This is a genomic window from Shewanella sp. SP1S2-4 (genome assembly GCF_031932075.1).
In the GTDB taxonomy this organism is placed as follows: domain Bacteria; phylum Pseudomonadota; class Gammaproteobacteria; order Enterobacterales; family Shewanellaceae; genus Shewanella; species Shewanella baltica.
This window is the reverse complement of the sequence record NZ_JAUOET010000015.1, coordinates 57,672-111,644: the sequence shown is the minus strand read 5'-3', so window position 1 is coordinate 111,644 and position 53,973 is coordinate 57,672. Positions and strand designations below refer to the sequence as shown.

Annotated in this window: 50 protein-coding genes (1 of these 50 cut by a window edge); 27 read left to right on the top strand and 23 right to left on the bottom strand. The window is 46.4% G+C overall.

Annotated features, from left to right (window positions below; translation table 11 throughout):
* Positions 1-239: 239 nt before the first annotated feature.
* Positions 240-1,019, bottom strand: coding sequence for a flagellar motor control protein ZomB (gene zomB / locus Q4Q52_RS14550; protein ID WP_311899631.1), 780 nt, complete (start codon positions 1,017-1,019; stop codon positions 240-242).
* A gap of 228 nt (positions 1,020-1,247) precedes the next feature.
* Between zomB and cysB the strand changes: the two genes are divergently transcribed.
* Entirely contained in the window at positions 1,248-2,231 is a 984-nt protein-coding gene (gene cysB / locus Q4Q52_RS14545) for an HTH-type transcriptional regulator CysB (protein ID WP_106650738.1), read from the top strand.
* Between the two features lie 71 nt (positions 2,232-2,302).
* Here cysB and Q4Q52_RS14540 read toward each other — a convergent pair whose 3' ends face one another.
* Both Q4Q52_RS14540 and Q4Q52_RS14535 read right to left on the bottom strand, forming a co-directional pair.
* Positions 2,303-2,965 (bottom strand): response regulator transcription factor, encoded by a 663-nt coding sequence (locus Q4Q52_RS14540; RefSeq protein WP_106650737.1) that lies wholly within the window; start codon positions 2,963-2,965, stop codon positions 2,303-2,305.
* A gap of 219 nt (positions 2,966-3,184) precedes the next feature.
* Positions 3,185-3,649: an acyl-CoA thioesterase gene (locus Q4Q52_RS14535; protein WP_220777958.1), complete on the bottom strand. Its 465-nt coding sequence runs from the start codon at positions 3,647-3,649 to the stop codon at positions 3,185-3,187.
* Between the two features lie 275 nt (positions 3,650-3,924).
* Here Q4Q52_RS14535 and tnpA point away from each other — a divergent pair, with 275 nt between their 5' ends.
* Positions 3,925-4,353 (top strand): IS200/IS605 family transposase, encoded by a 429-nt coding sequence (gene tnpA, locus Q4Q52_RS14530; protein WP_311990934.1) that lies wholly within the window; start codon positions 3,925-3,927, stop codon positions 4,351-4,353.
* 106 nt (positions 4,354-4,459) lie between these two features.
* Here the strand turns inward: tnpA and Q4Q52_RS14525 are convergent, their stop codons facing one another.
* Entirely contained in the window at positions 4,460-5,524 is a 1,065-nt protein-coding gene (locus Q4Q52_RS14525) for a 3-deoxy-7-phosphoheptulonate synthase (RefSeq protein WP_311990933.1), read from the bottom strand.
* 182 nt (positions 5,525-5,706) lie between these two features.
* Positions 5,707-6,519 (bottom strand): pyruvate, water dikinase regulatory protein, encoded by an 813-nt coding sequence (locus Q4Q52_RS14520; RefSeq protein WP_106650736.1) that lies wholly within the window; start codon positions 6,517-6,519, stop codon positions 5,707-5,709.
* Positions 6,520-6,643: 124 nt separating this feature from the next.
* On the opposite strand from Q4Q52_RS14520, the gene ppsA reads away from it, so the two are divergent.
* The 4 genes from ppsA to Q4Q52_RS14500 all read left to right on the top strand — a co-directional run bounded on the left by ppsA (position 6,644) and on the right by Q4Q52_RS14500 (position 13,306).
* A complete protein-coding gene (gene ppsA, locus Q4Q52_RS14515; protein ID WP_311990932.1) occupies positions 6,644-9,013 on the top strand; it encodes a phosphoenolpyruvate synthase in 2,370 nt (789 codons plus the stop codon).
* Positions 9,014-9,111: 98 nt separating this feature from the next.
* Positions 9,112-12,153, top strand: a complete 3,042-nt coding sequence (locus Q4Q52_RS14510) for an FAD-binding and (Fe-S)-binding domain-containing protein (protein WP_311990931.1) — start codon at positions 9,112-9,114, stop codon at positions 12,151-12,153.
* 117 nt (positions 12,154-12,270) lie between these two features.
* Positions 12,271-12,744, top strand: a complete 474-nt coding sequence (locus tag Q4Q52_RS14505; protein WP_311990930.1) for a DUF1285 domain-containing protein — start codon at positions 12,271-12,273, stop codon at positions 12,742-12,744.
* Between the two features lie 145 nt (positions 12,745-12,889).
* Positions 12,890-13,306 (top strand): MarR family winged helix-turn-helix transcriptional regulator, encoded by a 417-nt coding sequence (locus Q4Q52_RS14500; RefSeq protein ID WP_006081948.1) that lies wholly within the window; start codon positions 12,890-12,892, stop codon positions 13,304-13,306.
* 138 nt (positions 13,307-13,444) lie between these two features.
* Here Q4Q52_RS14500 and Q4Q52_RS14495 read toward each other — a convergent pair whose 3' ends face one another.
* Positions 13,445-13,789 (bottom strand): hypothetical protein, encoded by a 345-nt coding sequence (locus tag Q4Q52_RS14495; protein ID WP_006081947.1) that lies wholly within the window; start codon positions 13,787-13,789, stop codon positions 13,445-13,447.
* Between the two features lie 192 nt (positions 13,790-13,981).
* Positions 13,982-15,016 carry a Glu/Leu/Phe/Val dehydrogenase dimerization domain-containing protein gene (locus Q4Q52_RS14490; RefSeq protein WP_012197261.1) on the bottom strand — a complete coding sequence of 345 codons (1,035 nt, stop codon included), beginning with the start codon at positions 15,014-15,016 and terminating at the stop codon, positions 13,982-13,984.
* Between the two features lie 280 nt (positions 15,017-15,296).
* Between Q4Q52_RS14490 and Q4Q52_RS14485 the strand changes: the two genes are divergently transcribed.
* The gene (locus tag Q4Q52_RS14485) at positions 15,297-15,746 is read left to right on the top strand and encodes a DUF4826 family protein (RefSeq protein WP_106650731.1); all 450 of its coding nucleotides are present in this window, start codon (positions 15,297-15,299) and stop codon (positions 15,744-15,746) included.
* A 151-nt stretch (positions 15,747-15,897) separates the two neighbouring features.
* Here the strand turns inward: Q4Q52_RS14485 and Q4Q52_RS14480 are convergent, their stop codons facing one another.
* From Q4Q52_RS14480 to rluE, 6 genes are all read right to left on the bottom strand, one after another.
* Entirely contained in the window at positions 15,898-17,037 is a 1,140-nt protein-coding gene (locus tag Q4Q52_RS14480; RefSeq protein ID WP_259573831.1) for a cupin domain-containing protein, read from the bottom strand.
* Positions 17,038-17,171: 134 nt separating this feature from the next.
* Positions 17,172-18,542 carry an adenylosuccinate lyase gene (gene purB / locus Q4Q52_RS14475; RefSeq protein ID WP_071939365.1) on the bottom strand — a complete coding sequence of 457 codons (1,371 nt, stop codon included), beginning with the start codon at positions 18,540-18,542 and terminating at the stop codon, positions 17,172-17,174.
* A 29-nt stretch (positions 18,543-18,571) separates the two neighbouring features.
* The gene (gene hflD, locus Q4Q52_RS14470) at positions 18,572-19,189 is read right to left on the bottom strand and encodes a high frequency lysogenization protein HflD (RefSeq protein ID WP_259503954.1); all 618 of its coding nucleotides are present in this window, start codon (positions 19,187-19,189) and stop codon (positions 18,572-18,574) included.
* Positions 19,190-19,192: 3 nt separating this feature from the next.
* Positions 19,193-20,311 carry a tRNA 2-thiouridine(34) synthase MnmA gene (mnmA, locus tag Q4Q52_RS14465; protein WP_259503955.1) on the bottom strand — a complete coding sequence of 373 codons (1,119 nt, stop codon included), beginning with the start codon at positions 20,309-20,311 and terminating at the stop codon, positions 19,193-19,195.
* Positions 20,312-20,605: 294 nt separating this feature from the next.
* On the bottom strand, positions 20,606-21,100 hold the full coding sequence (locus tag Q4Q52_RS14460; RefSeq protein WP_311990929.1) for an NUDIX hydrolase: 495 nt from the start codon (positions 21,098-21,100) through the stop codon (positions 20,606-20,608).
* A 67-nt stretch (positions 21,101-21,167) separates the two neighbouring features.
* Positions 21,168-21,953 carry a 23S rRNA pseudouridine(2457) synthase RluE gene (gene rluE, locus Q4Q52_RS14455; protein ID WP_311990928.1) on the bottom strand — a complete coding sequence of 262 codons (786 nt, stop codon included), beginning with the start codon at positions 21,951-21,953 and terminating at the stop codon, positions 21,168-21,170.
* Between the two features lie 343 nt (positions 21,954-22,296).
* Between rluE and Q4Q52_RS14450 the strand changes: the two genes are divergently transcribed.
* Positions 22,297-24,522, top strand: coding sequence for an NADP-dependent isocitrate dehydrogenase (locus Q4Q52_RS14450; protein ID WP_311990927.1), 2,226 nt, complete (start codon positions 22,297-22,299; stop codon positions 24,520-24,522).
* Positions 24,523-24,843: 321 nt separating this feature from the next.
* Here Q4Q52_RS14450 and cspD read toward each other — a convergent pair whose 3' ends face one another.
* On the bottom strand, positions 24,844-25,050 hold the full coding sequence (gene cspD / locus Q4Q52_RS14445) for a cold shock domain-containing protein CspD (RefSeq protein WP_006081937.1): 207 nt from the start codon (positions 25,048-25,050) through the stop codon (positions 24,844-24,846).
* Positions 25,051-25,244: 194 nt separating this feature from the next.
* Between cspD and clpS the strand changes: the two genes are divergently transcribed.
* Together clpS and clpA are read left to right on the top strand one after the other, a co-directional pair.
* Positions 25,245-25,553 carry an ATP-dependent Clp protease adapter ClpS gene (clpS, locus tag Q4Q52_RS14440; protein WP_006081936.1) on the top strand — a complete coding sequence of 103 codons (309 nt, stop codon included), beginning with the start codon at positions 25,245-25,247 and terminating at the stop codon, positions 25,551-25,553.
* A 43-nt stretch (positions 25,554-25,596) separates the two neighbouring features.
* Entirely contained in the window at positions 25,597-27,864 is a 2,268-nt protein-coding gene (gene clpA, locus Q4Q52_RS14435; RefSeq protein ID WP_006081935.1) for an ATP-dependent Clp protease ATP-binding subunit ClpA, read from the top strand.
* Between the two features lie 116 nt (positions 27,865-27,980).
* Here the strand turns inward: clpA and infA are convergent, their stop codons facing one another.
* The 3 genes from infA to aat form a co-directional block, all read right to left on the bottom strand.
* Entirely contained in the window at positions 27,981-28,199 is a 219-nt protein-coding gene (gene infA / locus Q4Q52_RS14430) for a translation initiation factor IF-1 (RefSeq protein WP_006081934.1), read from the bottom strand.
* A gap of 82 nt (positions 28,200-28,281) precedes the next feature.
* Positions 28,282-28,992: an arginyltransferase gene (locus Q4Q52_RS14425; RefSeq protein WP_006081933.1), complete on the bottom strand. Its 711-nt coding sequence runs from the start codon at positions 28,990-28,992 to the stop codon at positions 28,282-28,284.
* Complete coding sequence (aat, locus tag Q4Q52_RS14420) at positions 28,979-29,692, bottom strand: leucyl/phenylalanyl-tRNA--protein transferase (protein WP_311990926.1); 714 nt, start codon at positions 29,690-29,692, stop codon at positions 28,979-28,981. Before aat ends, Q4Q52_RS14425 begins: the two co-directional genes overlap by 14 nt.
* 54 nt (positions 29,693-29,746) lie before the next feature.
* On the opposite strand from aat, the gene Q4Q52_RS14415 reads away from it, so the two are divergent.
* Together Q4Q52_RS14415 and Q4Q52_RS14410 are read left to right on the top strand one after the other, a co-directional pair.
* Positions 29,747-30,217 (top strand): glycine zipper 2TM domain-containing protein, encoded by a 471-nt coding sequence (locus tag Q4Q52_RS14415; protein ID WP_311990925.1) that lies wholly within the window; start codon positions 29,747-29,749, stop codon positions 30,215-30,217.
* A gap of 70 nt (positions 30,218-30,287) precedes the next feature.
* Complete coding sequence (locus Q4Q52_RS14410) at positions 30,288-31,040, top strand: Nif3-like dinuclear metal center hexameric protein (protein WP_311990924.1); 753 nt, start codon at positions 30,288-30,290, stop codon at positions 31,038-31,040.
* Between the two features lie 158 nt (positions 31,041-31,198).
* On the opposite strand, the gene Q4Q52_RS14405 is transcribed toward Q4Q52_RS14410, so the two are convergent.
* Positions 31,199-32,155 (bottom strand): AEC family transporter, encoded by a 957-nt coding sequence (locus Q4Q52_RS14405; RefSeq protein WP_311990923.1) that lies wholly within the window; start codon positions 32,153-32,155, stop codon positions 31,199-31,201.
* 320 nt (positions 32,156-32,475) lie between these two features.
* On the bottom strand, positions 32,476-34,545 hold the full coding sequence (metG, locus tag Q4Q52_RS14400) for a methionine--tRNA ligase (RefSeq protein ID WP_311988818.1): 2,070 nt from the start codon (positions 34,543-34,545) through the stop codon (positions 32,476-32,478).
* Positions 34,546-34,705: 160 nt separating this feature from the next.
* On the opposite strand from metG, the gene apbC reads away from it, so the two are divergent.
* From apbC to Q4Q52_RS14355, 9 genes are all read left to right on the top strand, one after another.
* Positions 34,706-35,821 carry an iron-sulfur cluster carrier protein ApbC gene (gene apbC / locus Q4Q52_RS14395; RefSeq protein WP_311990922.1) on the top strand — a complete coding sequence of 372 codons (1,116 nt, stop codon included), beginning with the start codon at positions 34,706-34,708 and terminating at the stop codon, positions 35,819-35,821.
* 11 nt (positions 35,822-35,832) lie between these two features.
* Entirely contained in the window at positions 35,833-36,471 is a 639-nt protein-coding gene (gene udk / locus Q4Q52_RS14390; RefSeq protein ID WP_011846994.1) for a uridine kinase, read from the top strand.
* A gap of 31 nt (positions 36,472-36,502) precedes the next feature.
* Positions 36,503-37,084, top strand: a complete 582-nt coding sequence (gene dcd / locus Q4Q52_RS14385; RefSeq protein ID WP_006081925.1) for a dCTP deaminase — start codon at positions 36,503-36,505, stop codon at positions 37,082-37,084.
* A 5-nt stretch (positions 37,085-37,089) separates the two neighbouring features.
* Positions 37,090-37,899 carry an aminodeoxychorismate lyase gene (pabC, locus tag Q4Q52_RS14380; RefSeq protein WP_311990921.1) on the top strand — a complete coding sequence of 270 codons (810 nt, stop codon included), beginning with the start codon at positions 37,090-37,092 and terminating at the stop codon, positions 37,897-37,899.
* Positions 37,896-38,933: an endolytic transglycosylase MltG gene (gene mltG, locus Q4Q52_RS14375; RefSeq protein WP_012089387.1), complete on the top strand. Its 1,038-nt coding sequence runs from the start codon at positions 37,896-37,898 to the stop codon at positions 38,931-38,933. Before pabC ends, mltG begins: the two co-directional genes overlap by 4 nt.
* Positions 38,934-38,955: 22 nt before the next feature.
* Positions 38,956-39,582, top strand: a complete 627-nt coding sequence (tmk, locus tag Q4Q52_RS14370) for a dTMP kinase (RefSeq protein WP_300483724.1) — start codon at positions 38,956-38,958, stop codon at positions 39,580-39,582.
* Complete coding sequence (gene holB, locus Q4Q52_RS14365) at positions 39,576-40,532, top strand: DNA polymerase III subunit delta' (protein WP_300483727.1); 957 nt, start codon at positions 39,576-39,578, stop codon at positions 40,530-40,532. The genes tmk and holB overlap by 7 nt, the downstream gene beginning before the upstream one ends.
* A gap of 6 nt (positions 40,533-40,538) precedes the next feature.
* Positions 40,539-40,865, top strand: coding sequence for a PilZ domain-containing protein (locus Q4Q52_RS14360; protein WP_006081920.1), 327 nt, complete (start codon positions 40,539-40,541; stop codon positions 40,863-40,865).
* Between the two features lie 196 nt (positions 40,866-41,061).
* Positions 41,062-41,850: a YchF/TatD family DNA exonuclease gene (locus tag Q4Q52_RS14355; RefSeq protein WP_311990920.1), complete on the top strand. Its 789-nt coding sequence runs from the start codon at positions 41,062-41,064 to the stop codon at positions 41,848-41,850.
* A 241-nt stretch (positions 41,851-42,091) separates the two neighbouring features.
* Here Q4Q52_RS14355 and rsmF read toward each other — a convergent pair whose 3' ends face one another.
* Positions 42,092-43,567 (bottom strand): 16S rRNA (cytosine(1407)-C(5))-methyltransferase RsmF, encoded by a 1,476-nt coding sequence (rsmF, locus tag Q4Q52_RS14350; protein WP_311990919.1) that lies wholly within the window; start codon positions 43,565-43,567, stop codon positions 42,092-42,094.
* A gap of 223 nt (positions 43,568-43,790) precedes the next feature.
* On the opposite strand from rsmF, the gene Q4Q52_RS14345 reads away from it, so the two are divergent.
* Complete coding sequence (locus tag Q4Q52_RS14345; protein ID WP_311990918.1) at positions 43,791-45,017, top strand: nucleoside recognition domain-containing protein; 1,227 nt, start codon at positions 43,791-43,793, stop codon at positions 45,015-45,017.
* 141 nt (positions 45,018-45,158) lie between these two features.
* Here the strand turns inward: Q4Q52_RS14345 and Q4Q52_RS14340 are convergent, their stop codons facing one another.
* Genes Q4Q52_RS14340 through Q4Q52_RS14330 form a run of 3 tightly spaced genes read right to left on the bottom strand, consistent with a single transcriptional unit; the run spans position 45,159 to position 49,036 of the window.
* On the bottom strand, positions 45,159-47,798 hold the full coding sequence (locus Q4Q52_RS14340) for an MlaD family protein (protein WP_311990917.1): 2,640 nt from the start codon (positions 47,796-47,798) through the stop codon (positions 45,159-45,161).
* Complete coding sequence (locus tag Q4Q52_RS14335; RefSeq protein WP_006086274.1) at positions 47,785-48,402, bottom strand: paraquat-inducible protein A; 618 nt, start codon at positions 48,400-48,402, stop codon at positions 47,785-47,787. Before Q4Q52_RS14335 ends, Q4Q52_RS14340 begins: the two co-directional genes overlap by 14 nt.
* A gap of 1 nt (position 48,403) precedes the next feature.
* On the bottom strand, positions 48,404-49,036 hold the full coding sequence (locus Q4Q52_RS14330) for a paraquat-inducible protein A (RefSeq protein WP_311990916.1): 633 nt from the start codon (positions 49,034-49,036) through the stop codon (positions 48,404-48,406).
* Between the two features lie 207 nt (positions 49,037-49,243).
* Here Q4Q52_RS14330 and Q4Q52_RS14325 point away from each other — a divergent pair, with 207 nt between their 5' ends.
* The 5 genes from Q4Q52_RS14325 to pepN all read left to right on the top strand — a co-directional run.
* Entirely contained in the window at positions 49,244-49,543 is a 300-nt protein-coding gene (locus Q4Q52_RS14325; RefSeq protein WP_006081913.1) for a YebG family protein, read from the top strand.
* A gap of 17 nt (positions 49,544-49,560) precedes the next feature.
* A complete protein-coding gene (locus tag Q4Q52_RS14320) occupies positions 49,561-50,019 on the top strand; it encodes a GAF domain-containing protein (RefSeq protein ID WP_006081912.1) in 459 nt (152 codons plus the stop codon).
* A gap of 282 nt (positions 50,020-50,301) precedes the next feature.
* Positions 50,302-50,928, top strand: coding sequence for an RNA chaperone ProQ (gene proQ, locus Q4Q52_RS14315; protein ID WP_006086276.1), 627 nt, complete (start codon positions 50,302-50,304; stop codon positions 50,926-50,928).
* Between the two features lie 28 nt (positions 50,929-50,956).
* Positions 50,957-53,002, top strand: a complete 2,046-nt coding sequence (gene prc / locus Q4Q52_RS14310; protein ID WP_006081910.1) for a carboxy terminal-processing peptidase — start codon at positions 50,957-50,959, stop codon at positions 53,000-53,002.
* An 84-nt stretch (positions 53,003-53,086) separates the two neighbouring features.
* Positions 53,087-53,973, top strand: the start of a protein-coding gene (gene pepN / locus Q4Q52_RS14305) for an aminopeptidase N (RefSeq protein WP_115334477.1). The gene runs 1,663 nt beyond the window's last position; the window shows 887 of its 2,550 coding nt (coding positions 1-887); the start codon lies at positions 53,087-53,089; its stop codon lies off the right edge, out of view.

Sequence of the window (53,973 nt, the reverse complement as noted above, 5' to 3'; positions counted from 1 at the left end):
GAATATGGCAACCCCTAATCAGGTGCACAATAGAAAAGGCCAGCTACAGGAGCTGGCCTAAAAACTGTCAACCTATCTTAGGACGAGACATCGATTTCTTTAGAGACTGATTTGTTGCTGTAGATGATGAGCCAAAAATGTTGCTCGCTTGATTCGCACTCACTCACGCCCGATAACGCTGAAGAACGAGTTGAAGGCGTGCCGCTAATTCAACTTAAAAGTCAGCAAATAGAAACTGATCACCATTTCTTTTTCGGTTGAAACAGCATGTCGATATCATCTTCTTCATTTTTAGGTCTAGGTGCACTGGGTTCAGATTGTTTTTGTGCGCCCATAATTTCATCAAGTAATTGTTTAGCCTCATCCACTTTACGACCAATGAAAGGGTCATTAGGTGTTTGTGCCTTAATAGCGTGCAATGTCGATAGTGCTTTGGTCACCATTTGTTTTGATGAACCATACTGCTTCATAAAACTGGCCGCTCTGGCTCGGGAAAGCATGGAGTCAACATTGATCCTGAGCTGTAAACTGTCAATACGACTTTCTTCCTGAGCAAAAATGCTTGGGTCGACTTTCCCTTTATTATGTTCGGCTCTGAGTATCGCCTTGAGCTTTTTCAAGGTTTGCACTAGCGCTAAAATTTGTTTGTCGTTATCGGGTAATCTGAAATTCTCAATCGGTGGTGATTGAGGCTGGCCAGTCTGTAAGGTTGTTATTTGATTGTTGATATCGGCTAGGCGGCGCTGGTAATCAGACTGTTGCTGGCTATTACTAATAGCTGTCGCAGCCTGCAAGGCATCTTGCACGCGACGGTACAAAACCAACACAATATTCGTGCTACAAGGCATCATCCCTGTGTTTGATAACACAGCTTCGGTTTCATCGATAATTGCTCTTTGACGGGCAAATTCAATGCGCCGCTCAGCCTCTACGCGTTCTTTTTGTTGTTGTAATACGTTAATTCCGATAACAAGCAGTAAAAGCGCACCGATGAGGATCAGAACCAAGGTGAATGACATAGATGTTCCATTATTTATCCAATTGAGCTAATGCTACAATAAATCAATAAACTAGCATAGTTATCTTAGCCTAGGTTATCATTTCTGTCGTATGAATCTGCAGACTTGTGCTCTATATTCCTATTTGCTTTAAGTTTTACTATATACTATAACGATTGATTATAGCTGAGAGTGCTTTGAGGGCTCAGTTGTTAATGGCATTTTGCGTGTTTGAAACAAGGAAATAAGATGAAACTGCAACAACTCAGGTATATTGCTGAGGTCGTAAAACATAACCTCAATGTATCGGCGACAGCTGAAAACTTGTATACCTCTCAACCTGGGATCAGTAAACAAGTTCGCATGCTTGAAGATGAGTTGGGGATCCAAATATTTGGTCGTAGCGGTAAGCACTTAACCCATGTCACACCTGCGGGTTTGCAAGTGATCAGCATTGCCAATGATATATTGGGTAAAGTTGAGAGCATTAAGAAAGTTTCTGAGGAATATACTAAGCCCGATCAAGGCGAGTTGAATATTTCCACAACAGACACTCAGGCGCGCTATGCATTGCCGACGATCATTCGCCAGTTTATAGATCGTTACCCTAAAGTGAATTTACACATGCACCAAGGGACGCCGGCGCAGATCAGCGAACAGGCAGCGCGTGGTGATGCGGATTTCGCCATTGCGACCGAAGCAATGCATTTGTATTCCGACTTGATTATGCTGCCATGTTATCACTGGAATCGCTCCATCGTGGTGCCTAAAGATCATCCCCTTGCGACTCGTAGCTTAAATAATCCGATTAGCATCGAAGAGTTAGCGCGCTTCCCCTTAGTGACCTATGTGTTCGGTTTTGACCGAGCCTCTGAAATTGAGAAAGCCTTTAATCGTGCCAATTTAGAGCCGCGTGTCGTTTTTAGTGCGACCAGCGCCGATGTGCTGAAGACCTATGTCCGTTTGGGATTAGGTGTGGGCGTTATCGCCTCAATGGCGATTGACCCTAATATTGATAAAGATCTAGTGGCGATTGATGCTGGCCATTTGTTTGCTCACAGTACGACTAAAATTGGCTTCAGGAAGGGCAGCTTCTTGCGTAGTTATATGTATGATTTTATTCAGCACTTTGCGCCGCATTTAACCCGTGACGTAGTGGAGAAAGCCGTCGCCTTACGGGACCAGCAGCTTATCGATGAAATGTTTGCTGATAAAAATTTGCCAATGCGTTAATTGGCGACGAGTTGCCGACATAAAAATGCCGCTAATAGCTAATATAAGCGGCATTTTTATGGGATGAGCGATTAAGATAAATCGACTTTATCCATTTCAAGTTGAGCAAGTGCTATAACAGCTTGGGTACGGTTGCGAACGCCCAGTTTTCTAAAAATGGCAGTCGCGTGCGCCTTGATGGTCGCTTCTGAAACGCCAAGATCGTAGGCAATTTGCTTATTTAACAAACCCTCGGCAAACATCTGCAGCACTTTATATTGCTGCGGCGTGAGATCGGATAATTTACTGGCCATTTTATCAACGGCATCGTCATCGATATCAATAATCTCAGTGCCTTTAGGTAACCAAATATCCCCGAATAACACTGCACTTAGCGCTTCTTTGAGGGTTTCCATCGAGGCCGATTTGGGGATAAAACCACTGCTGCCATAATGAATTGCACGGCTAATGGTATTGATATCCTCGTGGGCTGATATCACTACAACGGGTAGTTCGGGATAATGTGAACGAAGATGGATAAGGGTGGAGTAGCCGTGTGAACCTGGCATCTGCAGATCCAACAGTACAAGATCGTAGTCGACGCTACGGACATCCAATACAGATTGCAGTGCATCTGCACTGTCGGCTTCAAACCATTGTGCATGTTCAAACGCTGTGGTCAGCGCTTGACGTAGTGCATTTCTGAACAATGGGTGATCGTCTGCGATAATAATATTTAAGTTTTCTAGCTTCATGGCTTTTATGATTATGTTCGGTGCGCGTGAAGATTGAACTCAATGTAACAGAAAAGTAATCAAGGATCCTATTGCTTTATTCATGAATCAGGACAAAATTTTGATATGTTTCTGGTTGTTAGACTTTGGTCGGTGTTATAAAAAACATATTTAAATTGCAACGTCGCGATGAAAAGCCCGAGATGACGGGCGGTTCAGTGTCTTTCAATCACCTAAAAACTATTCGTATGTCCACACTTGGGTGGGATTTCGTTGTTCGTCAACTGCAACAAAGGTGAACACACCACGTATGGCATGCTCTCGATGGTCTTGATACATGTCTTCGACATAGATATTCACTTCAACTTTCAATGAGGTGTTACCGACATGGATCACCCGCGCGATCAGTTCGGCTAATGTGCCTGCGGGGATCGGTTTTTTAAAATCGATTCTATCGGAACTCACAGTTACTAAGGTTTTACGGCAAAAACGAGTCGCAGCGATAAAGGCTGTTTCATCCATCCACGCTAAAGCTTCACCACCAAATAAGGTATTGTGATGATTGGTGATAGATGGAAATACCGCCTTGATAACCCGCGCTTCTGAGGAATCGATTCGCGTTTGAATCGCTTCTGGGAATTGTGCTTCAGGAGGTTCGGTTCGGGAGGTATTTTCGGTGTTTGGAGAAATGGGCGTAAGCGACATACAGCAACCTAAGGTAATGCAGCAAAATAAGGCAGAATTATAGAGATTTTTAATTCTTAAAGATAGAAATGTACTGGCTTTAACACTCATTAAGAATGTGGCTGAAGATTCTTAAACCGCTCTTAATAAAAAAACCGATCTAAGATCGGTTTTTTTATTGTCATCCCAAAACCACCGCCTCTGGCGGTGGTGATTGTTCCTTGAGGCTATAGCCTGAATTACGCCCATGCTAAAAGAGACTTCTTATTCACCACAAGTAAGAGGAAACGAAAAGCATGGGCGATTATAGAAGTTCATCACATGTTTATTGGCGTTGCAAATATCATATTGTTTGGACTCCGAAGTACCGTTTTAAAATTTTAAAAGGAAACCTTGGTAAGGAGTTATACAAGTTAATTTATATCCTTTGCAATATGAAGGGTTGTGAGGTTTTAGAATTAAACGTTCAGATAGACCACGTTCACTTGGTCGTCATAATCCCGCCGAAGCTGTCAGTATCAACGCTGATGGGAGTATTGAAAGGAAGAAGTGCGATAAGGCTATTCAATAAATTCCCTCATGTACGTAAAAAGCTATGGGGCAATAGCTTTTGGGCCAGAGGTTATTTTGTAGATACAGTAGGGGTTAATGAAGAAATCATTAGACGATATGTGCGCCATCAAGATCAGGAACATGAGGCTCAATTGTCGTTGCAGATGATGTAGGTTCTTGGAATAGCCCCTTCCAGGGGCAAGTCAAAGCCGCCTTCTAAGAAGGCGGATTCTTTACTGGAAAACGTATATCGCTTCGGACATTTTTCGAGCGTCAGGCTTATTTCGCTAACAGTGCTTTTCGCTCGCGGGAAGCGGCTGCCAGTTTACGCAGCAGGACTTCTGAGTCATCCCAATGTAAGCAGGCATCGGTGATGCTTTGGCCATAACAGAGTGGTTGGTCTGCAACGACTTTCTGGTTGCCTTCCTGTAAGAAGCTTTCAGCCATAATACCGGCGATGGCAGTGCTGCCTGCCCGCATTTGCGCCATGATTTCATCGGCGACGTTAAGCTGCTTAAGGTGATTCTTCTCACTGTTACCGTGGCTGAAATCAACCACCATACGTTGAGTGACCCCAACAGAGGCAAGTTGTTGGCGTGCTTTTTCGATATCTTCGGCGTGGTAATTAGGCGTTTTGCCGCCGCGCAGAATGATATGACCAAACGGATTACCGTGGGTGCGATAAACAGCCATCGCGCCATCTTTATCCGGTGAATAGAAAATATGCGGAACTTGTGCGGCGCGCACTGCATCGACGGCGATGTTGATATTGCCATCGGTACCGTTTTTAAAACCAACAGGGCAAGACAGTGCCGAAGCCATTTCACGGTGAACTTGGCTTTCAGTGGTGCGCGCGCCAATTGCGCCCCAAGTGATGAGATCGGCGATGTACTGGCCGTTCACCATATCTAAAAATTCCGTGGCAATAGGTAATTTTAATTCAGTGATTTGTTGCAGTAGCTCGCGAGCAATGCGTAAGCCTTTGTTTGGCTCGAAACTGCCATCAAGATCGGGATCAGAAATTAATCCTTTCCAGCCGACAACAGTGCGAGGTTTCTCAAAATAGACCCGCATTAAGATACACAAATCATCTTTCAATTCTTGATGTAATATAGCTAAACGCTGAGCATAATCTAATGCTGCTTTAGTATCGTGTATTGAGCATGGGCCTACGATCACCAATAGACGTTGGTCTTCACCCATAATAATGGCTTCGACTTCACGACGTTGCTGAACCAGATAATCGGCCGCATCTTGAGTTAATGGGAACTCAGATGCCAGTTGCGCAGGTGAGATGACTTTTGCTAATAAGGAAGTGCGTAGTTCGTCTGTTTTTATGGTCATTCAAAATACCGAGCTTGCGTGCGGCGCTTTTCGCCAGATTGCCTCGGATTATAACGAATCGAACCGAGTTGCACAGCGCCAATTGTGTTAATTGTCGGCAACTGTGCAATGAATTTGATTTAAGTTAGATTCAATTAAGCTAAATTCACTCGGTTTATCTTGCTGCTTTTTGCTCTACAAGCTTAGAACATGTGCCGTTCTAGGCCCGTGACATCCAATATCTTGGTGGCAATTTCTTCCACGGAATGATTCGTTGTATCTATATAAGGAATGCGTTCACGTTTAAATAGCATTTCGACTTCTTTGACTTCTAAGCGGCACTGCTTGAGTGACGAGTAGCGGCTATTCTCCATTCGACTCTGACGGATTTCATGTAAACGCACGGGGTCAATCGTTAAACCAAACAGCTTTTTCTTATTGCGTTTCAACGCTTCAGGTAACTTGAGGTTATCCATATCATCTTCGGTGAAAGGGTAGTTTGCTGCTTTGATTCCAAACTGCATCGATAAATACAGGCTAGAGGGCGTTTTGCCACAGCGTGAGACCCCAAGTAGAACTAGATCGGCTTGATCCATGTGTTTCATGGTCTGGCCGTCATCATTATCCATGGCGAAATTAATCGCATCAATTCGCGCTTCATAGCCGTGATTGGCTTTTCCATGGGTGCGATGTAGCACCGGAGAAGCTGAAACCCCTAAATGTTGTTCGAGTGGTGCCACGAAAGTATTCAAAAAATCATAATCTAAGCCTTCACTCGAATAAATAATGTCGCGAATTTCTGGTTTGACGATGGAATGGAACACTAACGGCCGCTCACCTGTTGTAATAAAACAATCATTAATTTGTCGCTTAACTTGCTCCGCTTTCGTCAGAGTTTCAACGAATGGAATTGTAAGTGACTCAAATTCTAATGGAAATTGCGAGAGAACCGCATGACCAAAAACTTCAGCTGTGATCGCTGTCCCGTCGGAGATATAGAATACTTTTGGTGCCATACTGACCTCTTGTAGTAATAAAATTACAAATAAAATTATAGATTTACGCGTGTTCGGCAGGAGTGTAAAATGCCGCTGCCCTCGTGTGAAGGGGCCACTGAAATAAACTTGCGGAGATAGAACTGTGCAGCAATACGTACTCTGGTATCAAGAATTAGGCATGGGTGACGTCAACTTGGTTGGCGGTAAAAATGCTTCTCTAGGCGAGATGATCAGCAATCTGGCCAATGCCGGTGTTCAAGTACCTGGCGGATTTGCGACAACTTCCCATGCGTTCAACGAGTTCCTTGAACAAAGCGGAGTTAACCAGAAGATTTATGACATTCTAGCCACACTGGATGTAGATGATGTCAATGCGCTGGCTAAAGTAGGTGCACAGATCAGGCAGTGGGTTATCGACACCCCATTTCAACCAGCATTAGAGCAAGCCATTCGTGAAGCTTACGATAAACTTGCCGCTGAAACTAGCGAAGCGTCATTCGCGGTACGTTCTTCTGCAACAGCTGAAGATATGCCAGATGCGTCTTTTGCGGGTCAGCAAGAAACTTTCTTAAACGTTAAAGGATTTGAATCTGTACTCGTGGCGATCAAGCACGTATACGCTTCACTCTTTAACGATCGCGCTATTTCCTACCGTGTCCACCAAGGTTATGAGCACCACGGTGTAGCCTTGTCTGCTGGCGTGCAACGCATGGTTCGTTCAGATAAAGCGGCTTCAGGTGTGATGTTCACTATGGACACTGAATCTGGCAATAACGATGTGGTGTTTATTACTTCATCTTTTGGTCTGGGTGAAATGGTTGTTCAAGGCGCGGTAAACCCTGATGAATTTTATGTTCACAAACCGATTTTAGCCTTAGGTCATAAAGCTGTTGTGCGCCGTAATATCGGTAGCAAGCTCATCCAAATGGTGTATTCAGATGATGCTGCTCACGGCAAACAAGTGAAAATTGAAGACGTGAGTGCTGACAAGCGTCGCCAATTCTCAATCAATGACGCTGAAGTCGAAGAATTAGCTAAGCAAGCTATGGTTATCGAAAAACATTACGGTCGTCCAATGGACATCGAATGGGCGAAAGACGGTAACGACGGCAAGCTGTATATCGTTCAAGCGCGTCCAGAAACGGTTCGTAGCCGTGAAGATGTGCAATTGATTGAGCGTTATCATTTAAAGAGCCGTGGCGCTGTGATCTGTGAAGGTCGCGCTATCGGTCATAAAGTGGGAACCGGCGTAGCCAAAGTATTAACGTCAATCGCCGATATGGATCAAATCCAACCAGGTGACGTATTAGTGACTGACATGACAGATCCAGATTGGGAACCTATCATGAAGCGCGCAAGTGCTATCGTCACAAACCGTGGCGGTCGTACCTGTCACGCGGCGATTATCGCCCGCGAATTGGGTGTGCCAGCTGTCGTAGGTTGTGGTGACGTGACTGACCGTATCAAGAATGGTCAAATCGTGACTGTTTCTTGCGCCGAAGGTGACACTGGCTTTATCTACGAAGGTAAACAAGAGTTTGAAGTGATTTCAAACCGTGTTGATTCTCTGCCTACATTGCCAATGAAAATCATGATGAACGTGGGTAACCCTGATCGTGCATTTGATTTTGCCCGTTTGCCAAACGAAGGCGTGGGTCTAGCGCGTTTAGAATTCATCATCAACCGTATGATCGGTATTCATCCAAAGGCACTGCTTGAGTTCAATCAACAAGACGCTGCGCTGCAAACTGAAATCAACGAGATGATCGCAGGTTATGAATCTCCAGTTGAGTTCTACATTGCCCGTCTGGTTGAAGGTATTGCGACTATCGGTTCTGCTTTCTATCCGAAGAAAGTGATCGTGCGTATGTCAGACTTTAAGTCTAACGAATACGCAAACTTGGTTGGCGGTGACAGATACGAACCAGAAGAAGAGAACCCAATGTTGGGCTTCCGCGGTGCAAGCCGTTATATCTCTGAATCCTTCCGTGACTGTTTTGCGCTTGAGTGTGAAGCGATCAAACGCGTTCGTAATGACATGGGGCTGAAAAACGTTGAAGTCATGATCCCATTCGTACGCACAGTGAAAGAAGCTGAGCAAGTGATTGGCCTGCTGAAAGAGCAAGGTTTAGAGCGCGGCAAAGACGGTTTACGCGTCATCATGATGTGTGAAGTGCCTTCAAACGCCTTGTTAGCTGACCAATTCCTTGAGCATTTCGATGGTTTCTCTATCGGTTCAAACGATTTAACTCAGCTGACACTCGGTCTTGACCGTGACTCAGGTATCATCAGCCACTTATTTGATGAGCGTGATGAAGCCGTTAAAATGCTACTTTCTTTAGCCATTAAAGCGGCTAAAACTAAGGGTGCTTACATAGGTATTTGTGGTCAAGGTCCTTCAGATCACGCCGATTTTGCGGCTTGGTTGGTCGAGCAGGGCATAAATACTGTATCGTTAAATCCAGACACTGTGATTGATACTTGGTTGTATTTAGCCGAAGCTCACGGTTGATCTAGATAGTCATTTTATAAACTTGTTAAAAAAGCCGCTTTTTAGCGGCTTTTTTTTGTTTATAATGGCGCCATAACGATAATTGACAGAAGCTATCTATGCTACCCCTGCTATCACATCAACAAACATTAGAGCCAGTGTATTTGGCATACCTTGATGCACTGGAGCAAAGTGAGTATTCCGGTGATATAGACAAACGTTACAGCGCACGTTTAGTGCAAGCAACGGACAACTCTGTATATCAATTTTTGCCTCAAGCTGTGTTATATCCTAAAAATCAGCAGGATATCCAAATTGCATTGACACTGGCAGCTACGGACGCATTTCGCAGCGTGACCTTCAGTGCGCGGGGCGGTGGTACGGGCACCAACGGACAATCTCTCACCCATGGTTTGATTTTAGATGTGTCGCGTTACATGAACCGCGTGCTCGAAGTGAATGCTGAGCAAGGTTGGGTGCGAGTCGAAGCTGGTGTCGTTAAAGATGCGCTCAACGATGTATTGCGTCCCCATGGATTCTTTTTTAGTCCCGATTTATCCACCTCAAACCGCGCCACGATTGGTGGCATGATCAATACCGATGCCTCGGGTGCGGGCTCACTGGTTTATGGTAAGACCTCAGATCACGTGCTGGCGCTTCGCAGTGTGTTGATTGATGGCAGTGTGCTGGATACACACCCCCTAGATGCGGGACTACTGTGTAACCCAGATAACGTCAGTGATAATCCGCTGGGGCAGAAACTGATTTCTGCTGTGGCGGCGGTATGCCGCGAAAAGCGTACTCAGATTGAAAACCAATTTCCTAAACTTAACCGTTTCCTCACTGGCTATGACTTAAAACACGTGTGGAACGACAGCCTGACACAATTCGATTTATCTCGGATTTTAACGGGCTCAGAGGGCACGCTTGCGGTAATAACCGAAGCTAAACTCAATCTCACCCCGCTGCCGACCGAGCGCGCTATGGTGAACATTAAGTACGATTCGTTCCAATCGGCATTGCGTCATGCGCCATCCTTAGTCGCCGCGCGGGCGACTGTGGTCGAAACCGTCGATTCAAAAGTGCTGAATTTAGCCCGCGAAGATATTGTCTGGCACTCGGTATCTGATCTGATCCAAGAAGTGCCTGGTAAAGTTATTGATGGCCTCAATATGGTCGAATTTGCCGGTGACACGGTCGAAGTTGAGCAAAAGCTTGCGAGTCTTGAAGCTGTCTTGACTGAGCAGATCAGCAAAGGTGAGTGCGGCGTATTGGGTTACCAAGTGACGCAAGACAAGCCAAGCATCGAAAAAATCTACGGCATGCGCAAAAAAGCCGTTGGCTTATTGGGCGCCACTAAAGGACGTCGTAAACCTATCGCCTTTGCGGAAGATACTGCGGTGCCGCCCGAAAAACTCGCCGATTATATTATGGAGTTTCGCGCAGTACTCGATGGTCATAATCTGCAATACGGTATGTTCGGTCATGTGGATGCGGGCGTGTTGCATGTTCGGCCCGCACTCGATATGTGCGATGTTGAAGATGAAAAACTATTGCGGGTGATTTCTGATCAAGTCGCGGCACTGACGCTTAAATACGGCGGCCTGATGTGGGGCGAGCACGGTAAAGGCGTGCGTGGTGAATACGGTCCATCTGTCTTTGGTGATGAACTATACGGCGTTCTACAAGATATCAAAGGCTTGTTCGACCCCGACAACCGATTAAACCCCGGCAAGCTGGTGGCACCTAAACATACTGGCGCCCTCTATTACGATATCGACAGTGCTAAGCGCGGTAAGTTTGACCGACAAATCCCCATCGAAGTACGTGATGCATTCCCCGATGTGATGAACTGTAATGGCAACGGCCTGTGCTTTAACTACAGCAGCTATTCGCCCATGTGTCCGTCGTTTAAGGTGACGGGTGACAGAGTACAATCGCCCAAGGGGCGCGCAGGGCTCATGAGAGAGTGGCTCAGGCTGCTGGAGGCTGAAGGGGTTGATGTCAACTCATTGGCCAAAGCAAAGCCCTTAGGTTTACTGCAGCGCGTTCAAAATACCCTGAACGCCCAGCGCGATTATGATTATTCCCACGAAGTGATGGAATCGCTCAAGGGCTGCTTGGCCTGTAAAGCCTGCTCTGGGCAATGTCCGGTCAAAGTGGATGTGCCTAAATTTAGGGCGCAGTTCTTTAATATCTACTATCAACGCTATTTAAGACCGGCGAAGGACTATCTTGTTGCAGGTATCGAAGATAGCTTGCCATTAATGGCCGCTGCACCGCGACTTACTAACTTTGCCGCGCAAAATCCATTGAGCCAATGGGTGATTAAAAAGGCGATTGGTTATGTTGACGCGCCTGCGTTATCTGTGCCGACCTTAAAGCAAAGACTCGATGGTCATGCAAGCCGTGGTTACGACTTAGCTGCACTGCAGGCGATCCCAGAAGAGGCGCGCTCGCAGTTTGTGCTGGTGGTGCAAGATCCCTTTAACAGTTTCTATGACTCAGGTCTTGTGTTGCGCTTTATCCAGTTGATTGAAAAACTCGGCTTAAAACCTGTGTTGTTGCCCTATAAACCCAATGGTAAGCCAACGCATATCAAGGGATTTTTAGATAAGTTCGCAAAAACGGCGCAGTCGAGTGCGGACTTTTTGAACCAAGTCCATAAACTGGGCATGCCGATGGTCGGCATCGATCCAGCCTTAGTCTTGTGTTATCGCGACGAATACCGTGAAGTCTTAGGCGCTAATCGCGGTAATTTTGAGGTCAAGCTAGCCAACGAATGGCTACTTAATGTCATCAAAGATTTACCTGCCAAAGCTGCGCAAGGTAAGCAATATACCTGGTTTAGTCATTGCACTGAATCGACGGCCAAGCCAAATACCGCTAATGAATGGACTAAAATCTTTGCCCATTTTGGTGCTAAGTTAACCGCAGTCAATTTAGGTTGTTGTGGTATGGCGGGAACCTACGGCCATGAGGCGGAAAACCTAGAGCGCTCTAAAGCCTTGTTTGAGATGTCTTGGCAGCAAACTCTCGCTAAGATTGAACAGCCGCAAGTGTTAGTGTCGGGCTATTCTTGCCGTACTCAAGTGAAACGTTTTGCCGGTTACAAGCCAAAACATCCACTTGAGGCCTTGCTTGAGTTAGCAAATATCTAGTGGTGTTTATCGCTTAGCTAGCGAGCTTGTCATTATCCTCACTGGCATATCCAAGTGTTGAATGTCACACTAAAGCCAGCCGCAAGGCTGGTTTTTTTATGGATGATGGAGGCCTAGATGGAAAAGATGACTGACAGTATTCAACACACACTCAAACAATTCGCCGCCGATAGCGCATTAACGACAACAGCGCCGTTGTGCAGTGACATCCCACTATTTGACATTAACGCCTTGGGTGATTGGACGTATTTAGGTACATCGCTGCCAGCAAAGTTTGCTAAGTTGTTCGCCAGTATTTTGCATTGCATCGATGATGAATATTTCTTAATTACCCCAGTGGAGAAGGTGCGAGTGCAGGTTGAAGATGCGCCTCTGCTGATTGTCGATTTCGAGCGAGCGCAACCTCATTCTCTGCTCAATGTGAGCACCAGTATTGACACTCTGCACCACAATGTGGATATAAAGCAGATGAAGCTCACCGATGACAGTGTTTATTTGCCGCTTGAGCGTGGGTTATGGGGAAAATTAGGCCGTGCTTGTTACTATAATTTTGTGAATGAATTCAATTTATCTGATCTAAATGAGCAGTGAGTTCGTAGGTTAATCGCATAATTAGCTGTGGTGTTAGCTAGTTTATTGCGGGTTAAGTGGTAGTATTAAAACTGACTCTGGGTTCTTATCATGGCGCACAGGGTAAGTGAAAACGCGTTAAAACCTTTGTTGTAGGAGGTGCTGTTTGAATCGTCATGAAAGCTTAGGCTATCTTGTTTCCCACTTAAATATCGAGCTGCAAAATGAGCTTGATCTGCATCTTAAGCGATATCAACTCGATATAAAACTGTGGCCTGTGCTGTTTGCTTTGTGGCAAGAGGAGGGCATCAGCCAAACTGAATTGTCTAAGCGTTGCGATGTGGCAAATTACACTATGACTCGTTTACTCGATCAGTTACAGGTACAAGGTCTTATTACACGCCATCAAGAAGCCGATAATCGGCGTGCCTTTCAAATCTTTTTGACCGATGAAGCCAAAGCGTTAGAGCAAGATCTGATTTGCGAAGCTGAGCGGGTCAACGAAAAGTTCCTGTCTAACCTCAGTGATGAGGAGCAGCAGCAGTTCGTCTTACTATTAAATAAAATCAATCGCTTGGCTTAATGATACGGATTAAGTCGGTATAGAGGGAAACTGCGGTTTAGCCGTTTTCACTGCTATCTGTATGTGGTTGTCTAAATTCATTTTCTCCAGTTTAATCCCATCACTCATCTGTCTCTTCACGGGATTAAACTGGCTCAATCAATTCAAGTAAAGTGCAAAGACGCAGAGTAGGCTGACGGCTATTACTGAGTGTTGCAAATAACGGCGGCTGGCTAACAAATTTTCTTTGCCTTGTTTTAGGCTGGCGACGAGTGTGTGCTGCTTATAAATTCGGCACATCAACTCATCGGTTTGGGGATCGATAAGCAGTTCGAACTTGCAAGGTGCGCCGTCTTTAAGTTGAATAGTATGTTCGCTCTGAGGCTTAAAATTCAGCTTGTGCGACACCATCTGGCCGTTGACAAAGACCCGCTCTAAACCGCTCCAATTACTGGCTTGCAGTTCAACTACATCTTGGTTGAGATCATACTTAAAACGGATCATAGCGCTATCCTGTGCTGGGACCTGAGAGGCTAATTCAAGCAGACAAATATGACGTTTTCCAGCGTGATTTAATGAATATTCTGTGTCGAAATTAAAAGCGCGGCTAAACCATGGGCTTAGCGTTAGATTAAATTTTAGATAACAAAAAAGCGACCTGAGGTCGCTTTTGCGGATGTTACACAGGTAGAGATATTACTTTTTAGCGGCTTCGATAATGGCTTTGGCCATTTCATCAGCCACTGCGCCGGTTGTACGGTTCTGCGCATCAGCTTGGCTGAATATTTTCAGCAGGGTGTTGTAAATTTCTTCTACTTTAGCGGTCGATTTCGCCGCATCATAATCTTTTTCGAACGACACGTTGATAATACCGCCTGCGTTGATCACATAGTCTGGTGCGTACAGTATGCCCATTTCTTTCAGCTGTTCGCCGTGGCGTACTTCAGCTAATTGGTTGTTGGCACAGCCAGCAACAATTTTGGCTTTCAGCTGCGGTAAGGTCGCATCGTTTAAGGTTGCGCCAAGGGCACAAGGAGCATATACATCCACATCTTGTGAGTAGATTTCTTGTGGCGCGACCACAATAGCGCCAAAGTCGGTAGCGACTTTGTCTAACGAGGCTTGATGAATGTCGGTAACAATCAGTTCAGCGCCTTCGTTATGCAAGTGTTTGCACAGGTAATAGCCAACGTGACCTACGCCTTGAACGGCGATTTTAAGGCCTTTTAGGCTGTCTAAACCGAGTCTATGTTTAACCGCAGCTTTGATGCCTAAATAAGTGCCAAGGGCGGTGAACGGTGATGGATCGCCACTCTTGCCTTCAAGACCCGCCATATAAGGGGTTTCTTCATGGGCGATCATGATATCAGCCGTAGTAGTGCCAACATCTTCAGCGGAATAATAGCGGCCGCCGAGGCTATTGATGAAACGGCCAAAAGCGCGGAATAGGGCTTCGCGGTCTGGTCTTTTAGGATCGGCAATGATCACTGATTTGCCGCCGCCCATGGTTAAACCGGCAAGGGCGTTTTTGTAAGTCATGCCACGAGAGAGGCGTAATACGTCAGTCAGGGCTTCATCATCCGATTGGTAATTCCACATCCGGCAACCACCCACGGCAGGGCCAAGGTTGGTGTTATGGATGGCGACAATGGCCTTTAAGCCACTTTCTTTATCATGACAGAATACGACCTGTTCATGTTCGTCAAAGGATACATGATTAAATACAGCCACGTGAATTTCTCCGCTATACACAATGAAAAAGCCGACGAGATGAGCCTCTATCGACTGCTTGTTATATTTATTGCAGAACCATAGCATTTAGCGATACTCTCAACCATGCATAATGACCGAATAAATACATTATTTGTGGCAATTTAGCTTTCCACTTTACGTAAACGTAAGCTTTGCGGTTGAAAATGGATTGTACTGAATTTAATGTAACGAATAGAATGAATCGCGTACTGATCCCAAGAATTAGGTTCGCGTTATAACAATAAGATAGGACGGAAGTATGACTGAACAAGCTGTCGACCAAACTCAACAGAATTTATCAGCGGAAGAAATAGAAAAGCTGCGTCAAGAGTGGGTCAGAACTCAATTTCAAAAAGCGAATCGTTTCCTCGCTGAAAAAGGCGTGATCCCAACTAAAGTCTTGGCCGATGAAAGTCGTTATCTTGCGCCTTACATGGCAATTTGGAAAATGGAATCCAAGCGTCCCAGCAACAAAACCTATTGGGTTATGTCGGGCGATTTACCCTCGGATTTCGTCGATGTGAAAGTGGCAGCAACGGCCCGTGATGCGGTACGTCATTTCTCTATGATGTGGCAAATGCAGGCGGAAAACTTAGTGCGTTCGGGTGCAACCCGTGATGCCACTCAGGCTAAATTTGCACAGTTACTAGTATCGCGCGCCGAGAGTTTATATCGTATGCACAATGACGATAAACTGTGGAATGCTTAAACTCAAATGAGTTGATACAACAGTATCTTGCGTTGATTGATACCGATAACTGAAATAACAATAAGGCACTCAATTGAGTGCCTTATTTATACTGACGTATATGCAGATTTCCTCTCTTGAGAACAAGAGCATCTAGCAAAGTTGATAGGGCTTATTCTTCGCTGTCGCTTAAGTAGAAGAAACCTTGATTGATGAGTTTCAATAGTAAGGCTTGAACTTCTTCATGCTGACATATTTCAGTTGCTTCATCGGCGTTTAAGCTGACGTTATCGCTCAACTGTGCGATAACGTCCACAGGTGTTTGGGGCAATTCGTGCACATCACCATTGATGAATAATCGCGGCGTGGCATCATTTTCAAGGCGCAATACTTTCAAACCACCGATACGGCTGACGCCAGCGCCTTGGGCGAAGGCATCTTGCAAATCTTCAATGCTGTAAGCTTCTTCGCCTTCACACAAATCAAGCTCGAAACGGTTTTGACTAAGCAACTTGCCCAACACGATTTGATAACTATTAGGATCTTGGCTCAGCTGACTCAAGAGTGACATTATGCCCACTTGATGGTCTTGGCTGACGATACCCGCTGAACTCGGTTCAGTTTGCGACGTGAAACGCTGCTGACCTAAGTTATTGTCGAGCAGATAATCGGCGACTTCACTGATCAGTTCTTGCTGGCTTGGTGCACGAAAACCAATTGAGTAACTCATTGCCACTGTTAGGGTTTCGCCGCAATGTGGGAAACCTGGTGGAATATAAAGCATGTCACCTTTTTCTAACACCACATCGATAATTGGGGTGAAGTCTTCTACCAGCGGCGAGTTGGGATTGCCACCACGGCGTTGTTGCGGGGTATTGTCACCCACAGTCCAGCGACGTTCACCTTCACCTTGAATGATAAACACATCGTAGTTATCAACGTGCGGGCCCACACCGCCACTTGGCGTCGCAAATGAGGCCATCAAGTCATCGAAACGCCAGTCAGGTAAAAAGCGTAGCGCTTCAACTAATGGCTGCGAATCAGGATACCAATGGTTGACCGCTTGCACTAGTAACTGCCAATGGGTTTCGCCATAGCTGTCGTAATCTTCAAACGGGCCTTGAACCACTTCCCAGTTATCATCTTTGGTGACGACAATACGCGAAGAGATTTCTTCTTCACAGGCAAGGCCTGCTAGTTCATCGGCACTGATCGGATCTTCAAACTGCGGAAACGCTTTTTTGATCAGCAGGGGTTTCTTTTGCCAGTATTCACTAAGAAATTGGGCGATATCGAGATTGAGTGTATACATAGTGTTAAAAAAGGCGACCATATCGAGATGATGTGGGTCGCCTTAATCCTCATTTTTGTTTATGAAAGAGTATTGTCCATCGCCAATTTCAGTTAATAACTAAGTTTATTTAATAACTAAGTTTAGTTAAAAACTTACTTCAGTTCGTCGACAAATGTCTCGGCGCGACCAATGTAATTGGCGGGCGTCATTTTCTTCAGTTCAGCTTTCACTGAGTCTGGTAATTCAAGTCCGTCAATAAACACTGACAGTTGCTGCGCGTCGATACGTTTACCGCGCGTCAGTTCTTTTAATTTTTCGTATGGTTTTTCAATGCCATAACGACGCATCACAGTTTGTACTGGTTCTGCTAACACTTCCCAGTTGTGATCGAGTTCATCACGCAGATGCGCTTCGTTAACTTCTAACTTGCTGATGCCTTTTAAGGTCGCTTGATACGCGATCAACGCATGGGCAATACCTACGCCTAAGTTACGCAGTACAGTCGAGTCAGTTAAGTCACGTTGCCATCTTGATAACGGCAGCTTAGACGCTAAATGTTGCATCAGGGCGTTAGCGATACCTAAGTTACCTTCAGAGTTTTCAAAATCGATTGGGTTAACTTTGTGCGGCATAGTCGATGAACCGATTTCACCGGCGATAGTGCGTTGCTTGAAATGGCCTAGGGCGATGTAACCCCAAATATCACGGTCAAAGTCAATCAGTACAGTATTGAAACGGGCAACCGCATCAAACAGTTCGGCAATATAATCGTGTGGTTCGATTTGCGTCGTGTAGGCGTTCCAGTGCAGGCCAAGGCTAGTCACAAAACGCTCTGACAGTTCATGCCAGTTAACTTCAGGGTAGGCTGACAGGTGAGCATTGTAGTTACCTACGGCACCGTTCAGTTTGCCCATGATTTCAACATTGGCGATTTGTTTGATTTGACGCTCAAGACGCATCGCTACGTTCGCCATCTCTTTGCCTAGCGTAGATGGTGAAGCCGGTTGGCCATGGGTACGTGACATTAATGGCACAGAGCGATATTCAATCGCCAGCTTTTTAATCGCAGTCAGCAACTCGTTGCAGTAGGGCAGTAATACTTGCTCACGGGCTTCAGTCAACATTAAACCGTGGCTTAAGTTGTTGATATCTTCAGAAGTACAGGCAAAGTGAACAAACTCACCTACAGCGGCTAACTCGGCATTGCCCGCGATTTTTTCTTTGATAAAGTATTCAACCGCTTTCACATCATGGTTAGTGGTGCTTTCGATAGCCTTAACACGCAGCGCATCTTGTTCGTTGAAATTGTCTTTAATGCCATCGAGCACAGCGATAGCTGACGCGCTCAATGTTGGCACTTCGCTAATGTCTGGGCAGTCGGCTAACAGTTTTAGCCAATTGATTTCAACCTGAACACGGTACTTGGTAAGACCGAACTCGCTGAAAATCCCTCTCAATGACGCGGTTTTACTACCATAACGACCGTCTACCGGAGAGATAGCAGTTAGTGCGGAAAGATCCATGTGAAGCTCCTTGATGAACGCTAATTTTATTATAGGGTAAGACTTTTCTTGGCTGTATCGACTATGGCTTTGCGGGCGAAGACTAAGTGTCGACGCTTACCGCCTAGTTGGCGCCACAGTACAGCGCTGCGCATGGCTGCAAGCAGTAGAGCGCGAATTTTTTGTTGTATGATAGGGCGTTGCAAACACACTGGATTACCAGAGATTTGGATTTTCGGCCCTAAATTACTGATGATGTCACTGTAAATGCTGGCAAGATTGGCAATCACTTGCTCATCTGTGATCGCAAAATGATGTAGCTGGCGATTCACTTGATTAATGCGCTCGGCCAACATGCCTAAACCGCTGTTAGAGCGAACTAATTTTCGCTCTAACGCCAACACGCCAACTAAATAGCGGGTGATTTCAACATCTTTTTGACTGCTGTCACCGAGCTGATTCAAAATCAGCTTATAGCCTTTTTGCAATACAATTTTGTCTTGGTAGACATCGGCAGTATTGTCAGGCTTGGTGACGAGAATGGTGTTTAAGCTCGCCGCGAGCTCGGCATTATCTAATTCGCCATGGCGGGCTAAATGTTGAACTTGGGCAATGGCTTGCAGTATGCCCGCAAACGCCATGGTCCGATTAACTAATTGCTCGTTCACGCTTTATCCTCGGATCAATTGATCTATGATGCCGCCACCTAAGCAGACTTCACCATCATAAAATACCGCAGACTGTCCTGGCGTCACCGCCGCAACAGGTTCATCGAAGACCACGCGTAAGGTGTGTTCATCTGTGTAGGTCAAAGTACAAGGCACATCTTGTTGGCGATAACGGGTTTTCACAACGATATGACAGCCATCGACAGGTCCGGTTCTATCCACCCAATGCAGTTGGTTAACTGTCATGCCGGTCGACATCAAACGAGGATGGTGTCCGCCTTGACCTACGATCAATACATTACGCTCAAGATCTTTATCGACGACATACCAAGGATCGTCATTGCTGTTTTTCATACCGCCAATGCCTAGGCCTTTTCGCTGGCCTAAGGTGTGGTACATCAGCCCTTGGTGTGTGCCTATGATTTCGCCTTCTGGGGTTTCGATATTGCCAGGCTGCGCCGGTAAATAAGTGCCCAGGAATTCAGTGAACTTGCGCTCACCGATAAAGCAGATGCCGGTGCTGTCTTTTTTATCATGGGTGATTAGGCCCATTTCTTTTGCGATTTCACGTACTTCATGTTTTTCCAATTCACCGACAGGGAATAGACTTCGAGCCACTTGCTCGTGGCTAAGGGTGTAGAGGAAATAACTTTGATCTTTATTGCCATCGACGCCACGGAGCATTTGTGTGCTGCCATCGCTATTATCGCGGCGGCGCACATAGTGGCCCATGGCGATGTAATCGGCGTCGAGGATTTCGTCGGCAAATTCTAAAAATGCCTTAAATTTGATTTCTTTGTTGCACATGATATCGGGATTTGGCGTGCGGCCGGCTTTGTATTCGGCGAGGAAATACTCAAATACATTGTCCCAATATTCGGCAGCAAAGTTAACTGTGTGTAGCTTGATCCCGAGCTTGTCGCATACGGCTTGGGCATCTTTTAAATCTTCTGCGGCAGCGCAGTACTCGTTGTTGTCATCTTCTTCCCAGTTCTTCATGAAAAGGCCTTCAACCTGATAGCCTTGCTGCATAAGCAAATAAGCTGAAACAGATGAATCTACACCGCCGGACATGCCGACAATGACTTTTTTTCCTGTATGAGTGGGTTCGATTGATGTCATAGATCCTAAAAACCATTGAGTATGTGTGTTGGCTAGGTTGTTGACGTTAAGCCGCGACATTGAGCGCGTAACAAAAAGTGCCTAACCTAGCTTAAAAAATATGGGCTAGCGTTAAATCCAAGCTAACTTAAGAGCTAACTTAAGAGCTAACTTAAAAATTTGGGTGTAGTGCGAGCTAACAGTAAAACTCGTATTTACGGCCTACTGTACAGTCTATTATTTTGCCACGTAGAGGCCGCTAGGCACTAGCACATGCATAAGTTTAACAAGCCGTTTATGCGGGGCGGTATTCTATCACGCCTTACTCGCTTGGGCTATCGTGAGGCGGTCACTATTGAGTAAGGAGAGGGGATAAGTTTGGCCCTGTTGTGCGTTATTAAGGTAGTCTTTTAGGCAATCGAGCACTAAGGGGCTGCGCAGTAAAGATGACTTAGCTTCTATCTGTGCAAAACTCAGCCAGTGTGCACTGTGGATAGCCTTGTCCTGCGGCGCAAGTGAGGGCATATCATCTAACTGTACGAAGAAGGTAAAGCGCACAAAGGCTAAGTCTTCACTGGCGCTAAATTGATAGATGCCGACGAGTCCTTGGGGGTTAAGTGATAACCCCGTTTCCTCAAATACTTCGCGCTTACAGGCTTGGATTAAGCTTTCATTTGCTTCTAAGTGACCCGCTGGCTGATTAAAGCGCTGCTCGCCATCAATCCACTCTTCTACCATCAGATATTTGTCCTGTGAAGTCGCATGAATAATACAAGCGACGGTCACATTGGGTTTATATCGTTGACTCATGGTGTCTCCTTTGAGTGGACATGGTGCCACTTTTTAGTGGCGTTGAGCGTGGAAACTTTGCTGAAAGTTAGACTTCATCACCGAGGCGGATGCATTTATGCTCGCCCGATGGCAAATTATCTAGACTCCATTGGCCTATTTTATAACGGATTAATCTTAAGGTCGGAAAACCGATATGCGCTGTCATGCGTCTGACTTGGCGGTTACGGCCTTCATGAATTTGGATTTCTAACCAAGTTGTTGGGATATTTTTGCGTTCTCTCACCGGCGGATTACGTGGCCAAATATCGGGTGAATCCATGATTTTGACTTTAGCTGGTAGCGTCATACCATCATTTAATTCAACACCTTGGCGCAGTTTCGTCAGTGCATCTTCCGTCGGCACGCCTTCTACTTGCACCCAATAGGTTTTAAAGGTTTTCTTTTTCGGTTCTGTCAGTCTTGCCTGTAATTGACCGTCATTGGTCAGCAACAACAAGCCCTCACTGTCTCTATCTAAGCGGCCTGCGGCATACACGTCAGCAATGGGGATATAGTCTTTTAGGGTTTTGCGACCTTGTTCATCGGTAAACTGGCAAAGTACATCAAAAGGCTTATTAAACAGCACGATAATCGGTGCGAGCGTTTGGCTCTGCACCGGTTTTGCCGCTGCAATTGCGCGTCGATTAGGATTTTTAAAGGGTTCTTTCTTTAAACTGCCATTGGCATTACGTGCTGGCGCCACTTTGCTATCTACGGCAGTAGCGCGGTTGACTGGGCCTCTGCTCGCGGGCTTAGCGGGTTTAATCGTGCTCTTGGCTGGGGAACTAGTACTGGAATTGGCACGTTTAGGTGAAAATTTGTTTTTGTTCATACTTTTGCTAACAGGAGGTTGAGACACGCTTACCTGACTTGATTGAGTCGTTAATGTGGTCATAGTGTACTTGGCATTCGCCGTTAGTGGAATTTGAATATTATTGCGAATGCTCTATGATGTCGGCCAGAAAATGTGATCTGTGCCTAAATGTTTATTAGGTTTTAATGAGTCGTTGTAACAAATTTTAGCTTGCGCGCAAAGGCAGAAGGGCATTGATAATTTGAAAGGTTAAGGCGGATTCGATTGCCTTGATTGATATTTTCACTGTGCTCAGATTTGTTCGCCATGCTATAAAATTATTATAAAAAATATTAAATTTTACAATAATGTAGGATGTAACATGAAAGATAACTCATCAACAATTATTTACACTGAAACAGACGAAGCGCCAGCACTGGCCACCCTCTCACTCTTACCTATTATCAGAACGTTTACCGACGCCGCGGGCATTGCGGTTGAAACCCGTGATATCTCGTTATCGGGCCGTATTATTGCCAGTTTCCCTGAGCAACTGACCGAAGCACAAAAGATTGGCGATCATCTGACTGAGCTTGGCGAGTTAGCGAATCAGCCAGAAGCGAACATCATCAAGTTACCGAATATCAGTGCTTCGATTCCACAATTAAAAGCCTGTATCCTTGAACTGCAGCAAAAAGGTTACGACATCCCTCACTATCCGGATGAGCCAAAAACCGACGCTGAAAAGTCAATTAAAACACGTTACGACAAGATTAAAGGCAGTGCGGTAAACCCAGTACTACGTGAAGGTAACTCAGATCGCCGTGCCCCATTATCGGTGAAAAACTTCGCCAAGAAAAATCCGCATTCAATGGGTAAATGGGCTACAGATTCTAAGTCTCACGTTGCTCACATGACCGACGGCGATTTTTACGGCAGCGAGCAGTCAGTGACTTTATCTGATGCGGGCAGCGTGAATATCGTGCTGACGCAAAAAGATGGCCAAGAAGTGGTGCTCAAGTCCGGTCTTAAGCTGCTGGCTGGCGAAATTATCGATGCTGCGGTATTGAGTAAAAAAGCCTTAGTGAGCTTCTATGAGCGTGAAATCGAAAACGCCAAAGCAGATGATGTGCTGTTATCGCTGCATCTGAAAGCCACTATGATGAAAGTGTCTGATCCTATTATGTTTGGTCACGCTGTGAAGGTATTCTTCAAGCCAGTATTTGACAAGCATGCGGCGCTTTTCGCTGAATTAGGTGTAGATGTTAACAACGGTTTTGGTGATGTTTATGCCAAGATCGCGACATTACCTGCCGATAGCCGCGCCGAAGTCGAAGCCGATATCGCCGCAGTTTACGCTGCACGTCCCGCATTGGCTATGGTTGATTCTGACAAAGGTATCACCAACTTACACGTGCCAAGCGACATCATTATCGATGCGTCTATGCCTGCTGCGATTCGTTCATCTGGCCAAATGTGGGGACCAGATGGTCAACTGCATGACACTAAAGCTATGATCCCAGATCGTTGCTATGCCGGTATCTACCAAGAAACGATTGCCTTCTGTAAAGAGCACGGCGCTTTTGATCCTAAAACCATGGGCAGCGTGCCAAACGTGGGCTTGATGGCGCAAAAAGCGGAAGAGTACGGCAGCCACGATAAGACCTTTGAAATGCCAGCTGACGGTGTGGTCAACGTTGTCGATGCCAGCGGTAAGGTATTGATGAGCCACAATGTGGAAGCGGGCGATATCTGGAGAATGTGCCAAGTTAAAGACGCACCTATCCGTGATTGGGTAAAACTGGCCGTGCGCCGTGCCCGTTTAAGCAATACTCCTGCGGTATTCTGGTTAGATAGCAAACGTGCCCACGATGCGCAAATCATTGCAAAAGTGCAGCAGTATCTGCCAGAACATGACACTGATGGCTTAGATATCAGCATCATGTCTCCAGAAGACGCGACGCGTTTGTCTTTGGCTCGCATCAAAGAAGGTAAGGATACGATTTCAGTTACGGGTAACGTTTTACGTGACTACCTGACTGACTTGTTCCCCATCCTAGAGCTAGGCACCAGTGCCAAAATGCTGTCAATCGTTCCATTAATGAACGGCGGCGGTCTATTTGAAACAGGTGCGGGCGGTAGTGCGCCTAAGCACGTGCAACAGCTTGAGAAAGAAGGTCACTTACGTTGGGATTCACTCGGTGAATTCTTGGCTCTGGCGGCGTCTCTTGAGCATTTAAGCCAAACTGTCGGTAATCCAAAAGCCCAAGTGTTAGCTGATACCTTAGATCAAGCCATTGGCCAATTCTTAGATAGCAACAAATCGCCATCAAGAAGAGTTGGTGAACTGGATAACCGTGGCAGCCATTTCTACTTAGCCATGTACTGGGCACAAGCCTTAGCGGCGCAAACGAAAGATGAGCAACTACAAGCTCACTTTATTCCGTTAGCGCATGCACTGGCGACGAATGAGCAAGTCATCGTCGCTGAGTTAAACAATGCACAAGGTGCACCAGTCGATTTAGGTGGTTACTACCGTTTAGATGCGGCTAAGGCTGAAAAAGCTATGCGTCCAAGCGAGACGTTGAACAAGCTGTTGATTGCTTAATCTCGTTCGTTTAACTTTTGGATGGCATGCGCGTCAGTGTGGGCTATCAAAGTTGATGTAAGGTTGTAAGTCATTAGACTGATTTTAAAGAGGGATCTGCATAGCAGATCCCTTTTTTATGCCCTAAATTTGCTGTCGAGACTGGTGATGAAATCTTTTTGTGGGGATGCAATGGGCGAGGTGTGGCGATTGATCTTGAATTAAATTCATGCGTAATGCTGACAAGCGATGGAGCATTAAGTGGTGAGGATTAATAAAACACGCAGCAATAAAAAGGCAGGGACAAGTCCCTGCCTTTTAGATCATTGGCCTCACCAAACGTTATTTTGTTGGTGAAATGGCTGAAGCGTGCATCCCTTTTGGACCGGCTTCTACTTCAAATTGAACGGGTTGGCCTGCTTTTAGAGTTCGATAGCCTTCCATTTCAATGGTAGAATAGTGTGCAAAAACGTCCTCACCACCTTGATCAGGGCAAATAAACCCGAATCCTTTGGCGTTGTTGAACCATTTAACAGTTCCGCTTGCCATACTTCCACTTCCTTCTGTTGTCTACTTACCAGTAAGATAGTAAAACCTGTATAGACGGGTATTCGTTCACCGTCTGCACAACAGAATGTAAGGAGTAAAAGCGGAAGTCAAGCTAAAATTAACAAAGGGGTAACAACTGATTAATTTGAACGGATCAATTGGAAGAGGCCAACACGAGAGGCTAGTATTAAAAAATGGCAAAGATAGGAAATATTGAACACGTTGAAGAACGTGTCGAATCAGAGTTAATGCCGCCTTCGATGTACAAGGTGGTACTCAATAATGATGATTACACCCCAATGGATTTTGTGATTGAAGTTTTGCAGGTTTTCTTTCGCAAGAACGAGCAGGAAGCGACCGATATCATGTTGACTATCCATCACCAAGGAAAAGGTATTTGCGGTATTTTCCCGTTTGGAATTGCAGAAACCAAGGTGATACAAGTAAATCAATTTGCAAGACAAAACCAACATCCGTTACTGTGTTCGTTAGAGAAAGCATAAAACCGCTTTACTCTGTAGTCTGTTGTTAATTTTGGGGGTGCTTATGCTGAACAAAGACCTGGAAGTCACCTTAAATCTGGCGTTTCAGCAAGCCAGAGACGCGCGTCACGAGTATATGACAGTGGAACATCTGTTATTAGCTCTGATCGACAATCCTGCGGCTCAAGAAGCGTTAATCGCCTGTGGAGCGAATCTAGATAAACTCAGAGATGAAGTGGCAAGCTTTATCCAACAAACAACCCCAATCATTGCCGATATTGATGATGACAAAGAAACTCAGCCGACGCTGGGGTTCCAACGAGTGCTGCAACGTGCAGTATTCCATGTGCAGTCATCGGGTCGCAATGAAGTGAACGGCGCTAACGTGTTAGTCGCCATTTTCAGTGAGCAAGAATCCCAAGCCGTGTATTTACTGCGCCGCTGCGATATTAGTCGCCTAGACGTTGTGAATTTTATTTCCCATGGTTTCGCCAAAAATGATGATGCTGAGTCACATCAAGATCAAGAACGGGTTGAAGATCAGGGCGAAAGCAGCGAAGAGCGCAGCATGTTGTCGCAATTTGCGTCCAACTTAAATCAACTTGCTAAGCAAGGGATCATCGACCCACTGATTGGTCGCGACCAAGAAATCGAGCGCGCGATTCAAACCCTGTGCCGTCGCCGTAAAAATAATCCACTGTTAGTGGGTGAGGCGGGTGTAGGTAAAACGGCGATTGCCGAAGGGTTGGCGTATCGCATCGTCAATAAACAAGTGCCCGATGTGATGCTTGAAGCCACAGTGTATTCTTTGGATTTAGGTTCACTGCTGGCGGGAACTAAGTATCGCGGCGACTTTGAAAAGCGCTTTAAGAACCTGTTAAAAGAACTGGCGGCTGATAAGCATGCCATCCTATTCATCGATGAGATCCACACCATCATCGGTGCGGGCGCGGCCTCTGGCGGCGTAATGGATGCCTCTAATCTGCTGAAACCTTTGCTATCTAGCGGTAACTTGCGCTGCATGGGCTCGACAACTTTCCAAGAATATCAAAGTATTTTTGAGAAAGACCGCGCACTTGCACGTCGTTTCCAAAAGGTGGATATCAATGAGCCTTCAGTGGAAGAAACCACTAAAATTTTGATGGGGCTTAAGTCTAAATACGAAGAATATCATGGAGTTCGTTATACACAGGCTGCGATCAGCAGCGCTGCGGTATTGTCGGCCAAGCACATCAATGACAGACATTTACCCGATAAAGCCATCGATGTGATCGATGAAGCGGGGGCGCGTATGGTGATGTTGCCTATGAGCAAACGTAAAAAGACTATAGGCCAAGCCGAGATTGAGTCGATAGTGGCGAAAATGGCGCGTATCCCTGAGAAGTCGGTATCCGCCACTGATAAGGACTTACTGCGTAATCTTGAGCGTAACCTTAAGATGGTGGTCTTTGGCCAAGACAAGGCCATTGAGAGTCTGAGTTCGGCCATTCGCTTATCGCGCAGTGGCTTAGGCACAGACAGGAAACCTGTGGGTAGCTTCTTATTCGCGGGTCCCACCGGTGTGGGTAAAACCGAAGTCACTAACCAACTGGCCAACTGTTTAGGGATGAAACTGGTGCGCTTTGACATGTCAGAGTACATGGAAAGCCACACAGTTTCTCGCTTGATTGGTGCGCCTCCTGGATATGTGGGTTATGACCAAGGTGGCTTGCTCACCGATGCTGTGATTAAAAACCCACACTGTGTGGTGCTATTGGATGAAATAGAGAAGGCCCACCGCGATGTGTATAACTTGCTGTTGCAGGTGATGGATCACGGTACTTTGACCGATAATAATGGTCGTAAGGCGGACTTCAGACACGTGACTTTGGTGATGACGACCAACGCGGGTGTTCAGGAGACTATTCGTAAGTCGATTGGCTTTACCCAACAAGATCACACCCAAGATGCGTTATCTGAAATTAATCGGGTATTTTCACCAGAATTTCGAAATCGTCTCGATTCCATCATTTGGTTCAACCATTTGGATATGACGATTATCGCCAAAGTGGTCGATAAATTCTTGGTGGAATTGCAGGCTCAATTGGATGCAAAACACGTTACTTTGGAAGTCAGCGACGAAGCCAGAACCTTGTTGGCCGAGAAAGGCTACGACAAGAACATGGGCGCGCGTCCAATGGCTCGGGTCGTGACCGAATTGATCAAACGTCCATTGGCAGACGAGATCTTATTTGGTGTCTTAGAGTCAGGCGGTGTGGCGCATGTGGATGTGAAGGAGGGCGAGCTTGTCATTCGTACCGAACGTCACGAAAAAGCGACAACAAAAGCTTAACGCTTGATTATCCATTAGTTTTAGACATAAAAATGGCTGCAATTGCAGCCATTTTTTTCATCTTTCGCAAACAAAAAAACCCGGCCTTGCCGGGTTTTTAAATCTAAGAGGCTATATCAGCGTGCGCGGAAGACAATGCGACCTTTGGTCAGATCATAAGGAGTCAGCTGGACGGTAACTTTATCGCCAGTAAGGATCCGGATGTAGTTTTTGCGCATTTTGCCTGAAATGTGGGCTATCACCACATGACCATTTTCAAGCTCTACACGAAACATTGTGTTTGGCAAGGTTTCAAGGATAGTGCCTTGCATTTCAATGTTGTCTTCTTTCGCCATTAATTAATTATCCCATTAGCCTTCGAATATAAAAAACGGGCGTATCATGCCCCAAATTCACCCTGCTGTAAAGGGGAAGTACTTAGCAAACTTGGGAATACTCCCAGCCCGTCGGTGTGAGAATTTGATATGGGCGATATAAACGCTTGTAGGACATCTTACGGTTTTCATCTATTTGATATCCGAGATAAACAAATTCTTTGTCCATGAGTTTTGCCAATCGGCACTGAATTAAAATTAACAGGGCGCCGAGGGAACGCTGTTCTTCGTCGGGGTCAAAATAGCTGTAAATCGCCGACAGACTATTGGGTAAGGTATCTGTGACCGCGACGGCTAATAATTTATCGCCGTTATAGACCTCGATAAACGTCGGCGGCAACCAATGGCAAAAAAGAAAGTGATTATATTGATCTTCACTCGGGGGAAACATAGGGCCGTCAAAATGCCGCTCACGAATGTAATGTTCATACAGGGCATATTGTTCGGCGGTTTGCTCCGATGTAATTCGCCAGGTCAGATCTTGGTTTTTTGCTAAGGTCCGTTTTTGGCGCTTCGATGGCACAAATTCATGCGCTGGCACACGAATAGGCTGGCACGCGCTGCACCTTGGGCAACGGGGTTTATAGATGGAGCCGCCACTGCGGCGAAAACCCACCGCGAGTAAACGCTCAAATAAAATGGGATCGAGCGTATCTTCTTGGATGACTAGTAGCTGCTCCTGCTGGCCATCGAGGTAGCTGCAGGGAAATATTTGACTGATACCGATAGCAATCGATGCTTTACTCGAGTTCAAGGATGACCTCTTTAGTGGTCCAAGTCGCTGGGTCCACGGGATTGTTTCTCAGTTCGCTCAGTAACGTTATAAAATCAATGCGTTTAATGGCTTTGGCTCCCAAACTTTCTAGGTGAGGATTCATCACTTGTGCATCGATGAGTTTGAATCCCATTTTGAGTAAATGCTGTTGCAGCGCTGCAACTGCGGCCTTGGACGCATTAGTTTTACGGTGAAACATGGATTCGCCGCAAAACACTTGGCCGATTGCTAAGCCGTAAAGCCCACCGATTAAACGTTCACCTTCCCAGACTTCAATGGAATGGGCGTGACCTGTGTGATGCAGTTCGCGATAGGCCATTTGAATTTCTTGGGTGATCCAAGTGCCGCTCTGTTTTTCTCTTGGCAGCGCGCATCCCGCCATTACATCGGTGAAAGCGTGATTGATTGTGATCCGCCAAGGTTGTTTTTTTAAGTATTTCCGCAAACTTGTGCTGATGTGTGCGTCACCGGGAATAAACACAGCGCGGGGATCGGGCGACCACCACAAAATAGGATCATCTGAGTTAAACCAAGGAAAAATACCGTTGTAGTAAGCCGAGAGTAAGCGTTCAGGACGTAAGTCGCCGCCGATAGCCAATAACCCATTAGGATCGGTTAAGGCGAGTTCGGGCGAAGGAAAAGCTTCAAATTCGTGATTCAGAAAAGACAGTGACTTCACAATTGAGTATGATTTAGTTATAGACCTTATTATTAAGTTAGCGGAAATTCAGATATGTGGAAACCTACTCTAGCAAGCTTTATGTTTATTTTTGCGTTTATCCTCAGCCCCGCGAGTGCGGGTTATGACCGTAATCAAGCCGTGCCTGTCGAGAAAGTGCTCTATGGCGATATCACTTCGGTACGTAATATCACTGAAACCCAGCTGATTGAAGACCGTAATCGAGGTTGGAAAACCTTTGGTGGCGCCTTAGCGGGTGGGGTGATTGGTCATCAGTTTGGTGGCGGTTCTGGCCGTGATGTGGCGACCATTTTAGGTGCCTTGATTGGTGGTGGTATCGGCAATCGTTATGGCAGTGGCACGAGCGTGCAGTCATTGAAGCTGGTGGAATTGATGATCAATCAAGAAGATGGCACCCAAGTTATGGTGATCCAAGACTATGATGCTGGCATGGTATTCAATGCGGGTGACAGAGTACGTGTCGTCTATCTGCAAGGTGGTGTGCGTGTTGATGTCGCGATGTAAGCGACTGTCTTATTTTGATTAAGTCGCCATTTTCAGTAAATGAACATCTTGAGTAAAGGACGGTAATGCAATGACACGGACAGAATTAACCCAATATTTAGCCGATTTTTTACATGTCTCGGCGTTTAAAGATTACGCGCCCAATGGGCTGCAAATAGAAGGCAAGGATGAGATCCACACCATAGTAACGGGCGTGACTGCGTGTCAGGCCTTGATCGATGAAGCGATTCGATTAAACGCCGATGCGATTTTGGTCCATCACGGCTTTTTTTGGAAGAATGAGCCTGAAGTGATCACTGGCATGAAACAACGCAGGATTAAGGCGCTACTCAAGCATGATATTAGTTTGTTTGGCTATCATTTGCCCTTAGATGCCCACCCAATGCTGGGTAATAACGCGACCTTAGGCAGGCAACTTGGGATCGTCGACGCAGAAGCCATCGAAGAGGTGGCTCAGGGGCTGCTGTGGCGTGGAAAACTTGATCTTGCGGTTAGTGCTAGCGAATTTTCTCACACCCTTGAGGATGCATTAGGCAGAGCCCCACTGCACATTGGTGATGGCGATGCCAAGATCCAACATTTAGCTTGGTGTACTGGCGGCGCGCAGGATTATATCGATGTTGCGGCGAGTTTAGGTGTGGATGCGTTTATCAGTGGTGAAGTGTCCGAACGCACGTTCCACAGTGCGGTGGAGCAGGGCATACATTATTTTGCGGCTGGGCACCATGCGACCGAACGTTTTGGGATTCAAGCCTTAGGCCGTCATCTCGCCCGCGAGTTTGATCTCTTGCACCATTTTGTGGATATCACTAATCCGGTCTAATCCATTAATTAAGCGGCTTATGGTGACTATCTAACCGTTTATCCCTAAACGAAAGGCGAGCATGGCTCGCCTTTTTGCTGTGAGTTATGGTGACTTATCAGCACTCAAACTTGTTCCTCTAGCTGATTTAGCAATCAGCTCTTAGCCTTTAGCAGCAGCTAGATCAGCTCCAAAGTGGACAATACAAAGATGCCTAAGGTGCACGTGATTAACGAGCAGACTGTGGTCAGCGCGATAATATTGGCCGCAAGGGGCGCATTGCCACCCATGGCGCGTGCCATCATATAGCTTGCGGCTGCGGTGGGAGCAGAACTCATTAAAAAGACCAGCGCTAACTCAATCCCTCGATAGCCCAACAGCAAGGCCCCAAGCGTGATAAAAAGCGGGGCAAAGATCAGTTTCAATGCGGTCGAGAACCAAGTTGAATGCTTTTCATGTTTGAGTGAACCAATATCGAGCGAACCGCCAGTGCACAGTAACGCTAGTGGCAGGGTCATATTGGCAAAATATTGGCCCGCATCGAGCACCATTTTCGGTATTGGAATAGCAAGTAAATAGAACAACATACCGACCATAATGGCAATGATCAGCGGGTTTTTGGTAATGGTCTTGATAATCACGCCAAATGCGCGTTGGCTGGATTCTTCGCCTTTAGGGCTTAGGCAAATAACCGCTTGAATATTGTAGAGCAGCGTCATCGAGGCGACATAAACCGCAGCTAAAGCAACACCAGAACTGCCGTAGGCGTTGGAAACATAAGCTAAGCCGATAATCGCGGTATTGGCCCTGAATCCCCCTTGAATGATCACGCCTTGGTCTTTGTGCTTTGGAAATAGTCGTCCAGTTGCATAGGTGGATAGTATAAAAAACAGCAGATTGGCCGCTAACCCATAGCCAATTAAGGGCGCACTGGAGGCGAGATCGTGATTGGAGCTAATAATGCTAAGGAACAGTAAGGCTGGCAGCGTCACGTTAAAGACTAATTTTGATGCGACATCAATAAAGTTTTCATTGATGATTTGGGTGCGTTTTAGGATCACACCGAGCGCTAACATCAAACAGATTGGACCCGTAATCGAGGCAGAAAACAGCAACTGCTCAACGATATTTCCCATAACTACTCCTCGAATGATTCACTGAACATTGCGTCGATTTTAGACCTGTCACAGATATGGATATCACACTGCAGCGAATGTCTTGTCGATAGAAATACGAGCATTAACTCGATCTCTGAAACCTGTCACTTAAAGCCGTCACTTAAACCTGTCAGTTAAACTAGTCGCTTAAACCTGTCAGCTAAACCTAGTGGCGTAAACTCAGTCTTTTAAAAGACGAATTGACACTCGGCGCCACGAATTGGCTAACAGTCAAAACCAACAAATAAGGCCACATAAAATGCGGCCTTATTGATTTTTCGAGCGTTATCTAGCGCAGATTACTTAACACGCATACCAGGCTGTGCGCCTTCATGGGGTTCTAAAATCCACAGGTCGCTACCACCAGGGCCAGCGGCCAACACCATGCCTTCGGACATGCCAAAACGCATCTTACGTGGCGCTAAGTTCGCCACCATCACCGTCAACTTGCCTTCGAGATCTTCTGGCGAATAAGCCGATTTGATCCCGGCAAACACTTGGCGTGTTTCACCACCGATGTCGAGTTGTAACTTGAGTAATTTGTCAGCGTCAGCAACATGTTCAGCTTTAACGATGCGAGCGATACGCAGGTCGATTTTAGCAAAATCATCAAAGTTGATGGTCTCACTGATAGGATCGTTAACCAGCGGCTCACTACTCACCGATGAAGCTTTAGCGGTTTTTTCAGGCGCAGCCGTCTTTGGCGCATCGGCCGTGACTTGCAGGTTATCCTTGGAATCAGCAACCATGGCATTGACTTTATCCAGCTCAACACGTTGCATCATTGCCTTGAATGGGGCGATTTCATGACCCGCTAAATCTTGGCTCAATGCATCCCAAGTGAGTGGCAATTGGAAGAAGGCTTCTACATCTTGGGCTAAACGTGGCAATACAGGTTTTAGATACGTCACGAGAATACGGAACAGATTCAAGGCGTTTGAACACACTTGATGGGCTGCTTCCTGTTGATCGTCATGTTTAACCATTTGCCAAGGCGCAGCATCGGCTACAAACCCGTTGGCGATGTCCGCTAATGCCATGATTTCACGCATCGCTTTGCCGTATTCGCGCGACTCGTAAAAATCGGCAATCACGTCTTGCTTGGCTAAAAACGCCTCAGTCAGGGTGGTGTCGTTAATTTTCGCGAGCTTGCCATCGAAGCGTTTAGTGATAAAACCTGCGGTGCGCGAGGCTAAGTTCACTAGTTTACCGACTAAATCTGAGTTCACGCGCTGGGCGAAATCTTCCAGATTTAAATCTAAATCGTCGATACGGCTGCTGAGTTTGGCGGCGTAGTAGTAACGTAAATATTCAGGATCTAAATGATCTAAATAGGTACGCGCCTTAATGAACGTACCTTTCGATTTAGACATCTTCGCGCCATTGACCGTCACATAACCGTGGGCATAGACGCTGTTTGGCTGACGATAACCTGAGCCGTGCAGCATGGCTGGCCAGAAGAGGCTATGGAAGTAGACTATGTCTTTACCGATGAAGTGATAAACCTCAGCAGTAGAATCTTTACCCCAGAACTCATCGAAGCTCAGCTCAGGACGTTTTGCACACAGGTTTTTGAATGAACCCATGTAGCCGATAGGCGCATCTAACCACACATAGAAATACTTGCCCGGTGCATCAGGAATTTCGAAACCAAAATACGGTGCATCACGGGTGATATCCCATTGCTGCAGACCTTGCTCAAACCATTCGTCGAGTTTATTGGCCATTTCGACTTGTAGGGCGCCAGAGCGAGTCCACTCTTTTAGCATGCCTTCGAAGGCGGGCAGGTCGAAGAAAAAGTGCTCAGTGTCTTTCATCACTGGCGTTGCACCCGATACCGCTGATTTTGGATTGATCAGTTCAGTTGGGCTGTAAGTCGCGCCGCAAGAATCACAGTTATCGCCATATTGATCAGGTGACTTACATTTAGGGCAAGTGCCTTTTACGAAGCGGTCGGGCAGGAACATGGATTTTTCAGGATCGAATAACTGAGAAATGCTCTTGCTCTTGATATAGCCGTTGTCCCTTAGCTTGAGATAAATATCGCTCGCCATGAGACGGTTTTCTTCGCTATGGGTGCTGTGATAGTTATCGAAAGCGACATTAAAATCGGCAAAATCCTGCTGATGTTCTTTGTTAACTTGGGCGATCATATCTTCAGGCGCTATGCCTAATTGCTGGGCTTTAAGCATGATCGGCGTGCCATGGGCATCATCGGCACAAATATAGTGGCACTCATGTCCACGAAGCTTTTGATAACGCGACCAGATATCTGTCTGGATGTATTCCAACATGTGACCTAAATGTATCGGTCCGTTTGCGTAGGGAAGTGCGCTGGTCACGAGAATTTTACGTTGTGAAGTTGCCATCTTGTCTCAAATATCGTGGTGGGCCAAAAATATTGGTAGAGATACTAACCGATTACAGGATGATTTTCATCAAAAGCTGAGCCGATTGAGCTAAATCTGCGCTAATGTTTTCTGCATTATCTGGTACACTTGGGCAAATTTATTGGTGGGGGTAATTCTTTTGTCTTCAACTCAAACTGATTATCGTCTAAATGACGATCTTCTCGGGCCAGTTCTGGCTATTCTCGATTCATTTATTGACCCATATCTCGCGAAAGGGTTAGTGAGCGCAGGATGCGTAAATAAACTGGCGTTGGAAGGTAAGCGTTTACAGCTTGGCTTAGTCTATCCATACCCTTGCATGACCCAGTATCGCGACACTGTGATGGCGCTGACCAACAAGTTGGCCGTGCTAGATGCTATCGATGAAGTCGAATGTGAAATCGATTTTCAACCAAAAGCCTATTCAGCGTTATCTTCTATCGCACCGATTGCCAATGTGAAGCAAGTGATTGCCGTTGCCTCAGGTAAGGGGGGTGTGGGTAAGTCAACCACAGCGGTGAACTTAGCTTTGGCCCTCGCGGCTGAAGGCGCGCAGGTGGGTATTCTCGATGCGGATATTTACGGCCCGTCAGTGCCTATGATGCTAGGTATTCCTAATTTCAGACCGCTTTCCCCCGATGGCAAGCATATGACCGCCGCCAGTGTCCATGGTATTGCCGCGCAATCGATTGGGTTTATGCTCAGCGGTGATGAAGCCGCGGTTTGGCGTGGCCCAATGGCAGCGGGGGCGCTAGCGCAACTGCTCAATGAAACCCAATGGCCAGAACTGGATTATTTAGTCGTCGATATGCCGCCGGGTACGGGTGATATTCAATTAACTCTGTCGCAAAAAGTGCCAGTGAGTGGTGCTGTTATCGTCACTACACCGCAGGATATCGCGCTGGCGGATGCCAAGAAGGGCATCAATATGTTCCAGAAAGTGAACATTCCTGTGCTGGGTATCGTCGAAAACATGAGTTTCCATTTATGTCCCGAGTGTGGCCATAAAGAACATCCATTTGGAACACACGGTGGCAGTAAAATCGCCGAGCGTTATCAAGTTCCACTGTTAGGCGCCTTGCCGCTGCACATCAATATCCGTGAAGCCATGGATAACGGTGCGCCGACGGTCGTTGCCGAACCAGACAGTGAAGTAGCCGCACTTTATCGGGAAATTGCCCGTAAAGTGGGCGCAGAATTGGCTTTAAAACAAAGCCAGAAAACAGTTTCTATTAGTGTTTCAGATGACGAGTAAGGTTTAAGGGTATGAATTCTCAGCAGTGTGTCATTATTGCAATTGCTGGCGCGTCAGCATCGGGCAAAAGTTTAATTGCCAAAACGATTTTTGACGAATTACGCCGCGATTTAGGCACAGATCAAATTGGGGTAATTAATGAAGACGCGTACTATCGCGATCAGAGTCATTTATCCATGGATGAACGGGTATTAACGAATTACGATCATCCAAAAGCGTTGGACCATCAACTGTTGTGCACCCATTTACAGTTGCTGAAGTCTGGCGAAGCTGTTGATATCCCTTGTTATAGCTACACAGAACACACTCGTACAGCAGAAACTCTCACGATGACACCGAAAAAGGTGATCATTTTAGAAGGTATCTTACTGCTGACCGATCCTAAGTTACGTGCGTTGATGGACGCGAGTGTGTTTATGGACACGCCGCTGGACATTTGTTTCCTACGTCGCTTAACCCGTGACGTGGCAGAACGCGGCCGTACGATGGAATCTGTGATTTCTCAGTACAAGAAAACCGTGCGTCCTATGTTCTTACAGTTTATCGAACCGTCGAAACAATACGCCGATATTATCGTTCCCCGTGGCGGTAAGAATCGTATTGCGACCGATATTTTAAAAACTCGTATCCAACATTTACTGGCAAAATAACGACATAAAAACTCAAGGAGTAATAGGCAAGATGCGCTTAACCGATATCGAAATTGAACAGGCCCTTGATAACGGCACTATCGTAATAGAACCTCGCCCAGGTATAGAAGCTATTTCAGGCGTCAGTGTTGATGTGCGCTTAGGTGGACAGTTTCGCGTCTTTAAAGATCATACTGCGCCTTATATCGACTTGAGTGGTCCAAGCGTCGAGATGCAAGCTGCGCTCGATCGGGTGATGAGTGAAATTATCGAAATCCCTGATGGCGAAGCGTTTTTCCTGCATCCTGGCGAATTGGCCTTGGCGGTGACTTACGAGAGCGTGACGCTGCCCGCCGATATCGTCGGTTGGCTCGATGGTCGTTCATCATTGGCGCGTTTAGGCCTGATGGTGCACGTGACGGCGCACCGTATCGATCCGGGTTGGCAGGGTAAAATAGTGCTCGAGTTCTATAACAGCGGCAAGTTACCTTTGGCCTTGCGTCCACGTATGACCATAGGCGCGCTTAACTTTGAACGCCTCAATCATGCGGTTGCACGTCCTTATAACACCCGTAAAAGTGCCAAGTATAAAGATCAGCAAGAAGCGGTCGCCAGCCGTATCAGTCAGGACTAACACAAGTGTTTTGGGTGAATGGCGCATCGCAGGCGAGTGTCGACCCTTCCGATCGAGGGCTTGCCTACGGTGATGGCCTGTTTGCGACTATGCGGACAGGCGCTGAGGGGATTTTGTTTTTCAACGCCCATCAAGCTCGTTTAACCGCAGGCGCCGCAAGGCTTGGGTTTCAATGGCAAATGAGTGAAGCATTGCAACAGCAGCTTTATGCCTTAGCCATTGAATATCCACATCATTGCATTAAGTTAATCGTTACCCGTGGTGTCGGTGGCCGTGGTTACACACCACCAGAAACGGTTAATCCTACCGAAATCGTCTCAGTTCATGCTATCCCAAGCCATTATGCAAAGTGGCAGCAAGTGGGCATTTGCCTTAAAACCTCGTCGATACGATTGGGTTTGCAGCCCTTGTTGGCTGGGATGAAGCATTTAAATCGACTCGAACAAGTCTTGATAAAATCCCACCCTTTACCTCAGGGGTTTGATGACTGGTTAGTTAACGATATCGAAGACAATGTGATTGAATCTTCGATGGCCAATGTGTTTTTTATCAAAGGCAATCGCGTTATAACCCCTTCATTAGCCCAGTGCGGCGTGGCGGGTGTGATGCGCGAACAGGTTATGATAGCCTTGCTTGAACAGAACATGAATATCGAATGTTTGCCCGTTGGCGCCGAGCGTTTAATTGAATTTGACTCAGCGTTTATCACTAACAGCGTTTTAGGAATTGTGGATGTGCTGGCGATAGACTCGCTCAAGTTCAGCCGTGCTCCGATTACCGCGCAACTTAGACAGACACTTTCACTCACCCTATGAAAAAACTCATTCTTATCGCCAGTTCAACCTTGTTGACCTTGCTGACATTAGTCTGTTTGGGCGCCTTTTGGGGCTATCAAACTGTTATCGAATACAGTCAAACGCCGCTGAGTCTCAGCGAGCCTAAAGAGCTGACCGTTGAACGCGGTACCAGCGTTAACCAGCTTGCGCAGCAACTTGCCGACGATGGTGTGATTCAAGATACGTGGAAACTCAAGTGGTTACTTAAGTTCCGCCCTGAGCTTGCTAAGATCCGCTCGGGCCTTTACGAAATCTCACCTTCACAAACCATTACCGATTTGCTGAATGATTTGATTGCCGGGAAAGTGAAAACCTTCAGTTTGACCTTAGTTGAAGGTAAAACCATCGTTGAATGGGAACAACAACTTGCCAGCGCGCCGCATTTACAGATGTCACCAGAGGTGTTTGCCGCCGTGTTGATGGCGCAGGGCGATGATTCAGGTTTGCCAGAGGGTAAATTCTTTCCCGACACTTATCATTATACCGCCGAGGCGGATGTTAAAGTCCTGCTGACTCAAAGCTATAAGATGATGGAGCAAGAGCTTGCCAAAGCGTGGGCGGAACGGGCACCAAATCTGCCGTTAAAATCCCCCTATGAAATGCTGATTTTGGCATCGATAGTCGAAAAGGAAACCGGCCAAGCCCATGAGCGCGACCAAATTGCCGGAGTATTCGTTAATCGTCTTAATCAAGGCATGCGTCTGCAAACCGACCCGACGGTTATTTATGGCATGGGCGAACGCTATAAGGGCAATATCACCCGTAAAGATTTAGTCGAAGAGACACCTTTTAACACTTACCGTATCTTTGGATTACCGCCGACACCGATTGCAGCACCGAGCAAAGCCTCACTGATGGCCGTGTCTAAGCCCGCCAGTGTGAGTTATCTCTATTTTGTGTCACGCAACGATGGTACCCATGTGTTTTCAAGCACACTTGAAGCACACAACCAAGCTGTAGATGTGTATCAGCGTAAGAAAAAACCGGCGACGCCAGAAAAATCACCAAAGTAAAAATGCAGAGAAAGAAAATCCAATGTCAGTTTTTGCAAAATTTATCGTTATTGAAGGTTTAGAAGGCGCGGGTAAATCGAGTGCGATTAACCTTATTCGCGACTTTATTGAAAAACATACGGGTAAAGCGCCAATCTGTACCCGTGAGCCAGGTGGCACGCCACTGGCCGAACGTATCCGTGACTTAGTCAAAATTGCCGATTCGACCGATCCCCTGTGCGACGAAGCCGAGTGTTTACTTATCTATGCCGCCAGAGCCCAGTTGGTTGCTAATGTCATTAAGCCCGCGCTTGCAAAGGGTCAATGGGTATTGGGTGACAGACACAATTTATCGTCACTGGCCTATCAAGGTGGTGGCAGGGGCTTAATGCCGTTAGTGGAAGCGGTGAGCACTGCCACCCTAAAAGGCTTTAAACCCGATCTCACTTTGTACTTAGATTTAGATCCTAAGCTTGGGCTAACCCGCGCGGCTAAACGCGGTGAGCTTGATAGAATTGAGCAACAAGCGATTGATTTCTTTGAACGGGCTCGCGCGACTTACCTTAAACTTGCCAGCGAAGATGACAGCATAGTGGTTATCGATGCGAGTCAAACCATGGCCGAAGTGCATAAAGATATCTTAGCCGTACTACAGGCGATGGCATGGTAGTTGAGTCTGGGTTTACGGCTGCGCAATTGCCTTGGCTCGAAGGGCCAAGGCAGGCATTTTTAGCGCAACTCACGCGGCAAAAAATGCCCCATGCGCAGCTTGTCGGCATTGATTCTGCCTATGGTGGTGAGCTGCTGAGTGTGTTTATGGCGCGCGCGGCCATGTGTTTGCAGCCAACGCCTGTGGGGGCCTGCGGTTTTTGTAAGTCTTGTCAGCTCTTTGATGCGGGCAATCATCCCGATTTTTACCATATTGCTGCCGATGGCAATCAAATTAAAGTCGATCAAATTCGTGAGCTTTGCACGCGTCTTACGGCGACAGCCCAGCAAAGCGGTATGCGGGTGGCGATTATTCATCATAGCGAGCGGCTTAACTCCGCTGCCGCCAACGCTCTCCTTAAAACTCTTGAGGAGCCGGGTAAAGACACTTTACTGATATTGCAGTCGGATACGCCTGCACGTTTAATGGCGACGGTCAGCAGCCGTTGTCAGCGCATTCCCTTCGTTGTGCCAAGTCGAGAAATCATCAAAAACTGGTTAGCGCAGCAATGTGATATCCAAGAGGATGTTACTTGGTGCTTGAGTGTGGTGGGTGGACCGCTAAAGTTGGCAGAGAGCTTGCAGTCTGAAGGTGGTCAACAGAGCCGTTATCAATCCTTGCTACAGTTTCGCAAAGATTGGGCCCAAAGTTTGTCGTCTGGTCATCTGTGTGCTAGTTTGTTAACTATAAGTGAACAACAAATAATTGATGTTCTTAAGGTTTTATACCTGCTTATACGACAGGTATTACTGAAAAATAGCCACCAAGATGCGTTTATCCATGCGCAGCTCGGGAACTTGGCGGCCAAGATCATGGGAATGTGTCATAGCTTAAGTACAATGCCGAGCGTCAATTATCTGGCCTTGTGTCAAAGTTATGTCTTAGAATATAGAGAGATAACAAATAAGTAATATGCCATGGTAGATCTCGTCGTTAATTTTGATACCTTACATCAGCTATATCGTGCCTATATGCCTTTTATTAAGCCGGCAGGATTATTCATTGCGACTAGTGAAGGGCATTACCTTGGCCAGCCGCTGACGATTGCGTATCGCTTACCGGGCGCGACCATAACGAATGAATTTCGCGGTGTCGTGGTATGGATCAATCCCTTAGGTGCTTCGGGCGGCCGTCCTGTAGGCATTGGCATTAAAATTGTTTCTGAGCCCGATAGCCATAAACACCACATCGAAAAATTACTGTCCCGCGAACTGGCCTCCGGCGATCTAACCTGCACTATGTAGGTTGGCCCGCATAATTGCTCTGGTTTGAAGGTTACTTAGGTTTAAACGCTCTGCTTTAAGCATTACTCTCGTTTAACTGTTCAAGTTTTAACATTGGCCCGCACTCTAAACTGACTCTTCACCTCCGCGGAATTTGACCTCGATCCCTTGGCTGGGTATCCTTGTCGTCCTTTTGTTATTCAGCTTGGAAATCCCTGTGCTTATTGATTCACACTGCCATCTCGATCGCCTTAAAGCGGCGCCTGATCAACAAACCCTAGAACATATTCTGGCCAGCGCGAAAGCCCGTGGCGTGGACTATATGCTATGCGTCAACGTGCGCCAGCAGGGATTTGAATCGATGCGAGATAAAGTTGCAGCCTTCGAACAGGTATTTTTGTCATCGGGCGTGCATCCATTAGACGTTAAAGAAGGGCTTGATGTTGAGCAAATCCGCCGCTTTGCCACCGATCCTAAAGTGGTCGCGATTGGTGAAACTGGTCTAGATTATTTTTATGCCGACGAAACTAAATTGCTGCAACAACAATGTTTTGAGCAGCAGATCGCCCTTGCGGTCGAAGTGAATAAACCTTTGATTGTCCATACTCGCGATGCGCGTGAAGACACGATCACTATGCTTAAGCAGGGCAACGCGGATAAAGTTGGCGGCGTACTGCATTGCTTTACTGAGAATTGGGAAATGGCAAAAGCGGCGATTGATCTTGGTTTTTACATTTCAGTATCAGGTATCGTCACCTTTAAAAATGCCGGCGAACTGCGCACTGTTATCCGTAAAGTGCCACAGGATCGCCTGCTGGTTGAAACAGACTCGCCCTATTTGGCGCCTATTCCACACCGTGGACAAGAAAACCAGCCCGCCTATGTGCGTGATGTGGCAGAGTTTGTGGCCGAGCTTAGGGGTGAGCGCTACGAGGATCTTGCTGAGTACACGAGTAATAACTTCTTTAATTTATTCAAAGATGCGGCGCGTTTAGTCGGCCGTTAGCCTCAAGTGCTTTGACCCATGTTATGCGATTGCGTGATTGTTAGCGTGCAGGCATAAAAAAAGGCCCAAAACGATGAAAGCTGTTTGGGCCTAGGGGAATGGCTCGTTGAAGAGCCGTGCGCTACAGGTGAAAGCGCCATGCAGTGCGCTTTACAATAGACTCAGTGTAGTCGAGCTTTTGCCCTAGAGTCGCGTTCACCTTCCCCTTTTTTAGGTTATTTATCGCTAAAAAACAGCAGAACTATAACGATTTTGTCTGTTCTGGTAGCAATAATACTTTATCTTTCACTAAGTCTCTGGGCAGGTTGTTTTTTAACTTATTGCCTAAATGTTTCGCCATGCCTAACGGCGCGCCGCCATAACAGACGATCACTTCACCTTGGGCTTTGCCTGCGGTAGCTAAGGGAATATCTCGCCCCATCAAATACTCTTTGGCTTCAACATCGCTCACATCGACCGTTTTTGCCGTTGGGCTAAGTTGTTTTCCCGCTAAAGCAATAATCGCTTCATGGCGGACTTTAAAACCGTGCTTACTGTTATCGGCGAGTTTAATGCCAATACGCTGAAAGCGCATACGACCGATAAAAGCGTTGAATTTATGAGGAAATAGCCAGAATTCATCATCGCGAACCATGAGGAGTTCGTCCGGTAAGCTGATGCCTAAATCCTGCTGAAAATAGTCTTTGATCCCTTGGGCTTGTTTCGCTGATGCGGTCGTGAAGGGGAAGTTTTTCTGCAGTTTAGGCTCTGGCTGTAACCGCGGCACAGAGGCAGTTTTTGTCAATTTAGCGACAAAGAAACCTTCACTGTCGTAAATCTGTGGCCAGACATGCAAGAAGCCTTCGGCAGTCGTGGCTCGCTCAGCGCCATCAAATAAATCGCTTAAGGATTCAAATTGCACGGCATCGCCGTAGACTTGTTTTAAATACTCGCATACGCCTTGGTTTTCGAGACGGTTTAAGGTGCAGGTCGAGTAGACCAAACTGCCGCCGGGTTTCAGGGCGAGAAACGCCGATTCGATTAAGGCTTTTTGGGTTTCGCTAATCGCCAACACATCGTCAAGGCTCCAATGTTTTAACGCATCGGCGTCTTTACGCACTGTGCCTTCGCCGCCACAGGGCGCATCAATGAGCACGGCATCGAAACTTTCATACAGGTATTCGCCAAACACGCGGCCATCGAAATGGGTGAGAGCGCAGTGGCTCGCGCCCATGCGCAGCACATTGGCGTGCAATACTTTCACGCGGCTCGCCGAATACTCATTCGCCACCAATAAACCTTGGTTTTGCATCAATGCGGCCATTTGCGTGGTTTTTGAACCCGGCGCAGAGGCGAGATCGAGTACGCACTGCCACTTTGCACTAGTCGTAAATGCACTAGGCGTAAATGCACTAGGCGTAAAAAGTGCGGTCGGCGGCAACATAGAGCTGGCTTCTTGAATGTAGAATAAGCCCTGAATGTGCTCTAAGGCATTGCCGAGTTGTTCTTCTTCATCGTAACTGATCCAAAATCCGTCTTCACACCAAGGAATAGGATCAAACGTCCAGCCCTTAGGTTGCATCAGAGTCTTAAAGTCGTCGCTGCTGATTTTTAAGGTATTGACCCGAATTGAACGTCTAAGCGGCCTGTCGCAGGCGGCAATAAACTCGTCCATGGATAAATGGGCGGGGAGTTCTTGGGTGATTGTATCGATAAAATTTTGATTTAATTGAACCATTGATTTCATTGAACCATAGGAAAATAGACTGTGTATCAACTGGCGCGAGTATATCATAATCCCTTATTGGGTCTGAGATTTTATCCCAAGTGCCTCAGCCGTTATGGTGATTTGAGGTTTATGCACTGACGATTGCCGCAATATTAGAATGAGTTGCCATAAAGCTAGCACTCAGTAGTCATGAGCTAATAGAATAAAAACAAATAAAAATAAGGGGATTAGCGTGCTGAATCGCGTGTGGTTAGCTTTCTTTGTTACGGCATTGCTGGCAATAGCGGTGCAACTGTTCAATGGACACATAGAAGTCCTATCGGCTTCGGTCGCCGCATTATTTGCTAGCGCTAAGCTTGCCGCCGAAATTTCCCTTGGGCTGATTGGTGTACTTTCCCTGTGGATGGGGTTAATGCAGGTGGGCGAGAAGGCCGGTGTGGTCAGCGCGATAGCCTTTGTGTTTGAGCCCTTACTGCGCCGCTTGATGCCAGAAGTGCCCAAGGGCCATCCCGCCTTTGGCAGTATCACGATGAATTTAACGGCGAATATCTTCGGTTTAGATAATGCCGCCACGCCGCTTGGTTTAAGGGCGATGCATGATTTACAGAGTTTGAATCCACTAAAAACCGTGGCGACTAATGCGCAAATTTTATTCTTAGTGCTCAATACTTCCTCTGTGACCTTAGTACCTGTGACGGTATTCCTTTACCGTGCCCAGCAAGGTGCAGCCGCGCCTGCGGATATTTTCCTGCCGATTTTACTGGCAACCTCGGCCTCGACATTGGCGGGCTTACTGGTTGTGGCGTTAGTGCAGCGGATTTCGTTATTAAACTCTGTGGTGCTCGGTTATGGCGCCTTGATGCTCTCTGGCCTAGTGGCGAGTGTTTTTTATCTGATGACCTTAAGTGCTGAAGCCATTGGCACAGTGTCGACGGGAATGGGTAACGGCATTTTATTGTTATTAGTGTTTACCTTCGTCATTGTTGCAGGCATCCGTAAAGTGGCGGTTTATGATGAGTTTATTGAAGGGGCGAAGGCGGGTTTTGCCCAATCTATCCAACTGATCCCTTATTTGCTCGCCATGTTATTGGCTATAGGTTTACTGCGCGCATCCGGCGCCTTGGATTATCTGTTGCACTTGATTGCCAGTGGCGTACGGATATTGGGTTTCGATACGCGTTTTGTCGATGCTATGCCGACCGCGCTGATGAAACCTTTTAGTGGTTCAGGCGCCAGAGCCATGATGCTCGAGACAATGGATCATCACGGCGTCGATTCTTTTGCTGGCCGATTAGCGGCGATTTTTCAGGGCAGCACTGAAACTACTTTTTATGTTCTCGCCGTGTATTTTGGTTCTGTGGGTATTCGCCATGGCCGCCACGCCTTAGCCTGTGGATTAACCGCGGATTTTGCGGGGATCAGCGCTGCGATTGCTGTCTGTTATTGGTTCTATGGTTAAGGATGGTAAGGGTCTTGAGCGCCCTAGAATGTGTCAATGACATTTCGAGAAGCTAAAAATAAATCAGGCGCATTATGCGCCTGATTTATTTGTAAGAGCTTTAATATTCGTGCGTTGGTGTAAGTATTTTGATGAAAAGAATTACTGGGCCGGTGCCCATTCCTGCCATTCGTTTTCGGCTTTGTGTTGCAATCTTAATACTGTTCCTGCTGCTAAACGATTACCTTCTTGAGTCGTGTCCTTAGTCGCGACATTAATACCGCCAGCGAGTAAGGTTTCCAGCGAGCCCGCTTCGATTTGAGCACCTGAAAAGAGGCCAACATCGACTTTAATTCCAGAAGCATCCCAGAACTGACTGCTTTGATTCACTAAGTGACTGTACTGCGGCTCAATATGGGCTTGCATCAGCACGCTATTGCCCTGTGTCGACAGGCTATAACCGTCGATTTGACCGACTTTGATACCACGGAAGAAGATAGGTGTGCCGACTTTCATCGAGCCTAAGTTGTTATCTTCTAAGACGAATTTAAGCGCATCTTCGTCAACGTTGGCATAACTGCTGGCAGCGAGGTTGGCAACAAACTGGGTCGCTTTTTGACTGCTTGTACCCGGCAGTACACCGATATAAGGGCCAGTGATCAAGGTTTCTGGCGCTTTAATTCCCGCCAGAGAAATTTGTGCATCCACTAGATGATATTCACAGTCGCTGCGACTGAAATGTTCGGCGTATTCGCCGTAGAGATAGGCCGTTGCAGTGAGAGTATTGAGATCGGCATTGAGCTTCACCTGCGACACTTCACCCACTTGATGACCTTGATAGCGAATCGCTGCTTTGGCGGTAAGCTTGCTTGAAGCGGGTAAGGTGAGGCGAATTGCCTGCGCCTGCGTTAATGCCAACTGCTTGCTCTCATAGAGTTTTAAGTTAGCTGCATTGCTGGCTTTGCCATTGCTATCAAGCAATCCCAGACTGATGCTGCCCTTTAATGCTCCTTGGAGCGGCGCGACCGCAACATCAATACCAGCAAGACTGGCGCTAATATCCACGGCGCTGTTACGCCAGAACACATTCGGCTTTTTCAGCAAGGGCTGGAATTGTTTGTCGATAGCGAGCTTGATAGCAAAGTCTTCGGTCTTACTTTGCCAGTTCACTGAGTCAACTGTCCCAATTTGCATCTTTTTATAGTAAATCGGTGAGCCTTGGCTGACATCGGCGCCATCTTGACTGATTAAGGTCAGATGCACTTGTTGCTGACGATCATAGAAGGCTATCGCGGCATCCACTGAGCTAAACAAGGTGAGGGCGCTGTTGGCGGCGAGTGGCGTATCGCTGTGGCCTTGGATCAAGCTAACCGCACCTTGAGTGAGCGTCGTAAAGTCCCTTGCTTTGACTGAAACGCCCTCTAGTGATGCTTTTACTGTTAATGCCGACTCAGGCACAAAATAGCTGTCACTGCGAATTATGCTAGCAAACTCAGGTTGTAACTCGAGTTGGTATTCCACCGCCGATAAATCTTTGGTTAACTTAACCGCAAGCACTGAGCCAATGGGGATTTGCTTAAAGCGAACTTCGGCGCCCGCTGAAATGCCCATGTTTTCGGCAGAGGTTAAGGTCAAGAAACGCTTCTTTGATTGCAGTAAATCAGGTGCTTTGGCTTGTAAGGCAAAACTGCTTGGCATCGCCGTTTTTGTATTAATGCCTGGCAGGAAGTTGATCACGCTGCCCGTTAGTAAACGCTCTGGATTTTTAATGCCTGAGAGGGAAATATCGGCACCTTCAAGCCAAAACACGCCGTCGTTAGTTAACAGTGAACCGTATTGAGGTTCAAACTTAGCCACAGCTATTACGCCATTGGCGGTGAGTTGCTTGCTTAAAATGCTGCCGATATTGATGCCGCGATAAACAATGCGAGTGCCTTTGTCGACACCGTTAGCATCAGCCATGGTGAGACTTATTTCTATGCCGCCAAGGGCTGTAGTTTCTGAATCATAAAGCGAAAAAACGTCGCCGTTTTTGGCAATATCCGCGTTATCGTCAGAGCTGAAACTCACGCCGCCAGCCAGAATGGAGGCCAAACTCTCAGAGCTGACTTTAACCCCAGTCAGCGAAGCATCAATTTTAACACCGGAGACATTCCAAAAGTGAGAGTTTTTCTTCACTAATCGCGCGTATTGCTCTTGAATAAAGGCGCTGATGATGACTCTTTGATTACCATCTAAACGATAGCTAACCACACTGCCCACAGGGATTTGGCGGAAAAATATTGGCGAGCCAACATCCAACGAACCGAGTTTGTCTGAGGTCAGTTCGACCATCACACCTTCTGAACCGATTTGCATCGGCGGCGGTTGGCGTTCAGCTTCGAAGAAGGTTGACGCATTACCTTTACCCGGTTGAATCGCGATGTAGTTACCTGAGAACAGCGCATCTAAGCCTTCAACGCCTGTGATGCTGGCCTTAGGGGTGACCAGCCAGAAGAGAGTTTCCTTATTTAAGAAAGGCTTAGCACGGTAGTCCATCATGACTTTAACGTTTACGCCCTTGAGATCTTCATCTATTCCTATGTCTTTGACTTTACCGACAGTCAAGCCTTGGTATTTGACTAAGGTTTTACCTACGTCAATCCCAGTGGCGCTCGGAAAGTGAATTTGAATTTCAACGCCCGATTCTTTAATGCTCTTAATGCCCAGCCACGCACCCAATGCCAACGCGACAATAGGCAGTAGCCAAATGGGCGAAAAGAGTTTTTTCTTTACAACTTTCGGCGATTCAATTTGTGTCATCTTGAGGTTCCAATCGATCCCAGAGTAAACGAGTGTCTAACACTTTTGCGGCTAACTGAGTTAACAGAATAACCAAGGCAAATGCGGTCGCTGCAGGCGCGGGTTTAGCGTCGAGTAGTTGTCCCATATTCACTAATGCCACTGTGATTGAGATGACAAATAAATCGAGCATAGACCAACGACCAATCCATTCGATGATGTGAAAACCCACCATCAATTTCTTTTTTGAAATCGGAATATCAAAGCTGATCGCGCACAGATAAATGGATAAGCCAATGATTTTAATCCATGGCACTAAAATACTGGCAGTAAAAACTATCACGGCAATGGGCAACATATCTGAATGCACTAGATGCAAAATGCCCGAAAAAATGGTGTCGTGCCGCACTTGCCCTTGGTTGGTCAGCATAGTGATAGGGTAAATGTTGGCAGGCACCAGCAAGATGGCAGCGGTAATCAACAAAGCCCAACTTTTTTGCAGGCTGGAATAGTCCCTGACCTGCAACTCAGCTTCACAGCGTTGGCAGTGGCTGAGGTCACTACTATTGAGCTGGCGGCAGACCTTACACAGACACAGGCCGATATCTTTACCTTGTTGCTTCATATCAGCGATGACCTTCCAATAACGTCCACATGTGCTCTAAGTCGTACTCTCGTTGCAGAAACAAAGTCACGAGAAACAACATAGTGAAGCAAAATGTGCCCATACCAAAATAAATGTCAGAAAAATCAGAAAGCTGGAACGATGAAACCAAAAAGCTGATCACATAAATTTCCAGCATAGTGAGTTGTGATAATACGCCATGAAACTTCAATAATTGCTTCAATGAGTTACGCCAAAAAATACGACTCAGTCCCCATTTCACAATCAAAATCTGCGTCAGTATCGATAACAGTAATAAGCCTGGACCAATCACTGCGGCGGCAAGCACGGCTAAACCAACAACCCAATAACCTTGGTCAAATACCGCAAACGCGCCCTGAAAAACTGTGGTGGTGCGAATACTGCCGAAAAAGTGAATTTCGAGTACGGGTAAAAAATTGGCAGGAAAATAAAACACTAATGCCGAGATACATAGGGCGAGCATGCCATTTACAGAGCAGTACGGAGTGTCATAAAGTGCAGTACTGCAACGGGGGCAAAGGGCTCTGACACCGCTTGGCAAGGCACGTTTGCGGACTGCTAAATCGCAGGAACGACAAAGGATTACTGAATTTTCTGCTGCGTTTTCATGCATATAAAAATATATATTAGCCTAAATAGGAGTAATAACAGCGAGATCGGTGCAAAGTGTAGTGCTAATCAGCCGTTCTGCACAGTCTAGCGCTTTATAATCTTGGCAACGAAAGTACGCTAATAATATCAGATTAATCAGAACACTTGCATCACAAGTTCAATCTATGTCACTCTAGTTACTGTATATAAAAACAGTGCGAGGGCAGTCATGGCAGTAATAACACAGTTTGTCGTGGTCAGAGAAGGGGTTGAAAAGATGACATTCACATCTAAGAAGGAGGCTGATGCCTACGATAAGATGCTCGATATCGCCGATAACCTTATCCCCTTCATTCAAAAAGCTGATTTAGGTATAGATGAAAGCGTGGGCGAAAAGCTCGCATTCTATTTTGCTAACAATAAAGATGAGCTGACGAACTTGCTTAAAGGTGTCGTTCAGGTTAATAGTACGCCAACGAATCCACCTGCTGCGAAAAAAGCGGCTAAAAAGACCGAAGCAGCAGAATAAAATTGTTAGGAAATGTAATGAAATCGAAATTTTATGAGTCACTTAACCGTCAAGCCTTGGCCTTATTGGAAGGGGAAGACGACCTTGTTGCGGCAATGGCGAATTTTTCAGCCTTACTCAATGATAATTTGACTGAGCTGAACTGGGTGGGATTCTACGTTATGCGTGGCGAACAACTCGTATTAGGCCCATTTCAAGGTAAAGTGGCTTGTACACGTATTCCGTTAGGAAAAGGCGTGTGTGGTACGGCGGCATTCACCAATCAAACCCAGCGAGTGGCCGATGTACATCAATTTGATGGCCATATTGCCTGTGATTCTGCCAGTAATTCTGAAATCGTTGTGCCAGTTTGTGCTCAAGGTAACGTGGTTGCCGTGCTCGATATTGACAGCCCAATCTTCGATCGTTTCGACGAAGAAGACCAAAAGGGGCTGGAATTACTGGTTAAAAGTTTTGAAAACTGCCTATTTGATTAATTTGCGTACAATAACGCATAATTCATAGTCGCAATCGGTGGCGTGCGCCTTATAATATGCGCCTGCACGCATTAAGCTGGTTTGATTGGCATGCAATGAATAAGCTTAGTGTTTTGAGCTGTAAAAATTTGTTAAGGTATATTTTTTTTAACTTTAGTAAACGCGGCTAGGATGCTAATTTGTACGTTGACTCAATATTGAGTTTAACGAAGATAAACGACACGTAAGAAGTTGATATATATCACCTCGAATCGATGTCCCTTTTTGACTGTGGAAGTAATGATGGAATCAACAGAAAAGTTGACCGACACCAATGCAATTTTGGCGTATTTGTATGAAACATTTCCTTTGTGCTTTATTGCTGAAGGTGAAACTAAGCCATTAAAAATCGGATTGTTTCAAGATTTGGCTGAAAGGTTGGCTGATGATTCTAAAGTCAGTAAAACTCAGCTCAGAGTTGCCTTAAGACGTTACACCAGCAGCTGGCGCTATTTAAAGTGCGTTAAAGCGGGCGCACAACGCGTTAATCTGGATGGCGAACCTTGCGGCGAGTTAGAGCAAGAGCACATTGACCATGCTCAAGCCATGTTGAAAGAGAGTCAGGATAAAGCGAAAGCGAAACGTGCAGCACTCGCACCTAAGCCTGCGGCGAAGAAAGCACCTAAAAAGGTGGCTGTTCCTCAACGTGCTAAAACTGAGCGTCCTGCTAAGCCTGCGCCTAAAGCAGCGCCAGTCGTAAATTATGTCCAAGCACAATTGACTGATTTAACGAAAAAACAACGCGTCAATGTTAAGTTAGGTATGACACCCGTAGCCGGTGTGATTACTGATATTAACAAGGAAGATATTCATGTTCAGCTTGATAGTGGCCTAACGATTAAAGTTAGAGCAGAACATATCCTGCTGTAATCATTTTTTAAAACGGAGTAACTTGTTGATGCGAAAACTCACTTTGGCTACCTCGATCGCCACTGTTTTTGTCGGATTTTCGGCTTGGGCCGTACCACCCACGATTCAAATCAGCGAGTTACCCACTCTCAAGCAGGAAGCGCAACATAAGGTCGCGAGCAAAAGGGTAACGGACTTATACACTCGTTCGCACTATCATAGATTTAATCTTGATGATGCCTTTTCTACGCAAATTTTTGACCGTTACCTGCAGCAGTTAGACTATCGCCGCAATGTGTTAACCCAAGCGGATGTTGATAGCTTCAAACCTTATGCTACCCAATTCGATGACATGCTCAGTTCTGGTGAACTTGAGCCTGCCTATAAAATGTTTGATATCGTCCAAAAGCGTCGTTATGAAGGCTTTGTCTATGCTTTATCCCTACTGGATAAAGAGATGGACTTCTCCGCCCCTGGCGATGCCTATGAGTATGATCGTGACGATGCGGCATGGCCAAAAGATCAAGCCGAGATCAATGAGTTATGGCGTCAACGTGTTAAATACGATGCGCTAAATCTGAAACTCACAGGTAAAAAATGGCCTGAGATTGTTGAGATCCTGCAAAAGCGTTACAACAACGCCATCAAACGTTTGACTCAAACCAACAGTGAAGACGTGTTCCAAGGCGTGATGAATGCCTTCTCACGCAGCATTGAGCCGCATACGAGTTACCTGTCACCACGCAATGCTGAACGTTTCCAAATGGAAATGAATTTAAGCCTTGAAGGGATTGGTGCTCAACTGCAACTTGAAGACGATTACACTGTGATTAAAAGCTTAATTGCTGGCGGCCCTGCGGCTGGCAGCGAAAAACTGTCGCCAGAAGACAAGATTGTCGGCGTCGGTCAAGAAGGCGGTGAAATTGTTGATGTGATCGGCTGGCGTTTAGACGACGTGGTTGATCTGATCAAAGGACCTAAGGGCAGTAAAGTCGTACTGCAAATTTTACCGAAGAAAGGTGGTTCGAATGCTAAGCCATTCGACGTTACCTTAGTACGCGATAAAATTCGTCTTGAAGACAGAGCGGCAACCTCTAAGGTGATTGAACCTAAAGATGGCGAGTACGCTAATCGCAAAGTCGGTGTGATCCATATTCCTGGTTTCTACATGAATCTGTCACAGGACGTTGAAAAAGAGCTAGTGAAGTTAAACGAAGCCAAAGTTGAAGGCATAGTCATCGACCTTAGAGGTAACGGTGGTGGTGCATTAACAGAAGCCGTGTTGCTGACGGGACTCTTTATCGATATGGGTCCTGTGGTGCAAATTCGTGATGCCGATGGCCGTGTGTCTGCGCACCGTGATAACGATGGCAAAACCAGTTATGCCGGTCCTTTAACTGTTATGGTTGACCGTTACAGTGCTTCAGCCTCTGAGATTTTTGCTGCCGCATTGCAAGATTATGACCGCGCGCTGATTGTTGGTGAGTCTAGCTTTGGTAAAGGTACAGTGCAGCAGCATAAGAGCTTAGGCCGTATCTACGACATGTATGAAAAGCCAATTGGTCATGTGCAATACACGATTCAAAAGTTCTATCGGATCAATGGCGGCAGCACTCAGCTTAAAGGTGTGACACCAAACATTGCTTACCCAAGTGCGTTAGAGCCAGGTGAGTACGGCGAAGCTGAAGAGAAAAATGCCTTGCCTTGGGATAAAGTGCCAATGGCGCAATATGGCACGCTCAATGATGTGACGCCTGAGTTAGTGACTAGCCTTGAGGCCAAGCACCTTAACCGCATCAAAAGCAGCGTAGAGTTTGCTTATATCAATCAAGATATTGCCGACTTTAAAAAGCACCACAAAGAGAAGACAGTTTCTCTGGTTGAAAGTGAGCGCATTGCCTCCCGCGAAGCCGATGAGAAGAAAGTCCTCGATAGAACGAACGAGCGCCGAGTCGCCAATGGTTTAGCACCGGTTAAATCCATGGAAGACATTAAAGACGACGCCGAATTGCCAGACGCATTTTTAGATGAAACGGCTTATATCACTTTAGATATGGCTGATGCGCAAAAACTGGCTAAAACTAGTGCTAAGTAGGCGCTAGTCGAGTCGATTTATCCAATATCAAAACGCGCTTATGGCGCGTTTTTTCTTATTTAGATCAGCGTTAAAGGGATCGAAATGACACAAGCTCAAGCAAAATACTTAAAAGATTATCAAGCGCCACTCTTCACGATAGACACGATCGACTTAGCCTTTAATCTGGCGGGCAATGAGACTCATGTGCAGGCGATAAGTCGGGTAAAACGCGCTTCTAAGCATGCCCAAGCTTTAGTATTGGATGGCGAAGACTTAACTGTGGTCTCGCTGACGGTTGACGGTGAAGCAGTGCCTTATCATGTTAGCGCGGGTCAATTAGTCTTAGAAACGGCGCTTGATGAGTTTGAGCTGAACATCGTCACTAAGCTCGATCCCGAGGCCAATTCGAGCCTTGAAGGCCTGTATATGTCCGATGGTGCCTACTGCACGCAATGTGAGGCTGAGGGCTTTAGACGGATCACTTATTTCCTCGACCGTCCCGATGTATTAGCCAAATATACTGTGCGCATCGAAGCCGATAGAGCCGCATTCCCGTTTTTACTGAGTAACGGGAATTTGATTGATCAAGGCGAATTAGAGGGCGGCCGCCATTATGTTTGCTGGCAAGATCCGTTTCCAAAACCGGCTTACTTGTTTGCCTTAGTCGCTGGCGATTTTGATCTGTTGCAAGATGAGTTCATTACCCGCAGTCGCCGTAAAGTGATCCTGCAAGTGTTCGTCGATAAAGGTAATTTACATAAAGCACACCATGCGATGGCATCGCTGAAAAAATCCATGGCATGGGATGAGAGTCGTTTTGACCTCGAGTACGATTTAGATATTTACATGATAGTTGCCGTCGACTTTTTCAATATGGGAGCGATGGAAAACAAAGGCTTAAATATCTTCAACACTAAATATGTGCTTGCAGATACGTTAACGGCTACCGACGAGGATTATCACGGTATTGAATCGGTGGTAGGCCATGA

What these genes read in the sequence shown, in the direction of transcription:
- zomB (WP_311899631.1), bottom strand. Translation starts at nt 1,019, where the DNA reads ATGTCATTCACCTTGGTTCTGATCCTCATCGGTGCGCTTTTACTGCTT.
- cysB (WP_106650738.1), top strand. Translation starts at nt 1,248, where the DNA reads ATGAAACTGCAACAACTCAGGTATATTGCTGAGGTCGTAAAACATAAC.
- Q4Q52_RS14540 (WP_106650737.1), bottom strand. Translation starts at nt 2,965, where the DNA reads ATGAAGCTAGAAAACTTAAATATTATTATCGCAGACGATCACCCATTG.
- Q4Q52_RS14535 (WP_220777958.1), bottom strand. Translation starts at nt 3,649, where the DNA reads ATGTCGCTTACGCCCATTTCTCCAAACACCGAAAATACCTCCCGAACC.
- tnpA (WP_311990934.1), top strand. Translation starts at nt 3,925, where the DNA reads ATGGGCGATTATAGAAGTTCATCACATGTTTATTGGCGTTGCAAATAT.
- Q4Q52_RS14525 (WP_311990933.1), bottom strand. Translation starts at nt 5,524, where the DNA reads ATGACCATAAAAACAGACGAACTACGCACTTCCTTATTAGCAAAAGTC.
- Q4Q52_RS14520 (WP_106650736.1), bottom strand. Translation starts at nt 6,519, where the DNA reads ATGGCACCAAAAGTATTCTATATCTCCGACGGGACAGCGATCACAGCT.
- Q4Q52_RS14510 (WP_311990931.1), top strand. Translation starts at nt 9,112, where the DNA reads ATGCTACCCCTGCTATCACATCAACAAACATTAGAGCCAGTGTATTTG.
- Q4Q52_RS14505 (WP_311990930.1), top strand. Translation starts at nt 12,271, where the DNA reads ATGGAAAAGATGACTGACAGTATTCAACACACACTCAAACAATTCGCC.
- Q4Q52_RS14495 (WP_006081947.1), bottom strand. Translation starts at nt 13,789, where the DNA reads ATGATCCGTTTTAAGTATGATCTCAACCAAGATGTAGTTGAACTGCAA.
- Q4Q52_RS14485 (WP_106650731.1), top strand. Translation starts at nt 15,297, where the DNA reads ATGACTGAACAAGCTGTCGACCAAACTCAACAGAATTTATCAGCGGAA.
- Q4Q52_RS14480 (WP_259573831.1), bottom strand. Translation starts at nt 17,037, where the DNA reads ATGTATACACTCAATCTCGATATCGCCCAATTTCTTAGTGAATACTGG.
- purB (WP_071939365.1), bottom strand. Translation starts at nt 18,542, where the DNA reads ATGGATCTTTCCGCACTAACTGCTATCTCTCCGGTAGACGGTCGTTAT.
- mnmA (WP_259503955.1), bottom strand. Translation starts at nt 20,311, where the DNA reads ATGACATCAATCGAACCCACTCATACAGGAAAAAAAGTCATTGTCGGC.
- Q4Q52_RS14460 (WP_311990929.1), bottom strand. Translation starts at nt 21,100, where the DNA reads ATGAGTCAACGATATAAACCCAATGTGACCGTCGCTTGTATTATTCAT.
- rluE (WP_311990928.1), bottom strand. Translation starts at nt 21,953, where the DNA reads ATGAACAAAAACAAATTTTCACCTAAACGTGCCAATTCCAGTACTAGT.
- Q4Q52_RS14450 (WP_311990927.1), top strand. Translation starts at nt 22,297, where the DNA reads ATGAAAGATAACTCATCAACAATTATTTACACTGAAACAGACGAAGCG.
- cspD (WP_006081937.1), bottom strand. Translation starts at nt 25,050, where the DNA reads ATGGCAAGCGGAACTGTTAAATGGTTCAACAACGCCAAAGGATTCGGG.
- clpS (WP_006081936.1), top strand. Translation starts at nt 25,245, where the DNA reads ATGGCAAAGATAGGAAATATTGAACACGTTGAAGAACGTGTCGAATCA.
- clpA (WP_006081935.1), top strand. Translation starts at nt 25,597, where the DNA reads ATGCTGAACAAAGACCTGGAAGTCACCTTAAATCTGGCGTTTCAGCAA.
- infA (WP_006081934.1), bottom strand. Translation starts at nt 28,199, where the DNA reads ATGGCGAAAGAAGACAACATTGAAATGCAAGGCACTATCCTTGAAACC.
- Q4Q52_RS14415 (WP_311990925.1), top strand. Translation starts at nt 29,747, where the DNA reads ATGTGGAAACCTACTCTAGCAAGCTTTATGTTTATTTTTGCGTTTATC.
- Q4Q52_RS14410 (WP_311990924.1), top strand. Translation starts at nt 30,288, where the DNA reads ATGACACGGACAGAATTAACCCAATATTTAGCCGATTTTTTACATGTC.
- Q4Q52_RS14405 (WP_311990923.1), bottom strand. Translation starts at nt 32,155, where the DNA reads ATGGGAAATATCGTTGAGCAGTTGCTGTTTTCTGCCTCGATTACGGGT.
- metG (WP_311988818.1), bottom strand. Translation starts at nt 34,545, where the DNA reads ATGGCAACTTCACAACGTAAAATTCTCGTGACCAGCGCACTTCCCTAC.
- udk (WP_011846994.1), top strand. Translation starts at nt 35,833, where the DNA reads ATGAATTCTCAGCAGTGTGTCATTATTGCAATTGCTGGCGCGTCAGCA.
- dcd (WP_006081925.1), top strand. Translation starts at nt 36,503, where the DNA reads ATGCGCTTAACCGATATCGAAATTGAACAGGCCCTTGATAACGGCACT.
- mltG (WP_012089387.1), top strand. Translation starts at nt 37,896, where the DNA reads ATGAAAAAACTCATTCTTATCGCCAGTTCAACCTTGTTGACCTTGCTG.
- tmk (WP_300483724.1), top strand. Translation starts at nt 38,956, where the DNA reads ATGTCAGTTTTTGCAAAATTTATCGTTATTGAAGGTTTAGAAGGCGCG.
- holB (WP_300483727.1), top strand. Translation starts at nt 39,576, where the DNA reads ATGGTAGTTGAGTCTGGGTTTACGGCTGCGCAATTGCCTTGGCTCGAA.
- Q4Q52_RS14360 (WP_006081920.1), top strand. Translation starts at nt 40,539, where the DNA reads ATGGTAGATCTCGTCGTTAATTTTGATACCTTACATCAGCTATATCGT.
- rsmF (WP_311990919.1), bottom strand. Translation starts at nt 43,567, where the DNA reads ATGGTTCAATTAAATCAAAATTTTATCGATACAATCACCCAAGAACTC.
- Q4Q52_RS14340 (WP_311990917.1), bottom strand. Translation starts at nt 47,798, where the DNA reads ATGACACAAATTGAATCGCCGAAAGTTGTAAAGAAAAAACTCTTTTCG.
- Q4Q52_RS14335 (WP_006086274.1), bottom strand. Translation starts at nt 48,402, where the DNA reads ATGAAGCAACAAGGTAAAGATATCGGCCTGTGTCTGTGTAAGGTCTGC.
- Q4Q52_RS14330 (WP_311990916.1), bottom strand. Translation starts at nt 49,036, where the DNA reads ATGCATGAAAACGCAGCAGAAAATTCAGTAATCCTTTGTCGTTCCTGC.
- Q4Q52_RS14325 (WP_006081913.1), top strand. Translation starts at nt 49,244, where the DNA reads ATGGCAGTAATAACACAGTTTGTCGTGGTCAGAGAAGGGGTTGAAAAG.
- Q4Q52_RS14320 (WP_006081912.1), top strand. Translation starts at nt 49,561, where the DNA reads ATGAAATCGAAATTTTATGAGTCACTTAACCGTCAAGCCTTGGCCTTA.
- proQ (WP_006086276.1), top strand. Translation starts at nt 50,302, where the DNA reads ATGGAATCAACAGAAAAGTTGACCGACACCAATGCAATTTTGGCGTAT.
- prc (WP_006081910.1), top strand. Translation starts at nt 50,957, where the DNA reads ATGCGAAAACTCACTTTGGCTACCTCGATCGCCACTGTTTTTGTCGGA.